At 46.3% G+C, this 52,827-nt stretch carries 67 protein-coding genes (1 of these 67 cut by a window edge); 47 read left to right on the forward strand and 20 right to left on the reverse strand.

Going from position 1 to position 52,827, the window contains the following annotated elements:
- The 27 genes from rpsS to prfA form a co-directional block, all read left to right on the forward strand.
- Window positions 1-64: the end of a 30S ribosomal protein S19 gene (gene rpsS / locus JGK11_RS01500; RefSeq protein WP_041623488.1), read on the forward strand. It extends 218 nt beyond the left edge of the window; 64 of the gene's 282 nt are visible here — the last part of the coding sequence; the start codon falls outside the window, past its left edge; it ends in the stop codon at window positions 62-64.
- A 97-nt stretch (window positions 65-161) separates the two neighbouring features.
- On the forward strand, window positions 162-521 hold the full coding sequence (rplV, locus tag JGK11_RS01505) for a 50S ribosomal protein L22 (protein WP_193973606.1): 360 nt from the start codon (window positions 162-164) through the stop codon (window positions 519-521).
- Window positions 522-636: 115 nt separating this feature from the next.
- Window positions 637-1,365 (forward strand): 30S ribosomal protein S3, encoded by a 729-nt coding sequence (gene rpsC / locus JGK11_RS01510; protein ID WP_293133893.1) that lies wholly within the window; start codon window positions 637-639, stop codon window positions 1,363-1,365.
- 105 nt (window positions 1,366-1,470) lie between these two features.
- Entirely contained in the window at window positions 1,471-1,890 is a 420-nt protein-coding gene (gene rplP / locus JGK11_RS01515; RefSeq protein ID WP_293175990.1) for a 50S ribosomal protein L16, read from the forward strand.
- Between the two features lie 136 nt (window positions 1,891-2,026).
- Complete coding sequence (gene rpmC / locus JGK11_RS01520) at window positions 2,027-2,269, forward strand: 50S ribosomal protein L29 (RefSeq protein ID WP_293133890.1); 243 nt, start codon at window positions 2,027-2,029, stop codon at window positions 2,267-2,269.
- Window positions 2,270-2,340: 71 nt separating this feature from the next.
- Window positions 2,341-2,589, forward strand: coding sequence for a 30S ribosomal protein S17 (rpsQ, locus tag JGK11_RS01525; protein ID WP_293175988.1), 249 nt, complete (start codon window positions 2,341-2,343; stop codon window positions 2,587-2,589).
- 130 nt (window positions 2,590-2,719) lie between these two features.
- Entirely contained in the window at window positions 2,720-3,088 is a 369-nt protein-coding gene (gene rplN, locus JGK11_RS01530) for a 50S ribosomal protein L14 (protein ID WP_193973611.1), read from the forward strand.
- Between the two features lies 1 nt (window position 3,089).
- Window positions 3,090-3,452, forward strand: coding sequence for a 50S ribosomal protein L24 (gene rplX, locus JGK11_RS01535; RefSeq protein ID WP_293175986.1), 363 nt, complete (start codon window positions 3,090-3,092; stop codon window positions 3,450-3,452).
- Between the two features lie 127 nt (window positions 3,453-3,579).
- Window positions 3,580-4,125 (forward strand): 50S ribosomal protein L5, encoded by a 546-nt coding sequence (gene rplE / locus JGK11_RS01540; RefSeq protein ID WP_293150725.1) that lies wholly within the window; start codon window positions 3,580-3,582, stop codon window positions 4,123-4,125.
- Window positions 4,126-4,148: 23 nt separating this feature from the next.
- Window positions 4,149-4,553: a 30S ribosomal protein S8 gene (gene rpsH / locus JGK11_RS01545; protein WP_194010353.1), complete on the forward strand. Its 405-nt coding sequence runs from the start codon at window positions 4,149-4,151 to the stop codon at window positions 4,551-4,553.
- Between the two features lie 249 nt (window positions 4,554-4,802).
- Window positions 4,803-5,351: a 50S ribosomal protein L6 gene (rplF, locus tag JGK11_RS01550; protein WP_293133866.1), complete on the forward strand. Its 549-nt coding sequence runs from the start codon at window positions 4,803-4,805 to the stop codon at window positions 5,349-5,351.
- A 2-nt stretch (window positions 5,352-5,353) separates the two neighbouring features.
- Window positions 5,354-5,716 (forward strand): 50S ribosomal protein L18, encoded by a 363-nt coding sequence (gene rplR, locus JGK11_RS01555; protein ID WP_293175984.1) that lies wholly within the window; start codon window positions 5,354-5,356, stop codon window positions 5,714-5,716.
- 144 nt (window positions 5,717-5,860) lie between these two features.
- Window positions 5,861-6,406: a 30S ribosomal protein S5 gene (gene rpsE / locus JGK11_RS01560; protein WP_293175982.1), complete on the forward strand. Its 546-nt coding sequence runs from the start codon at window positions 5,861-5,863 to the stop codon at window positions 6,404-6,406.
- A 136-nt stretch (window positions 6,407-6,542) separates the two neighbouring features.
- Window positions 6,543-6,989, forward strand: coding sequence for a 50S ribosomal protein L15 (gene rplO, locus JGK11_RS01565; RefSeq protein ID WP_293133857.1), 447 nt, complete (start codon window positions 6,543-6,545; stop codon window positions 6,987-6,989).
- A gap of 103 nt (window positions 6,990-7,092) precedes the next feature.
- A complete protein-coding gene (gene secY / locus JGK11_RS01570; RefSeq protein ID WP_293175980.1) occupies window positions 7,093-8,397 on the forward strand; it encodes a preprotein translocase subunit SecY in 1,305 nt (434 codons plus the stop codon).
- Window positions 8,398-8,402: 5 nt separating this feature from the next.
- Window positions 8,403-8,984 (forward strand): adenylate kinase, encoded by a 582-nt coding sequence (locus JGK11_RS01575; RefSeq protein WP_293175978.1) that lies wholly within the window; start codon window positions 8,403-8,405, stop codon window positions 8,982-8,984.
- Window positions 8,985-9,397: 413 nt separating this feature from the next.
- Window positions 9,398-9,622 carry a translation initiation factor IF-1 gene (gene infA, locus JGK11_RS01580; protein ID WP_006276978.1) on the forward strand — a complete coding sequence of 75 codons (225 nt, stop codon included), beginning with the start codon at window positions 9,398-9,400 and terminating at the stop codon, window positions 9,620-9,622.
- A 362-nt stretch (window positions 9,623-9,984) separates the two neighbouring features.
- Window positions 9,985-10,098: a 50S ribosomal protein L36 gene (gene rpmJ / locus JGK11_RS01585; RefSeq protein ID WP_015178722.1), complete on the forward strand. Its 114-nt coding sequence runs from the start codon at window positions 9,985-9,987 to the stop codon at window positions 10,096-10,098.
- Window positions 10,099-10,186: 88 nt separating this feature from the next.
- Window positions 10,187-10,570 (forward strand): 30S ribosomal protein S13, encoded by a 384-nt coding sequence (gene rpsM / locus JGK11_RS01590; protein ID WP_293175976.1) that lies wholly within the window; start codon window positions 10,187-10,189, stop codon window positions 10,568-10,570.
- Window positions 10,571-10,657: 87 nt separating this feature from the next.
- Window positions 10,658-11,059 carry a 30S ribosomal protein S11 gene (gene rpsK, locus JGK11_RS01595; protein WP_265233150.1) on the forward strand — a complete coding sequence of 134 codons (402 nt, stop codon included), beginning with the start codon at window positions 10,658-10,660 and terminating at the stop codon, window positions 11,057-11,059.
- A gap of 174 nt (window positions 11,060-11,233) precedes the next feature.
- The gene (locus JGK11_RS01600; RefSeq protein ID WP_293133983.1) at window positions 11,234-12,178 is read left to right on the forward strand and encodes a DNA-directed RNA polymerase subunit alpha; all 945 of its coding nucleotides are present in this window, start codon (window positions 11,234-11,236) and stop codon (window positions 12,176-12,178) included.
- 131 nt (window positions 12,179-12,309) lie between these two features.
- Complete coding sequence (gene rplQ, locus JGK11_RS01605) at window positions 12,310-12,660, forward strand: 50S ribosomal protein L17 (RefSeq protein WP_293133831.1); 351 nt, start codon at window positions 12,310-12,312, stop codon at window positions 12,658-12,660.
- 29 nt (window positions 12,661-12,689) lie between these two features.
- A complete protein-coding gene (gene truA, locus JGK11_RS01610; RefSeq protein ID WP_293175974.1) occupies window positions 12,690-13,532 on the forward strand; it encodes a tRNA pseudouridine(38-40) synthase TruA in 843 nt (280 codons plus the stop codon).
- A gap of 117 nt (window positions 13,533-13,649) precedes the next feature.
- Window positions 13,650-14,105 (forward strand): 50S ribosomal protein L13, encoded by a 456-nt coding sequence (gene rplM / locus JGK11_RS01615; RefSeq protein WP_293189578.1) that lies wholly within the window; start codon window positions 13,650-13,652, stop codon window positions 14,103-14,105.
- Window positions 14,105-14,515 (forward strand): 30S ribosomal protein S9, encoded by a 411-nt coding sequence (rpsI, locus tag JGK11_RS01620; RefSeq protein WP_236504525.1) that lies wholly within the window; start codon window positions 14,105-14,107, stop codon window positions 14,513-14,515. The genes rplM and rpsI overlap by 1 nt, the downstream gene beginning before the upstream one ends.
- 332 nt (window positions 14,516-14,847) lie before the next feature.
- Complete coding sequence (rpmE, locus tag JGK11_RS01625; RefSeq protein ID WP_293175969.1) at window positions 14,848-15,156, forward strand: 50S ribosomal protein L31; 309 nt, start codon at window positions 14,848-14,850, stop codon at window positions 15,154-15,156.
- 321 nt (window positions 15,157-15,477) lie between these two features.
- Window positions 15,478-16,575: a peptide chain release factor 1 gene (gene prfA / locus JGK11_RS01630; RefSeq protein WP_293210311.1), complete on the forward strand. Its 1,098-nt coding sequence runs from the start codon at window positions 15,478-15,480 to the stop codon at window positions 16,573-16,575.
- Window positions 16,576-16,591: 16 nt separating this feature from the next.
- On the opposite strand, the gene JGK11_RS01635 is transcribed toward prfA, so the two are convergent.
- Entirely contained in the window at window positions 16,592-17,029 is a 438-nt protein-coding gene (locus tag JGK11_RS01635) for a hypothetical protein (RefSeq protein ID WP_293210314.1), read from the reverse strand.
- Window positions 17,030-17,256: 227 nt separating this feature from the next.
- Here JGK11_RS01635 and JGK11_RS01640 point away from each other — a divergent pair, with 227 nt between their 5' ends.
- Window positions 17,257-17,622, forward strand: coding sequence for a helix-turn-helix transcriptional regulator (locus JGK11_RS01640; protein ID WP_293210316.1), 366 nt, complete (start codon window positions 17,257-17,259; stop codon window positions 17,620-17,622).
- 108 nt (window positions 17,623-17,730) lie between these two features.
- Window positions 17,731-18,021 (forward strand): helix-turn-helix transcriptional regulator, encoded by a 291-nt coding sequence (locus JGK11_RS01645; protein ID WP_293210318.1) that lies wholly within the window; start codon window positions 17,731-17,733, stop codon window positions 18,019-18,021.
- A gap of 230 nt (window positions 18,022-18,251) precedes the next feature.
- Here the strand turns inward: JGK11_RS01645 and JGK11_RS01650 are convergent, their stop codons facing one another.
- Both JGK11_RS01650 and JGK11_RS01655 read right to left on the reverse strand, forming a co-directional pair.
- Complete coding sequence (locus JGK11_RS01650) at window positions 18,252-19,058, reverse strand: pentapeptide repeat-containing protein (protein WP_293175955.1); 807 nt, start codon at window positions 19,056-19,058, stop codon at window positions 18,252-18,254.
- A gap of 65 nt (window positions 19,059-19,123) precedes the next feature.
- Window positions 19,124-19,984, reverse strand: a complete 861-nt coding sequence (locus tag JGK11_RS01655; protein ID WP_293210320.1) for an Rpn family recombination-promoting nuclease/putative transposase — start codon at window positions 19,982-19,984, stop codon at window positions 19,124-19,126.
- A gap of 206 nt (window positions 19,985-20,190) precedes the next feature.
- On the opposite strand from JGK11_RS01655, the gene JGK11_RS01660 reads away from it, so the two are divergent.
- Window positions 20,191-21,015 carry a transporter substrate-binding domain-containing protein gene (locus JGK11_RS01660; protein ID WP_293210322.1) on the forward strand — a complete coding sequence of 275 codons (825 nt, stop codon included), beginning with the start codon at window positions 20,191-20,193 and terminating at the stop codon, window positions 21,013-21,015.
- A gap of 44 nt (window positions 21,016-21,059) precedes the next feature.
- The gene (locus JGK11_RS01665; RefSeq protein WP_293210324.1) at window positions 21,060-23,258 is read left to right on the forward strand and encodes an ABC transporter substrate-binding protein; all 2,199 of its coding nucleotides are present in this window, start codon (window positions 21,060-21,062) and stop codon (window positions 23,256-23,258) included.
- Window positions 23,259-23,353: 95 nt separating this feature from the next.
- Here the strand turns inward: JGK11_RS01665 and JGK11_RS01670 are convergent, their stop codons facing one another.
- Together JGK11_RS01670 and JGK11_RS01675 are read right to left on the reverse strand one after the other, a co-directional pair.
- Complete coding sequence (locus JGK11_RS01670) at window positions 23,354-23,722, reverse strand: XisI protein (RefSeq protein WP_293210326.1); 369 nt, start codon at window positions 23,720-23,722, stop codon at window positions 23,354-23,356.
- Window positions 23,710-24,183: an element excision factor XisH family protein gene (locus JGK11_RS01675; RefSeq protein ID WP_293210328.1), complete on the reverse strand. Its 474-nt coding sequence runs from the start codon at window positions 24,181-24,183 to the stop codon at window positions 23,710-23,712. The genes JGK11_RS01670 and JGK11_RS01675 overlap by 13 nt, the downstream gene beginning before the upstream one ends.
- A 135-nt stretch (window positions 24,184-24,318) precedes the next feature.
- On the opposite strand from JGK11_RS01675, the gene JGK11_RS01680 reads away from it, so the two are divergent.
- Window positions 24,319-24,528 (forward strand): hypothetical protein, encoded by a 210-nt coding sequence (locus tag JGK11_RS01680; protein WP_293210330.1) that lies wholly within the window; start codon window positions 24,319-24,321, stop codon window positions 24,526-24,528.
- 88 nt (window positions 24,529-24,616) lie between these two features.
- Window positions 24,617-26,317: an ABC-F family ATP-binding cassette domain-containing protein gene (locus tag JGK11_RS01685; protein WP_293205441.1), complete on the forward strand. Its 1,701-nt coding sequence runs from the start codon at window positions 24,617-24,619 to the stop codon at window positions 26,315-26,317.
- A gap of 273 nt (window positions 26,318-26,590) precedes the next feature.
- Here JGK11_RS01685 and JGK11_RS01690 read toward each other — a convergent pair whose 3' ends face one another.
- The 4 genes from JGK11_RS01690 to JGK11_RS01705 all read right to left on the reverse strand — a co-directional run bounded on the left by JGK11_RS01690 (window position 26,591) and on the right by JGK11_RS01705 (window position 31,228).
- On the reverse strand, window positions 26,591-27,019 hold the full coding sequence (locus tag JGK11_RS01690) for a hypothetical protein (RefSeq protein ID WP_293175936.1): 429 nt from the start codon (window positions 27,017-27,019) through the stop codon (window positions 26,591-26,593).
- Between the two features lie 35 nt (window positions 27,020-27,054).
- Window positions 27,055-28,005: a fructosamine kinase family protein gene (locus JGK11_RS01695; RefSeq protein WP_293175934.1), complete on the reverse strand. Its 951-nt coding sequence runs from the start codon at window positions 28,003-28,005 to the stop codon at window positions 27,055-27,057.
- A 291-nt stretch (window positions 28,006-28,296) separates the two neighbouring features.
- Window positions 28,297-30,624 (reverse strand): S8 family serine peptidase, encoded by a 2,328-nt coding sequence (locus tag JGK11_RS01700; RefSeq protein WP_293210332.1) that lies wholly within the window; start codon window positions 30,622-30,624, stop codon window positions 28,297-28,299.
- Window positions 30,625-30,829: 205 nt separating this feature from the next.
- Window positions 30,830-31,228 (reverse strand): transcriptional regulator, encoded by a 399-nt coding sequence (locus JGK11_RS01705; protein WP_293175930.1) that lies wholly within the window; start codon window positions 31,226-31,228, stop codon window positions 30,830-30,832.
- A 299-nt stretch (window positions 31,229-31,527) separates the two neighbouring features.
- Here JGK11_RS01705 and JGK11_RS01710 point away from each other — a divergent pair, with 299 nt between their 5' ends.
- From JGK11_RS01710 to grxD, 3 genes are all read left to right on the forward strand, one after another.
- Window positions 31,528-32,151, forward strand: coding sequence for a hypothetical protein (locus tag JGK11_RS01710; protein ID WP_293175928.1), 624 nt, complete (start codon window positions 31,528-31,530; stop codon window positions 32,149-32,151).
- A 42-nt stretch (window positions 32,152-32,193) separates the two neighbouring features.
- Entirely contained in the window at window positions 32,194-32,451 is a 258-nt protein-coding gene (locus JGK11_RS01715; protein WP_293175926.1) for a BolA family transcriptional regulator, read from the forward strand.
- 338 nt (window positions 32,452-32,789) lie between these two features.
- Window positions 32,790-33,110, forward strand: coding sequence for a Grx4 family monothiol glutaredoxin (gene grxD, locus JGK11_RS01720; protein WP_293175924.1), 321 nt, complete (start codon window positions 32,790-32,792; stop codon window positions 33,108-33,110).
- A gap of 388 nt (window positions 33,111-33,498) precedes the next feature.
- Here grxD and JGK11_RS01725 read toward each other — a convergent pair whose 3' ends face one another.
- Both JGK11_RS01725 and JGK11_RS01730 read right to left on the reverse strand, forming a co-directional pair.
- Entirely contained in the window at window positions 33,499-33,753 is a 255-nt protein-coding gene (locus JGK11_RS01725) for a DUF6761 family protein (protein WP_293175922.1), read from the reverse strand.
- Window positions 33,754-33,897: 144 nt separating this feature from the next.
- A complete protein-coding gene (locus JGK11_RS01730) occupies window positions 33,898-34,038 on the reverse strand; it encodes a hypothetical protein (RefSeq protein WP_293175920.1) in 141 nt (46 codons plus the stop codon).
- Between the two features lie 311 nt (window positions 34,039-34,349).
- Here JGK11_RS01730 and JGK11_RS01735 point away from each other — a divergent pair, with 311 nt between their 5' ends.
- A complete protein-coding gene (locus tag JGK11_RS01735) occupies window positions 34,350-35,099 on the forward strand; it encodes a response regulator transcription factor (RefSeq protein WP_293175918.1) in 750 nt (249 codons plus the stop codon).
- A gap of 8 nt (window positions 35,100-35,107) precedes the next feature.
- Here JGK11_RS01735 and JGK11_RS01740 read toward each other — a convergent pair whose 3' ends face one another.
- The 6 genes from JGK11_RS01740 to JGK11_RS01765 form a co-directional block, all read right to left on the reverse strand.
- Window positions 35,108-35,458 (reverse strand): 4a-hydroxytetrahydrobiopterin dehydratase, encoded by a 351-nt coding sequence (locus JGK11_RS01740; protein ID WP_293195933.1) that lies wholly within the window; start codon window positions 35,456-35,458, stop codon window positions 35,108-35,110.
- A 47-nt stretch (window positions 35,459-35,505) separates the two neighbouring features.
- Entirely contained in the window at window positions 35,506-35,868 is a 363-nt protein-coding gene (locus JGK11_RS01745; RefSeq protein WP_293175914.1) for a DUF5615 family PIN-like protein, read from the reverse strand.
- Window positions 35,869-36,243, reverse strand: a complete 375-nt coding sequence (locus JGK11_RS01750) for a DUF433 domain-containing protein (RefSeq protein ID WP_293210335.1) — start codon at window positions 36,241-36,243, stop codon at window positions 35,869-35,871. It lies immediately after the preceding gene.
- Window positions 36,244-36,392: 149 nt separating this feature from the next.
- Window positions 36,393-37,277, reverse strand: coding sequence for a Uma2 family endonuclease (locus tag JGK11_RS01755; protein ID WP_293175909.1), 885 nt, complete (start codon window positions 37,275-37,277; stop codon window positions 36,393-36,395).
- A gap of 229 nt (window positions 37,278-37,506) precedes the next feature.
- Entirely contained in the window at window positions 37,507-37,827 is a 321-nt protein-coding gene (locus JGK11_RS01760; protein WP_293189605.1) for a nucleotidyltransferase domain-containing protein, read from the reverse strand.
- A 235-nt stretch (window positions 37,828-38,062) separates the two neighbouring features.
- Window positions 38,063-39,430: an aldehyde dehydrogenase gene (locus JGK11_RS01765; protein ID WP_293175905.1), complete on the reverse strand. Its 1,368-nt coding sequence runs from the start codon at window positions 39,428-39,430 to the stop codon at window positions 38,063-38,065.
- Window positions 39,431-39,523: 93 nt separating this feature from the next.
- Between JGK11_RS01765 and JGK11_RS01770 the strand changes: the two genes are divergently transcribed.
- Complete coding sequence (locus tag JGK11_RS01770; protein ID WP_293210337.1) at window positions 39,524-40,393, forward strand: glycine betaine ABC transporter substrate-binding protein; 870 nt, start codon at window positions 39,524-39,526, stop codon at window positions 40,391-40,393.
- A 421-nt stretch (window positions 40,394-40,814) separates the two neighbouring features.
- Here JGK11_RS01770 and JGK11_RS01775 read toward each other — a convergent pair whose 3' ends face one another.
- Window positions 40,815-43,088 (reverse strand): bifunctional (p)ppGpp synthetase/guanosine-3',5'-bis(diphosphate) 3'-pyrophosphohydrolase, encoded by a 2,274-nt coding sequence (locus JGK11_RS01775; RefSeq protein ID WP_293175901.1) that lies wholly within the window; start codon window positions 43,086-43,088, stop codon window positions 40,815-40,817.
- A 345-nt stretch (window positions 43,089-43,433) separates the two neighbouring features.
- Window positions 43,434-43,559: a hypothetical protein gene (locus tag JGK11_RS01780; protein WP_293175899.1), complete on the reverse strand. Its 126-nt coding sequence runs from the start codon at window positions 43,557-43,559 to the stop codon at window positions 43,434-43,436.
- A gap of 101 nt (window positions 43,560-43,660) precedes the next feature.
- Here JGK11_RS01780 and patD point away from each other — a divergent pair, with 101 nt between their 5' ends.
- The 8 genes from patD (at window position 43,661) to JGK11_RS01820 (ending at window position 51,028) form a co-directional block, all read left to right on the forward strand.
- Complete coding sequence (gene patD, locus JGK11_RS01785; RefSeq protein WP_293210339.1) at window positions 43,661-44,059, forward strand: heterocyst frequency control protein PatD; 399 nt, start codon at window positions 43,661-43,663, stop codon at window positions 44,057-44,059.
- Between the two features lie 92 nt (window positions 44,060-44,151).
- Window positions 44,152-45,606 (forward strand): transposase, encoded by a 1,455-nt coding sequence (locus tag JGK11_RS01790; protein ID WP_293175895.1) that lies wholly within the window; start codon window positions 44,152-44,154, stop codon window positions 45,604-45,606.
- A 50-nt stretch (window positions 45,607-45,656) separates the two neighbouring features.
- Window positions 45,657-46,241, forward strand: a complete 585-nt coding sequence (locus JGK11_RS01795) for a zf-TFIIB domain-containing protein (RefSeq protein WP_293175894.1) — start codon at window positions 45,657-45,659, stop codon at window positions 46,239-46,241.
- Between the two features lie 4 nt (window positions 46,242-46,245).
- Window positions 46,246-46,476, forward strand: a complete 231-nt coding sequence (locus tag JGK11_RS01800; RefSeq protein WP_293210341.1) for a hypothetical protein — start codon at window positions 46,246-46,248, stop codon at window positions 46,474-46,476.
- A 295-nt stretch (window positions 46,477-46,771) separates the two neighbouring features.
- Window positions 46,772-48,445 carry an ABC transporter ATP-binding protein gene (locus JGK11_RS01805; RefSeq protein WP_293210343.1) on the forward strand — a complete coding sequence of 558 codons (1,674 nt, stop codon included), beginning with the start codon at window positions 46,772-46,774 and terminating at the stop codon, window positions 48,443-48,445.
- Between the two features lie 125 nt (window positions 48,446-48,570).
- Complete coding sequence (locus tag JGK11_RS01810) at window positions 48,571-49,644, forward strand: RNA polymerase sigma factor, RpoD/SigA family (protein ID WP_293175888.1); 1,074 nt, start codon at window positions 48,571-48,573, stop codon at window positions 49,642-49,644.
- A gap of 477 nt (window positions 49,645-50,121) precedes the next feature.
- Window positions 50,122-50,607, forward strand: a complete 486-nt coding sequence (locus JGK11_RS01815) for a GNAT family N-acetyltransferase (protein ID WP_293189619.1) — start codon at window positions 50,122-50,124, stop codon at window positions 50,605-50,607.
- Between the two features lie 214 nt (window positions 50,608-50,821).
- Window positions 50,822-51,028 (forward strand): glycogen debranching protein, encoded by a 207-nt coding sequence (locus JGK11_RS01820; RefSeq protein WP_293175884.1) that lies wholly within the window; start codon window positions 50,822-50,824, stop codon window positions 51,026-51,028.
- A gap of 122 nt (window positions 51,029-51,150) precedes the next feature.
- On the opposite strand, the gene JGK11_RS01825 is transcribed toward JGK11_RS01820, so the two are convergent.
- On the reverse strand, window positions 51,151-51,465 hold the full coding sequence (locus tag JGK11_RS01825) for a hypothetical protein (RefSeq protein WP_293175882.1): 315 nt from the start codon (window positions 51,463-51,465) through the stop codon (window positions 51,151-51,153).
- Window positions 51,466-51,563: 98 nt separating this feature from the next.
- On the opposite strand from JGK11_RS01825, the gene JGK11_RS01830 reads away from it, so the two are divergent.
- Window positions 51,564-52,559, forward strand: coding sequence for an AEC family transporter (locus tag JGK11_RS01830; RefSeq protein ID WP_293175880.1), 996 nt, complete (start codon window positions 51,564-51,566; stop codon window positions 52,557-52,559).
- Window positions 52,560-52,827: the final 268 nt, after the last annotated feature.

A 52,827-nucleotide genomic window follows, 5' to 3' on the forward strand; every position in this document is an offset into this window, starting at 1 on the left:
ATTCTCCCCCACTCGCACCTTTAGAGGTCACGCGAAAAGTGGTGATAAAAAGGCGAAAAGATAGCCAAATTAGGTGACAGGTAATAGGTAATCGAAATTTTTTCATTCAATTACCAATTACCTTTTTCCCAATTGCCAATTACCTACTTACCCAAATCGAAATGGTTATAGATACCACATCCGAAATTAAGGCGATCGCCCGTTACATCCGGACATCGCCCTTCAAAGTGCGCCGAGTCCTCGACCAAATTCGCGGCAAAAGCTACCAAGAAGCGCTGATTTTACTCGAATTCATGCCCTACCGCGCCTGCGAACCAATCGTTAAAGTTTTGCGATCGGCAGTAGCCAACGCCGAACACAACGCAGGATTGGACAAAACCAAGCTCGTAGTCTCTCAAGCTTACGCAGACCAAGGCCCAGTCCTCAAACGCTTTAGACCCCGCGCTCAAGGTCGCGCCTACCAAATCCGCAAGCCAACTTGCCACATTACGGTAATAGTTGCTCCGCTTTTAGAAGACTAAACCACGGAAAAACGTAATAGGTAATAAACAGCTTAAAGTTGACCAAAAATCGGTAATCATCAATTACCAATTACCAGTTACCAATTACGAATTACCAATTAACTCATCAAATATTATGGGCCAAAAAATACATCCAATTGGTTTTCGTCTCGGCATTACCCAAGAGCACCGCTCTCGCTGGTTTGCTGACCCGAAAAACTATCCAGAACTCTTGCAAGAAGACTTCAAAATTCGCAAGTACGTCCGCAAAACCCTCAGTAATGCTGGTATTTCCTCGGTCAGAATTGAGCGCAAAGCCGATCAAATCGACCTAGAAGTCTTCACCGCCAGACCAGGCGTAGTCGTAGGCCGTGGCGGAGCAGGTATCGAAACTTTGCGCGTCGGTTTGCAGCAGCAACTCGGCAACAACCGCCAAATTCGCATCAACGTCGTTGAAGTTCAGCGCGTAGACGCCGATGCCACACTGATCGCAGAATATATCGCCCAGCAACTAGAACGGCGCGTATCCTTCCGCCGAGTAGTCCGCCAAGCAATCACCCGCGCTCAAAAAGTCGGCATTCAAGGCATCAAAATTCAAGTTAGCGGACGCCTCAACGGCGCAGAAATCGCCCGTACAGAATGGACGCGCGAAGGCCGAGTCCCCTTGCACACCCTGCGGGCCGACATCGACTATTCCTACTGCACCGCTCAAACCATCTACGGTATTCTCGGGATTAAAGTTTGGGTTTTCAAAGGCGAAATTATTCCCGGACAGGAACAAGAAGCCGCACCAAATGCAGCCGTGCCCCGCACCAAACAAAAGCGCCGCCGTCAGAACTTTGAAGATCGATCGAACGAAGGCTAACAGTCAATTGACAATTGACAGTTGACAGTTGACAGTTGACAGATCCCGGGCGAGTAAGTTCGTGCTGTCCGCTATACCGATTACCAATTACTGAATTCCCCAGTCATGTTAAGCCCTAAAAGAACAAAATTCCGCAAACAACAGCGCGGGCGAATGAGCGGTATTTCCACCCGCGGCAGCTCAGTTAGCTTTGGCGACTTTGCCCTCCAAGCCGTCGAACCAGCCTGGATCACTTCCCGCCAAATAGAAGCCGGACGGCGTGCCATGACCCGCTATATCCGCCGGGGTGGCAAAATCTGGATTCGCATTTTCCCCGACAAACCAGTCACCCAGCGCGCAGCAGAAACCCGGATGGGTTCTGGTAAAGGCGCACCGGAATTTTGGGTGGCCGTCGTCAAACCCGGTCGGATCATGTTTGAAATTGGTGGCGTCACTGAAGAAATTGCCCGCGAAGCAATGCGTTTGGCATCTTTCAAATTACCGATTAAAACCAAGTTCATCACCCGCGAAGAAAGCCCGTCATAGTGGCGATCGAAGGTAGAATTAGGTCTGCATTCGTCAGAAATTTAAAATCTGGCACGTACAACTTTTTTTCCCTTCGGTCTTCAGCATCAGAAAGAATTCTGTCTTCACTAGACCGCTAACGATAAAGCACACAACTATGTCTTTGACCAAGATTAAAGAAGCTAGAGAATTAAGCGATGCAGCAGTAGCAGAGCAAATTTTAGCCGTCAAGCGCCAACTAATGGACTTGCGGCTTCAGCAAGCTACCGGCCGCATGGAAAAGCCTCACCTGTTCAAGCACGCCAAACATCGGCTGGCTCAATTAATGACAGTTGAACGCGAACGCCAAATCGCTGCTGAGGCAGCTCTCAAGTCTGCTCCCACCGCAGTCAGCGAGTAGTTAGCAGCAGCCGAGCCGAGGTTCGCACAGTAGTTCAAAAAAACTCAATTGCACAACAACAATAGGTAGGTATGGCAGTTAAAGAACGAGTTGGCGTAGTAGTCAGCGACAAAATGAACAAAACCGTCGTGGTAGCGATCGAAAACCGCTCCTCCCACACCAAATACGGCAAAATCGTAGTCCGCACCAAGCGCTACAAAGCTCACGACGAAGAAAATAAGTGCAAATCGGGCGATCGTGTCCGCATCACTGAAACTCGCCCTCTGAGCAAAACCAAACGCTGGACGGTTGCTGAGATTTTCGGTGCAACAAAGGGTTAACAGTTAATTTCTAATTGCTCGCGTAGTGCGATCGGCTTTCTCGATCGATCGACCCTGTGATTAACCATCAATTAGCAGCAATTAGCACTTAGCAGTTAGCAAGCATCAAATTACCTTTTCCCCAATCACCATGATTCAACCCCAGACATACCTCAATGTCGCCGACAATAGCGGAGCCCGCAAGCTCATGTGCATCCGCGTATTGGGAGGCGGCAACCGTCGCTACGGCGGAGTCGGCGATGTCATCATTGCCGTCGTCAAAGACGCCATCCCCAATATGGCAGTCAAAAAATCCGATGTCGTCAGAGCCGTCATTGTCAGAACCCGCAAAGCCTTGCGTCGCGACAGCGGCATGAGCATTCGTTTTGACGACAATGCAGCCGTGATTATCAATCCCGAAGGCAACCCCAAAGGCACTCGCGTTTTCGGCCCAGTAGCCCGCGAACTGCGCGACAAAAACTTTACTAAAATCGTTTCCTTAGCCCCAGAGGTACTTTAAAATGTACGGAAAAAAGGGTAAACCAACTAGCGAACCGCAGCGCTACAGAATGCACGTCAAAGCAGGCGACACCGTGCAAATAATTACTGGCAAAGAGAAAGGAAAAGTCGGACAAATCTTAAAGACATATCCTAAAGTCAGCAAAGTAATTGTTAAAGGCGTAAATATCCGAACCAAGCACGTCAAACCCCAACAAGAAGGGGAATCGGGAAAAATCGTCACCTTTGAGGCTCCCATTCACAGCTCAAATGTGATGCACTATTCCGAAAAAGAGAAAGTCGCCAGCCGCGTCTGCTATACATTTAGTGAAGACGGCCGCAAACTGCGACAACTCAAAAAAACCGGAGAAATCCTCGATAATTAGTCATTAGTCCTCAGTCATTAGTCATTAGTCCTTAATTGGCAACTAACAACTGACAACTATCAACTGACAACTGACAAAGAACAATTCCCTGACCAAGCCCAGGGACAGTTAACGAAACACCAAAACTATGCCGGACAAACTCAAAGTTCTTTATCAAGGTAAAATCGTTCCCACACTGATGGATCAGTTTAAATATACTAATATCCATCAGGTTCCCAAACTTATCAAAGTTACCGTTAACCGCGGTTTGGGAGAAGCTTCTCAAAATGCTAAGGCACTGGATTCGTCGCTGAATGAAATTGCCATCATCACCGGACAAAAACCAGTGGTGACTCGCGCGAAAAAAGCGATCGCAGGCTTCAAAATCCGCAAAGGAGTACCAGTCGGCGTGATGGTGACACTGCGGGGCGATCGGATGTACGATTTTCTCGATCGGCTCATCAACCTCGCACTCCCACGCATCCGCGACTTCCGCGGCATCAGTCCCAAAAGCTTTGACGGGCGCGGCAACTACAGCTTGGGTCTGAGAGAACAGCTAATCTTTCCAGAAATAGAATATGACCGCATCGATCAAATTCGAGGCATGGACATTTCAATTATCACCACAGCAAACACCGACGAAGAAGGACGCGCCTTGCTCAAAGAAATGGGAATGCCCTTCCGGGACAACTAAGCAGTAGAGTAAGGATCTTTCACATGGCAGCTAACGATACCATAGCAGATATGTTGACGCGCATTCGCAATTCTTGCATGGCGCGCCACCAAACAACACAAATTCCAGCTACAAAAATGACCCGTAGCATCGCCCAAGTTCTCAAAAACGAAGGCTTTATCAGCGAATTTGAAGAAGCAGAACCAGAAGGCGTAAAGCGAACTATAGTGCTTTCTCTAAAGTACAAAGGTAAAACTCGCAAGCCCATTATCACGGCACTTAAGCGAGTCAGCAAACCAGGACTGCGCGTTTACTCGAACCGCAAAGAACTGCCCAGAGTATTAGGCGGAATTGGCATTGCCATTATCTCCACCTCCAGCGGCATTATGACCGATCGAGAAGCTCGACGCCAAGGTTTAGGCGGTGAAGTGCTTTGTTATGTTTGGTAGTCATTAGTCATTAGTCATTAGTCAGTCGATTTTAGATTTTAGATTAACTTGCAGCATTCAATCTGCAAGCTTAAACAAAAGTCTAAGATTTGGGGATTATCCACTCATGAGTGTCGGCGAATTGTACTTGTTTATTACGAGTCATTAATCACGCATACCATGGAAAAACACTCAAAAGTCGATCGCTAAAGACTAATAACTAGATACTAATAATCAAACACTAAAAACTAAAAACAAAGGACAAAAACTATGTCGCGAATTGGCAAGCGTCCGATTAGCATCCCCACAAAAGTCACCATCACCCTAGACGGTCAAAAAGTAGCCGTCAAAGGCCCTAAAGGTGAACTTTCCCGAGTAATCCCCGCCGAAATCCTCCTAGGAATGGAAGGCGAGACTTTACTCGTTACCCGCCGGGACGAATCTCGCGTCGCCAGACAATTGCACGGCCTCTGTCGCACCCTTGTCGCCAACATGGTCGAAGGTGTATCCCAAGGCTTTCAGCGTCGTCTGGAAATTATCGGCACAGGTTATCGGGCACAGGTTCAAGGACGGAACCTGATTTTAAACGTCGGTTACAGCAAGCCCGTTGAAATGCCTCCTCCAGAAGGCATCACCATGGCAGTTGAAGGCAACACCAACGTCATTGTCTCCGGTATTGACAAAGAACTCGTAGGCAACACAGCAGCCCGCATCCGCGCGGTGCGTCCGCCCGAAGTTTACAAGGGCAAAGGCATTCGCTACAGCGGCGAAGTCGTCCGGCGCAAAGCTGGTAAAACAGGCAAAACAGGTAAGAAGTAACCATGAAGCTTACTCGCAAAGAATCAGTCCACCGCAGACACCGCCGCGTGCGGCGCAAGGTATTCGGCACCGCCGAACGTCCCAGATTAGCGGTATTTCGATCGTCCAATCACATCTACGTCCAGGTAATCGACGACACGGCACAGCACACTTTGGCTGCTGCGTCAACCCTGGATCCAGAATTGAAAGCCGAACTCAGTTCGGGAGCCAACTGCAACGCCAGCACCCAAGTCGGTCAGTTGATTGCCAAACGGTGTTCCAGCGCTGGCATAGTCAAAGTCGTATTCGATCGCGGAGGCAACCTCTATCACGGTCGCGTTAAAGCCCTCGCCGACGCAGCTCGCGAAGCCGGGTTAGACTTTTAGGAAGAAGCAAGAAGGAAGAAGGAAGAAGGAAGAAGGAAGAAGGAAGAAGGAAAAGAGAATCTATAACAAAATTCTTAATTCCTAATTGTTAATTTCTCTATACCAACTACCAATTACTAATCCTCAATTCCCCAAGGACAAAACATGGCAGAACAAAAAGAACAGCGCAACAAGAAAAAAAGCAATAACAACAAAGGGCGCGAAAAAGAATCCGAATGGCAAGAACGGGTTGTTCAGATTCGTCGCGTTACCAAAGTAGTTAAAGGCGGTAAAAAACTCAGCTTCCGCGCCATAGTCATTATCGGCAACGAACGCGGTCAAGTTGGAGTGGGAGTCGGCAAAGCTAGCGACGTAATCGGTGCCGTTAAAAAAGGCGTCGCTGACGGCAAAAAGCACCTAATTGAAGTTCCCCTCACCAAATCAAACTCCATCCCTCACCCGATCAACGGTGCAGGTGGCGGAGCCAAAGTTATGATGCGTCCAGCAGCACCCGGAACCGGGGTAATTGCAGGGGGAGCAGTGCGAACTGTTCTCGAACTAGCAGGAGTCCGCAACATCTTAGCCAAACAGCTAGGTTCAGGAAATCCTTTAAACAACGCTAGAGCCGCAGTCAACGCCCTTTCCACTCTTCGCACCTTATCCGAAGTTGCTCAAGAGCGCGGAATTCCAGTAGAAAACCTCTACGGTTAAGGACTAGGGAACTGGAAATTGTCAGTTTTGAGTATTAAGTATTGAGTTTTGAATAAAAATCTTTCATTCCTCAAAACTCAAAACTCAAAACTACCAATTACCAATTACCAATTACCAATTACCAACTATCAAAACTATGAGATTGCAAGACGCCCGACCAAAAGCGGGTTCCACAAAACGCCCGCGTCGCTTGGGTAGAGGTATTTCTGCCGGTCAAGGCGCGAGTTCCGGTAAAGGGATGCGCGGTCAAAAAGCTAGAGCCGGTAGCGGCACTAGACCCGGTTTTGAAGGTGGTCAAAATCCTCTTTACCGCCGCCTGCCCAAGCTGAAGAGCTTCCCTTTAGTGAACCGGAAAGAGTACACTACCATTAATGTAAGTAAATTAGCATCACTGCCAGCAAACACAGAAGTTACTCTCACCTCTTTGATCGAAGCAAAAATTGTCACTACTGACGACGGGCCGCTGAAAATCTTAGGAGATGGCGAACTGAATGTGGCTCTGCAAGTGCGCGCGGCGGCCTTTACCGCAGGTGCTCGCACCAAAATTGAAGCCGCCGGCGGAAGTTGCGAAGTAGTTGCGTGAAGATTTGAGGTTTGAGAGTTTGTCCAAATCTCAAATCCTCTCTTCTTGCTATCAGAAAATGATTTAGTCGAAAATCCCAAATCTAAAATCCAAAATCGTAACTATGGACGTTAGTAAAGAGAAAGCGCCAACTGCACAAGAGACGTTCATGCAGATGGCTCAAGCTGCTGGTTTGCGGGGCCGCATCCTCGTCACCATTGGCTTATTGATTTTAGTGCGCCTGGGTGTTCACTTGCCAGTCCCCGGCATCGATCGCGCCGCCTTTGCCCAAAACGTCCAAAATAGCCCTTTAATTGGCTTTTTGGACTTGTTTTCAGGAGGCGGGCTGTCAGCTTTGGGGATTTTCGCGCTGGGGATTTTGCCCTACATCAATGCTTCAATTATTGTGCAACTCCTAACTGCGGCTCTGCCAAGTTTAGAAGATATGCAGAAAAATGACGGCGAAGCAGGGCGGCGCAAGATTTCTCAAATTACTCGCTACGTTTCTTTGGGCTGGGCTATTCTGCAAAGCATTGGCATTGCGATTTGGGTCAGCCCTTTTGCTCAGACTCCATCGGCTTTTTTCATCCCCCAGACTGCTTTGGCTCTGACAGCAGGGTCGATGTTTGTGATGTGGATATCGGAAGTGGTGACGGAGCGAGGTATTGGAAACGGAGCATCACTGTTGATTTTTATCAACATTGTGTCGGTTTTACCGCGCTCTTTGGGACAAACTTTTGAATTGGCTCAAAGTGGCGACACGCAAGTTGTCGGCCGCGTAGTTGTTCTGCTGCTGGTCTTTTTGGTGACGATTGTCGGGATTGTTTTTGTTCAGGAAGGTACTCGCCGCATTCCGATTATTTCTGCCCGCCGCCAAGTCGGTCGCAAAGTTTATCGGGAGAGTCGCAGTTATCTACCCCTGCGCTTGAATCAAGGCGGAGTGATGCCGATTATTTTTGCATCTTCGGTGTTGATTGTGCCTTCTTTCCTTGCTCAGTCTCTCAATCAGCCGTTTTTGGTTCAAGTTGCTAATGTGTTGAGTCCGAACGGCCCTGCGCCTTGGGCTTACGCGCTGTTTTATCTGACTTTGATTCTGTTCTTCAGCTATTTCTACGCTTCGTTGATTGTCAACCCCGTAGATATGTCTCAGAACTTGAAGAAAATGGGTGCCAGTATTCCTGGGATTCGTCCCGGTCAGAAAACCAGCGATTATGTGGAGAAGGTTTTGAACCGTTTGACTTTCTTGGGAGCGATTTTTCTCGGTCTGGTAGCTATTGTACCAACGGCTGTCGAAAGCGCGATCGGCGTCCAAACTTTTAGAGGGTTTGGTGCAACTTCCCTACTGATTCTAGTGGGTGTGGCGATCGAAACTGCCAAGCAAATTCAAACTTACGTCATCTCCCAGCGATATGAAGGAATGGTGAAGTAATCGCAATGCAATTGATTTTTATGGGGCCTCCAGGGGCGGGAAAGGGAACTCAGGCTCAGGTTTTAGCCGCTCTCTGGAAAATACCCCACATTTCTACGGGTGACATCCTTCGCGCCTGCGTGGTGGCGAAAACTCCCTTGGGTGTAAAAGCTAAATCCTACATGGATGCTGGTGAGTTGGTTCCCGACGAGTTATTGATGGATATCGTCCAAGAACGCATGAATGAACCAGATGCTGGTGCGGGCTGGATTCTCGACGGATTTCCCCGTACTGTGGCGCAGGCAGCGTTTTTTGACAAACTGCTGTGTGATGTTGGTACTGAGGGAAGTAAGTCTGGAAAGGATTGCGATCTGCGAGCTGTCAATTTGGACGTACCTGACAATGTTTTGGTGACTCGCCTACTGTCGCGGGGCCGCCAGGATGACAATGAGGAGACGATCCGGCGCCGGTTGCAAGTTTATCGCGAGCAAACTGAGCCTTTGATTGAGTTTTATAGCGCTCGCGAACAGTTAGTTGCGGTTGATGGCGATCGCGATATGGAAGTAGTCACCGCAGAACTGCAACAAGCGCTCTCTGGCGACTCTTGAACCCTCGCAATACAGCTTGTTACTCACCAGCTTTTGCTAAGATATGTTAACTAGGAGCTTTTTGTGCTATCAGGTTTTGTGAGGGTTGCTAGAAACAGGATTGAACTCGATTTTACTTGCTACAACTTTACTCAAGTAAAGCTGAAGCAAGGGGTTAATTGAGTCAAGCAGTCGATCGAGTTACCCGAATTATTGCCCCGTTCGCCTTCAACCCGCCCAAAACGGATACAAGCCACCGACAATCGTCGAGATCCCAAATTTTAGACCGAAGTTCCTGCTCCTTTGATGCATCTGTGGAGTAAATCTAAAATCTAAAATCTAAAATCGGCCGCTCCTTACTTGGTAAATAGGTTTTGAAGCAAACGCTGGGACACTCCTAGTTAATCAAATGTAGAGTTGAGGTAAATACCAAATTGTCTAAGCAAGATTTAATTGAAATGGAAGGGACAGTGACGGAATCACTGCCGAATGCGATGTTTCGCGTTGACCTAGATAATGGGTTTAACGTGCTAGCTCACATTTCCGGCAAGATCCGCCGCAACTACATCAAAATTCTGCCTGGCGATCGCGTCAAAGTTGAATTAACTCCCTACGACTTGACCAAAGGCAGGATTACTTATCGCCTTCGGAAAAAATAGGCTTAGATAAAACTTTCTAAAAACTAATTCTAAGTTTAATTAGAGAGAATTTGGTAAAAAGCTTCAAATTTATGCTATAATGCTACGTTTGTAGTGTTGCCGAGAAGGGCGTCAACAACCCAGCGGCGTACCGGGTTAAGTCATTGCTACGCCGTTTAAGTATCGATCGCCAACATTCTGGCGCAAGCGAACTTTACCCAGCAATGGGAGTGGGTGCAAGCGATCTCCTTCAAAAAACAACCCGCACTTTATACAATTTAATCGAGGAGAGGCCTACACCTTGCCCAGCCTCTCCTCCCACCGCTCTACGGGCAAGCGTGCGTGCTCTCCGGTAGAGCGGGGTTCTCCAGGCAGGAAGAAAGATGAAAGTTCGAGCATCTGTCAAAAAAATTTGTGAAAAATGTCGCGTCATCCGCCGTCGCGGTCGAGTGATGGTGATATGTACTAACCCGAAACACAAACAGCGCCAAGGTTAGAAAACGGGAAAATTGGGCTGGGCAATGCACGCAGGTGCTGCCTAATTCAATATTGTAGCCAAATAGGAAAACTAGGGAGACAAAAAGTGTGGCACGGATTGCCGGTGTAGACCTTCCACGCGATAAGCGCGTCGAAATAGGTCTGACATACATTTACGGAATAGGTCTGTCGCGGGCCCAAAAAATTATCGCTGCAACAGGCGTAAATCCTGACACTCGCGTCAAGGATTTAACAGAGGCCGACGTGACTACTCTACGGGCTCATGTAGAAAGCACCTACCAAATCGAAGGAGACCTCCGGCGCTGGGAGTCAATGAACATCAAGCGCCTGATGGATATCGGGACTTACCGCGGTCGGCGTCACCGTTTGGGTCTGCCGGTGCGGGGTCAACGAACCCGTACCAACGCCAGAACCCGTCGCGGCGTCCGCCGTACAGTGGCGGGCAAGAAAAAAGCACCGTCCAAGAAATAACAGCAGTTTGCAGGAAATTTATGTTCCTGCTGACTGTTTCCCCGCCTTTGGGGAGAGTAATTCAATGAAAACGATAAAGAGACTAATATGCCGCCACGACAACAAACAGGCAAGAAATCTGGTGCAAAAAAGCAGAAGCGTAACGTACCGAATGGGGTAGGCTACATCCAGTCTACCTTTAACAATACGATTGTGACTATTACCGACCTAAATGGCGAAGTAATATCCTGGGCATCAGCAGGTTCCAGCGGTTTCAAAGGAGCTAAAAAGGGTACTCCCTTTGCAGCTCAAACAGCAGCAGAAAGTGCAGCCCGCAGAGCCAATGACCAGGGAATGCGCCAAATAGAAGTAATGGTAAGCGGGCCGGGAGCAGGTCGAGAAACTGCAATTCGGGCCTTGCAAGGGGCGGGACTGGAAATTACCCTGATTAGAGATGTTACCCCAATTCCTCACAACGGCTGTCGCCCTCCCAAGCGGCGTAGAGTCTAAAACGATTTGAGATTTTAGATTTTAGATTTTGGATATTGGCTAACTGCTTAAAGTCAAAAACTAATGGTTCTAACTGTTGCCCCGTCCATCCAAAATCCGAAATCCGTTCAGGGGTATGCTCTGCAATCTAAAATCCAAAATCAAAAATCCAAAGTGGAAAAGGGAGGTCACTCCGTGGCGCAGTTTCAAATTGAATGTATAGAGTCTAACACTGACAAAGACCGCAGTCAGTACGGAAAATTTGTTCTAGAACCGCTCGATCGCGGTCAGGGAACAACTGTTGGGAATGCGCTCCGGCGAGTTCTGCTGTCAAATTTGGAAGGAACAGCAGTAACTTCAGTCCGCATCGCGGGCGTCAATCACGAGTTTGCCACGATCGAAGGGGTACGTGAGGACGTTCTGGAAATTCTCCTGAACATGAAAGAGGTTGTTCTAAAAACTCATTCCCAGCAGCCACAAATCGGTAGGTTGCGGATTGAGGGGCCAGTTACAGTTACTGCCGATCGATTCGATTTGCCCTCTGAGGTGGAATTGATCGATAAATCGCAGTACATTGCGACTCTCTCACCGGGATCTGTTCTGGAAATGGAATTCAGAATTGAAAAAGGCATCGGATATCGAGCAGTAGACCGCAGTCGCGATGATGGGTCGGCTTTGGATTTTCTCCAAATTGACGCCATCTTTATGCCGATTCGCAGAGTCAACTACAGCGTGGAAGATGCTCGGCTCGGTGGCAGTTCTGAGAAAGACCGGCTGGTTATGGAAATCTGGACTGATGGCAGCGTGACTCCTCAAGAAGCTCTGAGTCAATCTGCACACATCCTGGTAGATTTATTTGCACCTCTCAAAGACATCACCCAAGATTCTCTCAAACCCGAGTATCCAGGTGAGGCCGATCCTACGAGCCAAATTCCGATCGAAGAATTGCAGTTGTCAGTCCGGGCTTACAACTGTCTCAAGCGGGCTCAGATCAACTCAGTTGCAGACTTATTGGATTATACCCAAGAAGACTTGCTCGAGATTAAGAACTTCGGGCAGAAGTCCGCAGAAGAAGTGATTGAAGCTTTACAAAAACGCTTGGGCATTACTTTGCCACAGGAAAAATCAGCTAAAAGTTAATCAACGGGTAACGGGTAAAAAAGTTCTGCATTTTCAGTGCGTGAGTTCTTCAGAACCAAGAAGAATTCACCCCCGAGTTCGCAGACTGTCTATCCCCGCGCCCAATTACCAATTACCAATTACCAACTGCTATGCGTCACCGCTGTCGCGTCCCCCAACTAAACAAACCGGCTGACCAGCGCCGCGCCATGTTGCGCTCGCTGACCACCGAATTAATCCGCCACGGTAAAATCACTACCACTCTCGCCCGCGCCAAAGCGCTGCGTCCAGAAGCGGACAGAATGATTACCTTGGCCAAAGATGGCTCCTTGGCCGCTCGCCGGCAAGCTATGGGCTATATCTATGACAAACAGTTAGTACACGCCTTGTTTGAGGCTGCCCAAGAACGGTACGGCTCGCGCAACGGGGGCTACACCCGCGTAGTGCGAACTGTCCCCCGCCAAGGAGACAATTCCGAAATGGCGATCGTTGAACTGGTTTAATGCAATTTTGGGTGGGAGATTTTTGATTTATGACTGACAATCCAAAATCCCCAATCGAAAATGCCCGATCGACACAACGCATTGCTTTGGTAATCCAATACCTCGGCACTGACTTTCACGGTTGGCAGCGACAGCCGAACCAGCGTACAGTACAAGAAGAAATTGAAACAACAATATCGAATGTGCTGGAACGCCCGGTAACGCTGTACGCGGCCGGGAGAACTGATGCGGGAGTTCACGCCGCTGCTCAAGTAGCCCATTTTGATGCTGATGGCCCAATTCCGGCTCACCGCTGGGCAAGCGTTCTCAACTCTCGACTGGCAAAAGATATTTTAATTCGAGCTTCGGCAAAGGTGGAACCTACCTGGCACGCTCGGTTCTCAGCCAGTTGGCGGCGCTATCGCTACACCCTTTATACAGACCCGATTCCTAATCTGTTTGTGCGTCCTTATGCTTGGCACTGCTATCACGCACCTGTGGACGAATCTTTGATTCAGGCAGCTTTGACACCGCTAATCGGGCGCCATCACTTGGCTGCTTTCCACCGGGCAGGGTCTGCTCGCCCCCATTCTTGGGTGGACGTACAAGCGGCAGAGTGTCACCGTTCTGGGCCTCTTATCTATATTGAGGTTCAGGCGAGCGGGTTTCTGTACGGGATGATGCGGCTGCTGGTGGGGTTGCTGGTGCAGGTGGGTCGGGGGGAAAGGGCGATCGACAATTTCACTGATATCTGGGTCAACGAACGCCGAGAAATGGTAAAATACGCCGCTCCCGCTCAAGGTTTATGCCTGTTGCGGGTTGGCTATCAGGACTTTCCCTTTCCCACCGATGTTTGGTACGACACTCAGCCCAAATTAGTTATTGGTTATTAGTTATTAGTTATTAGTTATTGGTTATTAGTTATTGGCAACAACTAACAAATAACAACTAACAAATAACAACTGACAACTAACAAATAACAATTAACAAATAACAACTGACAACTAACAATGAACAAAACTTACGTCCCTACTAAAGACTCCCTAGAGCACAAGTGGTACGTGGTCGATGCCGCCGACCAGCGCCTGGGCCGTCTGGCAACAGAAGTTGCCATGCACCTCCGGGGCAAACACAAACCCACTTACACTCCTTCCATGGATACCGGCGATTTCGTAATTGTCATCAATGCTGACAAAATCGCTGTTACTGGCAAAAAACGCACCCAAAAAATCTACCGCCGCCACTCTGGCAGACCGGGCGGCATGAAAACAGAAACTTTTGCCAAATTGCAAGCACGTTTGCCCGAAAGAATTGTCGAAGAAGCGATTCGGGGAATGCTGCCTCACACATCTCTGGGCAGACAACTGTTTACTAAGTTGAAAGTGTACGCTGGCCCTAACCACCCGCACGCAGCTCAACAACCAGAAGAATTAATTGTTCACACGATTCCGGGAGGAAATGAGTAATGCAAGCAACAGATACCGGCCGCGCTGTGTACTGGGGTACAGGCCGCCGCAAGTGTTCCGTAGCGCGGGTACGTTTGGTTCCCGGCACAGGCGTACTGACTGTCAATGGTAAAGAGGGAGATTTGTACCTGCAATTCAACCCCACTTATTTGGCACTCGCTAAGGCTCCTTTGGAAACTTTGGGTCTAGAAAATGAGTACGACATTTTGGTGAAAGTCGAAGGCGGCGGCCTGACAGGTCAAGCTGACTCGATTCGTTTGGGTGTCGCTAGAGCACTTTGTCAGTTAGACCCGGACAACCGGAAACCTCTGAAGATTGAGGGCTATTTGACTCGCGACCCGCGGGCTAAAGAACGTAAAAAGTACGGTTTGCGGAAAGCTCGCAAGGCTCCTCAATACTCGAAACGTTAAACAGTTGACAGTTGACAGTTGACAGTTGACAGTTGACAGTTGAGCTTTTTAATACTGGGATTTAACTCTCCGCTAAGCCCTAGCGTAGTTCTCAAAACAATTCGGCTTCCTGGAGTGGAGGTTTTAAACCCTGAATATTTGCTAAGAGCAAGGAAGAGGGAAGAGGGAAGAAAGAAAAATTTTCTAGATTCCATCCTCCTTTTTTCAAGGTTTTTTTCAGATTCCTGATTCTGGTTTTCAAAGCAGATAGGGCAAAATTACGGCTGTTGTTGGCGTACAAGTCCGATGACGGCTAAAATGGTTGTAAAGTCAAAAATTAGAGAGTAAAAAAAATGGCGAAAGAAGGCATTCACCCTGAGTGGTATCCCGAAGCTCAGGTTTATTGCAACGGCGAACTTGTGATGACTGTTGGTTCGACTAGACCAAAGCTTCAAGTTGATGTCTGGTCGGGAAATCATCCTTTTTATACTGGCACTCAGAAGATTATTGATACTGAAGGTCGTGTGGAACGCTTTATGCGGAAATACGGCATGACGGAAGTAGAAATGCCGAAGGCAGATGCTATGTCGGGGCCGCTGAAAATGGAAGACCCGAAAGCAGATGCTGCTAAGGCTGCTGCTAAAGGCAAAAAGAAGAAGTAGCCGGATTGTCATTTGTCCGCAGTCGGTTGGAAGTAGTTTTTTTCTACTGGTAACTGACTGCTCTCGGATTTTGGATTTGAGATTTGAGATTGCTACGGCCCTTCCGCTGAGGAAAGATCGCGATTCTATCCCAACTTCTCTTCAATTCTAAAATCTAAAATCTAAAATCTATCCGCCCTCGGATTGGAGAGCTTAGACTGAAGAGTTGCTACGGCCCTTCCGCTGAGGAAAGATCGCGATTCTATCCCAACTTCTCTTCAATTCTAAAATCTAAAATCTAAAATCTAAAATCTCGCAATCGATTGACGGAGGACATTTGACATGGCTGAATCTTATTTGCTGGATAAATTGAAGTCGGTAGAGCAAACTTTTAATGAGTTGACTCGCCGCATGGCTGACCCGGATGTCGCCAGGGATAATTATGAGTTCCAACGGGTGGCAAAAGCTCGATCGTCCTTGGAGGAAGTGGTCGATACTTTTGACCTGTGGAAAACTACTCAGGAAGATTTGGTGGGCGCGCGGCAAGTTCTTAAGGAAGCTGCGAGCGATCGAGAAATGCAGCTTATGGCCGGGATGGAAGTTGAGGAACTTGAGTCGAAGCTGGAGAGTTTGGAAAGTCGTTTGAAGGTGTTGCTGCTACCGCGCGATCCGAACGATGACAAGAATATTATGCTGGAAATTCGGGCGGGTACTGGCGGAGATGAGGCTAGTATTTGGGCGGGTGATTTGCTGCGGCTGTATTCGCGCTACGCTCAAACTGAAGGCTGGCAGGTGAAGTTGGTGAGCGAGTCACTGGCGGACATGGGTGGTTTTAAAGAGGTGATTCTGGAAATCACGGGGGATAGCGTTTATAGCAAGCTGAAGTTTGAGGCTGGAGTGCACCGGGTGCAGCGAGTGCCGGTGACTGAAGCTGGTGGCCGGGTGCATACTTCGACGGCGACGGTGGCGGTGATGCCGGAGGTGGATGAGGTGGAGATTCATATCGATCCGAAGGATATTGAGATGAGTACGGCTCGATCGGGCGGTGCTGGCGGCCAAAACGTGAACAAGGTTGAAACTGCTGCGGATTTGTTTCACAAGCCGACGGGGATTCGGATTTTCTGTACTGAGGAGCGCAGTCAGTTGCAGAATAAGGAGCGGGCGATGCAGATTTTGCGGGCTAAGCTCTATGAGATGAAGTTGCGGGAGCAGCAGGATGAGGTGAAGTCACGGCGTTTGGCTCAGGTTGGTACTGGTTCGCGATCGGAAAAAATTCGCACGTACAACTATAAGGATAACCGGGCTACCGACCACCGTTTGGGGGAGAATTTTTCGCTCAATAGTGTTTTGGAAGGGGATATTGAGGAGATTATTCAGACTTGTATTTCTCAGGATCAGCAGGAACGTTTGGTCGAGTTGGCTGCTTCTACTTCTAATTAATTGGTTGATGGGGAACTTAGGCGCATTGTTTGCTGAGCCTTTGTTCCCTGATGACTTGACGGATGTGGTTGAGTAGGGCTTCCCAAATTGCATCGCCGATCGCCACTGGATACTTGAAATGTTCGAGGTCGTACTGTACGATGATTTCTAGGGGTGCGAGAGTTTGCTGGTTTCGACAACTGGCAATTGTGGCGATCGTCTCCTGCTGCCATCTGGCAAATAGTCTGTAGCTGAAAAAGGAACTGCATTTTTGTCCTTTCTTGTTCAGGTAAACGACTATTACTTGATGTTGTTTGGGGTAAACTTTGACTATGCGGTTGACGGGCATTCTCAGAGCTTCGGCGGCTTCCATTTTGGAGATTTGCCAGCGCTGGGGTTTGAGCCAACCGGAGGCTGTCAGGCTTTGACGGGTGTTGCGTGTCCTGTGCGCGTTGTCGCTGCGTCTCTTGGTCATTTTTGGTTCCCCTGATATCTGTATGCGGTTTCAAAGTTTGATCGGGCTGTCCCCTTGTGTTGGGTTCTTAGCTCAGAATCATTCGTTTAGCGACTCCTTCGGCGTATCCCAACTTAAGTTGTAATTATTAGTTTACTTGCAATCAGCCCTTGTGTCAAGTGTAGTTATGAATTGCAAGTGGAAAATTCTGGAGTTGGGAAGTAAACTGAGTTATGTGGCATTAAGTAGTGACGGCAGTTGTGAACGCAGAAGCTAAGAGAAAATTGATCGAGATTGTCAAACTAGCTCGCGGTTCTATGAGTCAGCGGGCATTCGGCCAGCTTCTGGGCGTCTCTGCGACTGCGGTTCAGTTGTGGGAAAAAGGTCAGAGCATCCCAGATACAGAAAATTTAGCTCAGATTGCTGTGAGGGCTGGGTTTACACTTGAAGAGCTGCTCGCTCATTTGGAAGGCAAGCCCATGCTTGAACCAGTAGATACCAACGATTTGCTTAAGAAAATTCAATGTATACCCATTAGTGAGTTAGCAGTCATTGGTAGAGCCGTGATGGATAGGCTCGCGGCGGCGGCTGAGTCGTCTGGGAAATATAGTTGATGTATCTGTTCGTAAGTAGACTCGTAGATACGATCGCATAGCTTTTAAGTCGTGAACATCCAAAATAGAGAAAAACTTAGTGAAATCATCAAAACTGCTCGCGGAACAATGAGTCAACGAGCGTTTGGTAAGCTTTTAGGCGTTTCTGCGACTGCTGTTCAGCTTTGGGAAAGGGGCGATACGGTTCCAGAAACGGAAAACTTGGCTAAAATTGCTGCAAGAGCTGGTTATTCACTCGAAGAGTTTCTCAGCATTTTGGATGGCAATCCAGTCTCGCAAGCCCCAGAAATTAACGATATTGTCAAAAAAATTCAGTTTTTGCCTCTGAGTCAGGTGGCGCTAATTGCTAAAGCTGTAGCCGATAGATTTGCGGCGTCGGCTGAGGCTGCTGGGGAATGAGTTAGGATCGATCGCACTTGAAAAATTTCCACCACTCGTGAGTATCACAAATCGAGTATTTTGTCAAGTCAAACTCTACTTTGTTCTGGAGCCCGATCGCCCTTATGGACTGACGCACTCCGACAAAGAAACCGGGTTTTTACCTAATCTGTCGGTGACAACGCGTCTTTTCGTAAAAAACCCGGTTTCTGGGCCCCTATACGATCGCCCTTATCAGAAAACCTCTCCCTCTATCCCTGACTCAATAAATCTAAAAACTCTTGGACAATGCGATCGGGTTCTTCTGTACATCTGTTAGCGTCGCAATAGTGGATGATGCTGATACCGTGAGATGCAAACAGCCGATCGCGCGTTTCATCTTTTTCTGTATCGGGATGCGATATTTCGAGAATACCCCATTTGCCCTGGTGGAAGATGAGGAAATCGGGTTCTTGGTTTTGTCGGCCGGAGGGTGTGGTGAGGCGGGCTTTGGAGTTGGGGAAAAAGAGGGTGTTTGTGCGATCGAGCGCTTCGGCTATTTTTACTTGTTCTTCGCAGCGAAAGCGCAGATCGTTCCAGTGATAAATCCGTTCTTTTATGCTTGACAAGATTCCCTGGTTATGCGCGTTTTCAGGCTTGATAGTTTCATCTGATACTGTATTATAATCAGATATAGTTGCACCCTGTAAATCTGTTAATGAATCAGATTCACTTAAGTTGGCGAATGATATTCTGGCTCCGGTTAAATTAGCACCGCTGAGGTTAACTCCAATTACTTGAGTTCGATGTAATGTCACTTGATGTCGTCGCAAGTATCGCTTAAAAACAGAGCGTAAATTACTTTTTTTTACTTTTTCATCAAAAGCCTCTGAGAGTTGTTTCCAGAGTTTAGCCGCCAGCGCTTTGATGTATTCATCATTATATTGAGAGAGTTGAGAAATTTCCTCATAGGAACATCGGCCTTCCCAGCATTGTCTGAAGATGAGCTCTTGCACGTCGTTTAAGCCTTCGCCATCAAGGACTGTTTCTGCGATCGCGATTGCTTCATCAACGGTCATGGCTTAAGTTTCCTTAAAGTATATATCTGGTGAAATTTTGACAATAGGAGGCTATATCTTAGGAATTAAGGCTGATGTTCATTCAACCAATTGGTTAAATCTGAGGCTTCGGAAAAGTCCAAAAGCGCTTCTCCTAAATCCTCTAATTCTTCTACGGATAAAGTCTGAATTTGTTCTTGGATTGGAGGGGCGATCGGACCAATCCGTCGAATCAACAGGCGAGTGAGCAACGACAGCGCCTCATCTTTCCTTCCTTCAAGGAGGCCTAGTTGTCTTCCTTCAAGGAGGCCATCTTCGCGAATTTCTTGGTAAATCACAGAACCGCGCATAGTTTCTTTCCTAAATAGTTGTCTGATTAAGTCTTTTTCAAATCTCAAACCTGCGAGCACTTGGGTACAAGCGAGTAAATCTGCTTGTTGATTCGGTTCCTCTATTGTAGCAATCTGAGTAGCGATTTGCTCTAATAAAGTTCGCGGCGAGTCGGTTTGAGATAGTGTCGCGAATGGGAGCAAGCCGGGGACGGACAGCAGTAAAGCGGGGTCTTGTTCCCACAGGCGGATAACTCGATAGCCGTGTCGGGTGTTCGTATCTGTGTACTCCGATACAAAAACTTGTTCAGAGGCTGTTTGCTGCAAAAAGATTACTACTTGATTGATGGAACAGGAGTATTGCCGTTTGAGCCTGACGTAGTAGTCTAGCATTCTGAAGGCGATCGGCGGGTCGGAGTAGGGTCGGGTTTCAAATTCCAGATGTAGGATTTGGTTATCCGTTTGCAGGAAAACGAGAGAATCGGCTCGGATGGGTTCTTGAATTAGTTCGGTTTTGAGTACCTGAACGTCGGTGGGCTCGTCTATTGGTAGTAGCCAGCTCACGAAGGCGGCGGGGAATTTTTCTGCTAGATATTTGCAGGTGTTGTCGTAGGCCAAGGAAGTTGGGTTGTGAGGGGTTATTTAGAAGAGTTTAGCTCTAGCGGCATCTACCTGAGAAGGGATTTTAGGGCGATTTGGGGAAAGTCATTACTTTTTATCACTTTTTATCACTTTTTATCACTGACAAAGATGAGATCGTGTTGGTAAACTATTTTACCAATAGCTAGCGAGCACGGATTCACAACAAGTAGCAATATAACATAATGAATAAGCAATTCAAGCTGATACTTATCACATCTAGCATTATATATGCTGTGCTTTTTTCTACTGCAAGCTGGGCGCAGACCGTTTTGCAACAAATTCAGCAAACAGGAGTTTTAAAAGTTGGGATTAGAAAAGATGCTGTGCTTTTTGGCTATGAAGATGGACAAGGCTGGAAAGGCTATTGTACTACTTTTGCAGATTCACTAGCAAACAGCCTCAGCCGACAACTCAACAGAACTGTTACTGTAGCGGCTGTGCGTTCTACAATTCAAAATCGCGAGGCGATTGTGAGAAATGGAACTGTGCATATAGAGTGTGGTCCTAACACAATAAGCGGTACTAAAGAACAAGTCGAAAATATCAAATATTCTCAAGCATTTTTTATTACGGGAACACAGTTGATGGTCAAAAATCAAAATAGAAATGTCAACTTAGCAAATACAAGTATTGGCGTCCTGCAAGGATCTGCTAATTTAGCCGCAGTTGCCAGAGTATATCCTCGTGCTGAAATAGTACAATTTCCTGAAAGATATTTAGGCTTAACAGCAGTGTCGAACGGTAAAATCACTGCATTTGCGGGCGATACGATTCTTTTGATAGGAGAAGCCGTCAGACAAGGATTATCTGTAGATAATTTTGCTTTATTGCCCAGTCAACCTCTTTCCTGTGACGTATATGGGATGATACTTCCCGCTAACGATTCTCAGTGGCAAAATTCTGTTAATTCTTTCATCAATAGCAGTGAAGGAAAACAGGCTTGGGGTACTTGGTTTGGAGGATTAGTGCCTTATCTAAAAGCAACTATAGATTATTGCAGTAGATAACGGCACAAACAAAATTGCACAATTAAGTTGTTTAGAGGTTAAAAATGTCAGCAACATCAAAAAGTTGGGAACCTGTAATTTTCCCTATATTAGGCGTTATTGGTTCTGTTATAATAATGCTGTTAGCACGTTTATTTTTATTGTTCATAGTTAGACCATTTTTTGCATTTATCAAGGATTTTAATACTAACTTTTCTTGGCAAAATATATCAAACATAACTCAAGTAACAGGCATATGGTGGCTGGATATTGTTATTGCTTTAATTGCTTTTATTGTCATAGTCATAATTGGAGCTGGTTTTCAAGAAATTGATAGAGAAGCTGGAATAAGTGGTTTACCGTTCCAAATATTTTGGTATATTGTATTGGCATCATTTTTTTGTTTGGGAGCGGGAGCTGCTCCTTTATGTTATATAATTGGAATTGCTGCTGTAGATTTATTGATCTGTCCATTTGTAATTGTTTTGTGCTTTTTGAATACAATTTTAGATTATGGAAACTTGATTGCAAATTTATCTTCGGGAATTAGTCAAAGTATTTATATAGATGTTTTCACAGATACAAGTATTAAGTTCATAAAAAATGTTGCTTATGTTAATGATTTTACCGACTGGATGAGACAAGATGGAGTGAAAATAAATAACTTCTTAGACTATTGGTGGTACACTCTGAGAGCTTCTGTCTTAGGTTTTAGATTCGATGGATTTTGGCAGTGGTTGATTGCATTTCCCGTAAATATAATAGCTAGTATCACATACTTCGTATTATCATTTAAATTTACTTTTAATGGTTTGAGAGAGGAAATTGATAGGCGAGGTATATCACAGATTACTAATTCTGTAGTTTTTCCTTTAGCTTTTCTCATGAGTGCAATTTTAGCATTCATAGGCTTTTGGTGGATAACAGCAGGTTCTCAAGTAAAATTAGCTGTTTCACCTTCTTCTGTTGGAAGAGTTCAGCCAGCAATAAACCAAAAAAATCAAAGTCAAAGCCTGAGTTTGGGAGAACGATCTTTAATTCCAGGGAATGCCAATACCCAAAAACAAGCTGGTATAGCAGCCTTTGCAAAGGGTGATTTTGCTACTGCTGTAACCCAGCTAGAGTTCTACATAAAAGCTAATCGGAACGCTCCCGAAGCACTAATTTACCTCAATAACGCTCGTATTGGGAACAGTAAATCTCATACCATCGCTGTAGCTGCACCCATTGGGCAAGGCGGACAAAGCCTAGATACAGCTAATGAAATTATGCGGGGTGTTGCACAGGCACAAGATGAAGTCAATAAAGCTGGCGGCATTCAGAACATTCCTTTAAAAGTAATGATTGCTAATGATGGCAACGATTCCAAAGTAGCGACAGAAATTGCAGATGCCTTAGCCAAAAATCTATCTGTATTGGGCGTAGTCGGTCATTTTAGCAGTGATGCAACAATAGCAGCAGGAGAGGTTTACCAGAAAAATCAACTCTTGGCGATTTCACCTACCAGCACCTCAGTAAAAATTTCTGGGCTGGGTAACTATATCTTTCGCACAGTACCGAGTGATAAATTAGCAGGTCAATCTCTAGCAAATTATACAACTGGGCAGTTACGATTGCAAAGAATAGCAGTATTTTTTAATTCTGCTAGCAACTACAGCAAATCGCTGAAAAATGAATTGACGGATGCTCTAAATCAAAACGGTGTGAAAGTAACAGAGCAGTTTGACTTTGCTAGTTCTACTTTCAAGGCAAATGATAATGTAAAACAAGCAATTAGTCAGGGAGCAGAAGTAATTATCCTTTTACCAGATGCAGCATCTCTCGATAAAGCTTTACAGGTAGCGAGAGTGAATCAGAATCAATTACCACTACTGGGTGGAGACAGCCCCTACCAGATTAAAACTTTGGAAATAGGTAAACAGGATGTCGAAGGGATGGTATTAGCAATTCCTTGGCACAGAGAGGCAGATCCCCAAGCTGAGTTTACTAAAGATGCCGATCGCCTCTGGGGTGCAGATGTCAACTGGCGCAGCGCAATGGCTTATGATGCAACTAAAGCATTGATTGCTGCTTTGCAACAAAATCCCACTCGCAGTGGTGTCCAAAAAGCACTTTCAGCAACCAAATTCTCTGCTCAAGGTGCTTCGGGAATGGTAACGTTTTTGCCAACGGGCGATCGCAATGGGCCTATTCAACTGGTGAAAATTATTCGCGATGAAAATTCTCGTTCTGGTACTGGTTATGATTTTGTACCATTACAGTGAAATGCTTGATGAATGAGGGCTTTGTAGGCACGTTTCGCCTGCTTTGACAGTTTTTGAAGCCCGATCGCTCTCCAATGCAAATCCCTTCCACTCCATCATACTTTCAAGGATTCTCGCTGCTGCTCCCTACAAGGAACTCCATAAGCAGTATAAGGTCTAACATCAGGCGGTTGAAGCCCCAAAACAATTGATTTAGCCGGAATTCCCGCTGCAACTAACTCCTCAGCAATCAGGCGATCGGTATTATTTGCTTGAATCCACACCTGAGAGTCAATAATATCAATATGAATCACGCAATGGTGAATGCGCTGGTCGTTAAACCAACCTATATTTATTAACATATAGTGGTCATTTTCCAAATCAAAAATTGTGGCGTTTTGCGTCCCACTTTCACAAACGGGAATCTCAGCGTATTCAGTCAGGAGCTGCTTAACAAGTTGGCGATAAGTATTTAAGCTATCCATTGTACTATTTCCTCTGTTTTTGGGTTGAAAACAACAAGATTTAGGCGGTTATTATCTAGCAAAATCTGACCAAATTTTTGTCCTTCAAAAAGCTCGGTAAAAGCATTTAGTGGAATTGCAAGATACAGTTGTCTTTCTGATTCCGTCCGTTGTAAAATATCATGATAAAGAGTGTATTGACCCAAAGCTTGCTCTAAATCTGCAATTCTCGACTCTCTGATAAAACTTTTAACTTCAACCGCTATTTTGCGATCGTTGTTCTCAGCAGCTAATAGCTGTTCTGCACCAAGATCGATCGATAGGTTTCTCTTCGCCCAAGCCAAGGGATAGGGATCGTGGGTAATTGTCCAGCCAGCCTTAATCAGACCCTGTTTGACAACTTGATGATAAATGTCTTTTGCTGGCACGATCGCTTTAAGAGAGCGATCGAGGTTGATACTGACTATTGTAATGTATTGCATCAACTACAACAGAATAGGACTTACGCATCCATATCAAACAGTTCGCGATCGCACTCACACACCACAGAAACCGGGTTTTTTCGTGAATCTGCGACTCTGTACGAAGTATTTTTGTAAAAAACCCGGTTTCTGACTATGGTAATAAAATCTCAAATCCCAAGTGCGATCGCACTCATACACTCCTCGAAACCGGGTTTTTCGAGAATCTGGGGCTTTGTGACAAGTATTTTCCTAAAAAACCCGGTTTCTCGCTACCCGCGCGCCCAGGGCTATAAAATCCAAAATCTAAAATCTAAAATCCAAAATCCGATCGCCCGCCCAAACCCAAATCTTGCCAATGACTAAATTTAATTAAAATTTGTTAAGATTAACTCGACCTCAGCGCCGGCATCCCATCCGCCGCTAAACCTCCCCTTCCCCAGTCCCCACAACAATGCTGCGACTCGAACACATCAGTAAAATTTACCCCACAGGCGTCGTACTCAAAGATGTCACCTGGGAAGTCAAACCGGGCGATCGCATCGGCTTAGTAGGCGTCAACGGTGCCGGCAAATCCACCCAACTCAAAATCATCGCCGGCGAAATGGAACCCACCTCAGGCGAAGTCATTCGCCCCGCCAGCCTCCACATCGCCTACCTCTCCCAAGAATTTGAAATCGACCCCACCCGCACCGTTAAAGAGGAATTTTGGCGCGCATTCAGCGAAGCCAACGAAGTCCACGAATCCCTAATGGAGGTGCACCGAGAGCTCGAAGCCGCCACCCCAGAAAATCTCGACAACATGATCCACAAAATGGATCGGCTACAACGGCAATTTGAAGGCTTAAACGGCTACGGTTTAGAAGCCCAAATCGAGAAAATTTTACCAGAAATCGGATTTGAGCAAGAAGATGGCGATCGGCTAGTCAGCGCTTTCAGCGGCGGCTGGCAAATGCGGATGAGTTTAGGTAAAATTCTCCTCCAAAAACCCGATATCCTGCTGTTAGACGAACCTACCAACCACCTCGACTTAGAAACGATCGAATGGCTGGAAGTTTACCTCAAAGGGCTGACAACCCCAATGGTAATCGTATCCCATGACCGCGAATTTCTCGATCGACTCTGCACCCAAATAGTCGAAACAGAACGTGGCGTTTCCAGCACCTACCTCGGCAACTACTCATCCTACCTCCTGCAAAAAGCAGAAGCGCGCGAAGCCCAACTCAGCGCCTACGAAAACCAGCAAAAAGAACTCGACAAACAGCAAGCATTCGTTGAAAAATTCCGCGCCAGCGCCACACGCAGTACCCAAGCCAAAAGTCGCGAGAAGCAGTTAGACAAAATTGAACGCATCGAAGCCCCAACAGGCGGCTTAAAAACTTTGCATTTCCGGTTTCCCCCCGCACCCCGCAGCGGCCGCGAAGTAGCCATAATTGAAAACTTAGTACACACCTACGGCGAGAAAATCCTATTTTTGGGAGCAGACTTATTAATTGAAAGAGGCGATCGCATAGCCTTTCTCGGCCCCAACGGTGCCGGAAAATCTACATTGCTGCGCCTGATCATGGGTTTAGAAACGCCCACCGAAGGTACGGTAAAAATGGGAGGCCACAACGTCATCCCCGGTTACTTTGAACAGAATCAAGCAGAAGCCTTAGATTTGAATAAAAGCGTGATGCAAACCATTCACGACGAAGTACCCGACTGGAAAAATGAAGAAGTTCGGACTTTGTTGGGGCGGTTCTTGTTTAACGGTGAAACAGTATTCAAACACGTTGGCGCTTTAAGTGGTGGAGAAAAAGCCCGTCTGGCTTTGGCAAAAATGCTGCTGGAACCTGTGAACTTGCTAATTTTGGACGAACCGACAAATCACCTCGACATTCCCGCGAAGGAGATGATGGAAGAGGCGATTAAGAATTACGACGGCACTGTAATTATCGTTTCGCACGATCGCTATTTTATCTCTCAAGTCGCTAACAAAATAGTAGAAGTTCGAGACGGCGAGTTTCGGACTTATCTGGGAGATTACCATTACTATCTGGACAAAATAACTGAAGAGAAAGAACTAGCCAAGTTCGCCAAACTTGAAGCTGAGAAAGCTGCCAAGAAATCCGAGAAGGAAGCGAAGAAGAAAGCGGCGGCTAAACAAAAGTAAGTAACTTGACTGGTAGGGACACGGCAATGTCGTGTCCCGATATTGAATTGAGTCAATTTCAATATTAGAGCGCTTCTAAGCTGGGGCAGCATTTAAATAGGATGCTCGGAACGGGCTAGAAGCCCATTCCACAATATCTTTATTGATTTTTAATCCACAATTTAAATGTAGAACAGCTTATCATAGAAAAACTCATTAATAGTTTAACCCAAAATTCTATTAATCATTTGACTTGCCTGTAACTCGTGATGACAGCCACAGCAATTAATAATTTTAGCGAGAACCTCTGCCCCCTGATTTTTGTTTAAAGAATGGCTTCTGGGAACTAAGACACTCCTGCAAATCATCATCTAAATCTCTAGCAAAACCATAATCTGCCACATACTTAATCAACTGATTTACCGGGCCTAATAAGACAGTATCTGTATCTTGTTGCGACAGAAACGTACCGTCAAATCCGTTGATTTTGTAAAAATCTTTGCGGTTAGTATCCGCCGTAACGGAAGCCACAGTAACTCCGTTAGAAGAAAAGCCTTTGAAGCAGATTCTCTTTTCTGTTTGAGCAATCTGAATGTATCGAGAACCGCCGCCGTGATAAATTCCCACCTGTAACGGTAAAGCAGCTAAAGCATTCTCAGCCCCGATGCTGCTCAAAAACAAAACTATAAATCCCAGTTTGGTACAACAGTGCCAAAACTTCATTTGTGATTCCCTCTAATCCAATTAATATTGAAATCTTAACCCAAAATTTTATTAATTATTTGATTTGCCTGCGACTCGTAACTCCCGCCAAACAAATTAAAGTGATTCAAAATATGATATAAGTTGTAAAGCGTTTTGCGCTTTTCATAGCCTGAATCCAGCAACCAAACTTCATTATAACCTCGATAAAATGCTGGGGAAAAACCGCCGAAAAGTTCCGTCATCGCAATATCGACTTCTCTGTCGCCCCAATAAGTCGCGGGGTCAAAAATTACTGGTTCCCCCGCAGCAGTTACCGAGGCATTTCCTCCCCACAAATCCCCATGAACTAAGGAAGGTTGAGGTTTGTAACCCTCCAATAACTTGGGAATAGCTGCTAGCAAAGTTTCCCCTCGACTGAAATTTCCACCACGACGCCTAGCCAACTGTAACTGATAACCAATCCGATGTTCTGTCCAAAATTCTGCCCAATCAGCAGTCCAGTTATTAATTTGAGGAGTTGAGCCGATCGCATTATTCCTATCCCAACCAAAACATCCCCTTAGCAAGGATGAATTCGCCTTTTCTCCCCCCGTTAGCAAGGATGAATTCGCCTTTTCTCCCCCCCTTAGCAAGGGGGGGCTGGGGGGGGTGTATTTGTGCATTTGAGCCAGTTTGCGTCCCATTTGGGCCCAGGCTATCTCGCTCCCGCCACTTCGCAAATCCAGCCATTCCAATACAATATAAGCAGAATTGCCCTCAGTTCCCCAGCAAATCGGTTGAGGAAGGCGAATAGTCTGAGTTTGGGCCATTTGCTGCAAACCCAGCGCCTCAGTTTCAAACATGGCGACTTGGGAAGCTTGATTGATTTTGGCGAAATAAGTGCGGGTACTGCTGTTGATAGCATAGCCTTGGTTGATGCAGCCACCGCTGACTGAACGGCGGTTGTCTATTGAAAATGTGTCTCCGGTTGCTTGGGAGATGTGTGCTGCAATTTTGTGCCACATAGCATCAAATGGTTTTGAGGGCGATCGCCATTAGTGTATCTGACTGGCGACACTTTACTGCGATTAATCGATCGCAGATCGGACACAATAGAATTATTCGACCGTCTTTTTTGTGGATATATCTTAATATCATGTGGGGTCGATTACCATAACAAAAAACTGTTCGTAGTGCGGACTTCAGTCCGCAATATGCTGCGGACTGAAGTCCGCACTACGAACGGCGATATTACTCGCGAACCGCCTGAAGATGACCAGAATAATTCGGTATGCCCAACAGCGGTTCGGGAGTGGCTAGACAATGTAGGGAGAGTCGATCGCCTTGGCGCGATTAATTGCTACCAATGTCTGGTAAATCAAAGCCGAAATCTCAGCCCGGGTGATGTCTCGCTGCCCAGAAAGCCGATCGCGCGCCGGATAGTTTACTACAATCTTCAAAGCTGTTGCTGTGGCTGCGGCGCTTAAAGCAAAATTAGGAATTTGATTGCGATCGCTGTAAACTTTCAAAATATCGGGATTGCCACCCTTAAGTTGTAAACCGTTAACCAAAGATACGATCGCCTCAGTCTTCGTCAAATTCTGATTCGGGCCAAACTTCAACCCCGGAAACCCCGACAAAAACCCCGCCCGATTCGCCCGTTCGATCGCACTTCTCGCCCAAAAACTCGCCGAAACATCAATAAAATTGGTAGCCGCCGCCTTCGGAATCGGACTAAATGCACTCACCAAAAGCGCCGCATATTGAGCGCGATTTAAACTGTTGTCAGGCCCGAAAGAACCATCAGGAAAACCGCTAATTATATTCGCCGCAGCCAAAGCTTCAATAAACTTTTCTGCCCAATGTCCAGAAATATCGCTGAACCTGGAACCGCCGATATTTGGATTGCCGCCAGCCTTTCTCACCGCAGCTTGCACAGCTTTTAAAGCATTCACTTTCCCGTAACCGAACCAATCGCTGCGGCGAGTATTAGCATCGTAATTTCCCAGGCGATTCCCCAACTGCGGATCGGCATCGGCATCGACAATTTTGTCAGCAGTTTGTTCGAGAATTCCCCGCACTTCCCGCGCCGTCAAACGAGGGTTTGCCGAAAGCACTAAACCTGCCACTCCAGCGACTACTGGAGTGGCGCTGGAAGTGCCGCCAAAGCTATCGGTGTAGTCCCCCGAGTCGTAGCCGGCAACCCCGACGCGATCGGCAGTAAACACCCCCAAACCTGGCAAATACTCCGACACCTCCGGCGCAGTCGCAATAAATCCGGTTTCTGGTAGCCAGGTTCCAGGCGGTGCGTTGTTGCTGGGCGCGCAAACCGAGATGCTGGTGCCCCAATTGCTGTAGGCTGCTTTTTTGTTGAGGGAAGTGGAAGCAGACACCGCAATTACATCGGGGTGTACGGCAAATCCTGCTAGCCAATTAGTTTTGCCGCCCACAACGTTATTTGGCCAGCCTTTCTCGTCCACAGTCCCGTTAACGGGGCGGTTGGCATTCCCCGCAGCAAACAGAATCACGCAGCCTCTGCCGCCCCGCCCTTGGGTTGCTGCTTTGGTGATAGCGGCGCTTTGGCGTAGGGAAAGCGGATAGTAAACTGCCCCAGGCCCCCAACTGCAAGAGATGACGGCGGCGCCTTTGTCGATCGCCCAATTGAAGATTTTTTCGATCGACTCGTCATCGAGAAAACCCGTGGTACGGATGGGCATCAGGGCGCATCCGGGGGCGACGCCGACAGTGCCTTTACCGTTTTCTTCCGCAGCGGCGACACCAGCGCAACTTGTCCCGTGGTTGTCCGATTCAGCAACCGGCATCGGGGAAGTGTCGCCGTCTTTGAAATCGATGGGCGAGACGATTTTGCCTTGGCCTTGAAAATCGGGGTGCGTCAGATCGACTGAATCATCGGCGATCGCAATTACGATCGATCGCACGCCGCGAGTTATATCCCAAGCTGGTTCTGCATAAATTTGAGCGCCGCTGACAACTCCGTCACCGCCTTTGTTATTGAGATACCACTGTTTGGGATAAAGCGGATCGCGGGGTGTATAATGTTGCTGAGTTTCTAGGATAATATTGGGTTCCGCCACCAAAACTTCTGGATATCTTGTCAAGCGGTTGGCAATTTTAATCGGGTTTTCGGTTGCTTGTTTGGTGACTTCGCAGACGAAGGTATTGGGAATGCCTTCGACTGGCCGGATTATTGTTAAATTTGCTGCATTGGCGATCGCACTTCGCGATTCTTCGTTTACTTGTTCGCCAAATTGAATAGTAATGCGATCGGTTAAATAAAAGAATGTGCTCGGATTGTTTGCGGGACAATAGACATGGCTAGCAAAAACTACAGCATCGCTGGCGCGGGCGGCTTGCATTGCTGCATCTAGGTTTTCCGGCGCCACTAGATATTCTTCCAGATTACTTTGGCCGACGCGACGGTTAAGTTTTGCCTGATTTGTTGCAGCCCAATTATTTGATGTCGATGCTGTCGCTGACGGACGGACTGTAAAGCGGTTTGGAACTTTTGACAGCAACAATTCATCGCCGCCGCGCTGCAAAATCACTGCCAGACTTGCTTCGGGAACTCCGATACCTTGATAATTTTGTAAGGTATTTGCGGAAAGTGCGATCGGTTGTGTCATTAGAAATGCCCCTGTTCAGTTTTGATCCAGTATTTACTATATCTCTGAAAAACAGGCAAGATGCCTGTTCCACAAAGACTGAATCTTCTTGTGGGGAGTAGGGGTTGGGCTTTGAACCCGCCCCAAAAAAAGACTGAATCTTCTTGTGGGGTGGGCATCCTGCCCGCCCCAAAAATGCCGATCGACAAAGATCGAACAACTACCATCAAATAAATACGCTAGGATTAACGTTAAAAAAATCTCCCAGCGCCTTAGCTTGCGCCTTGCTAATCGCCCGTTTCCCATTAACCACCTCAGAGACTACTCCTTTGGAACCAATCACGCCGACTAAATCAGCTTGTTTGAGTTCGCGAATTTCCATGAAATGCAATAGAACATCCCGGGGAGTCACTTCTGGATCTGGGTAATATTTTGATTCGTATTCTTCGATCAAGATTCCCCAGAGACTCAGTAAAGTTTCTTCTTCTAGTGTTAATTCTTCCTTAGACATCAGAAAATCGACTTCTGCGAGGGCAAGATCGTTATCTTCTTCGTTCAGGATGGGCTTAGGCTGCGATTTCGCCAGCAGTTGACCGTAGACTGTTTTCTCGATTGTGATATTCATGGTTCATTTTATTGTTAAATTAGATCGAAACTTACGCATCAAAACCAAAGAAACCGGGTTTTTCACCAATTTTAAAGCCTCAAATGCAGTATTTAGGTAAAAAAACCCGGTTTCTGCCTCCGGGACTAAATCGCCGGGATATGTCCAATCCCCCGCGATTTCCTTTGTTTAATCCAAAATCGATCGCACCCTTTGACATTTGAACAAATTTGGTTTACACTTAGCCGGTTGCGATCGCCAATGGTAAGATCGGCTCAAGCTAAATATCTTTTTAAAGCGCCGAGGCGCAAAGTAATTTCATGGTATACTCTGCAACTGTTTGCTGGCTTCGCTTCACCGCCCGGATGACGATCGGGGCGATCGCAGTTTTGACCCTGTTGCAACCGCTCCAAGCCCAAGCACAACAACCTTCTCGGCCAGATAACCAACCGCAAGTCGAACCCGCCGACGACCCCACAGACCCCAACAACCTCCGCCCTGTCACCCCAGACAGCAGCGTACTGAGCATTGCCGGAGGTCAGCGTTTGATGACAGAAGCCAGTGGTGCTATTTCCAGTCAAAATTACACGCTGGCGGCTCAAAAACTTCAAGAATCCCGCCAAATTTTCAATCAACTCTCCAACTTCTACCAGCAACTGGGCAGCAGTTTTGCCGGAATTGACATCCGCTTGGCCGACAGCAACCGCACCAAAGCTGTGGAAACAGCCCAAATGCGCGACGAAGCTACCTACCGGCTGGCGTTGGTACACCGCGCACAAAATAAGCCGGAACTGGCTGTTCCCCTACTGATTCAGATTATTCGATCGCAACAGCCAACTCGCGACTTGGGTAAAAAAGCTTACCAGCAATTACTGGAATTGGGCTTTGTGGATGCCCCCTATCCCCGGCCTGCTGCAACTCAACCGCGATCGTCTAACAAATAGTTCCACTAAAATACTCAATACAGCCCTTTATCACAAATACCAATGGTTACACCGTCTCAAGTAGCAGAAATGATTCAGACTGGATTACCAGACGCTAAGCTAAAAGTTGAGGATTTGAGAGGCGGCGATCACTACCAGGTGAGAGTAGTCTCTGCTGCCTTTGAAGGGAAAACCCGAGTACAGCAACACCAACTGGTTTACGGAGCTCTCAAACAGGCAATGGCTAGTGAAGCTATCCACGCTTTGGCGTTGGAAACCTTAACTCCGGCAGAATGGGCAGCCAAAAGTGAAGTTGCTTAGTTTTTTAGTCGCAATTATCGCAAGTTTGTGCTTGTGTCAATAGTCGCTTGAGAAACAGTTGCTAACCAAAGAAATCGGCTTTTGCACCGGAATCTATGGCTTTCAACAGTTGACAGTTGACAGTTGACAGTTGACAGTTGACAGTTTGATAGCGACCTCTACCCTTAAGTCCGAGGATTGGAGTAATCAATAGTCTGATTTTAATTTCTCCCTCAAAGACTTGGGGCTTTCAACCAATTCTTTCTGGTAACGAGAAATTTTCGTTAAAAACCCGGTTTCTGCCTCATCAGAAACTACTGTCAACGTTTAAAAATTTTCAAACAATATTAGGAGATACCATGAGTACAGCACATGAAAGAATTGACGAATTGGTTAAGCAAAACAAAATCATGGTGTTCATGAAGGGCAATAAGTTAATGCCACAGTGCGGTTTCTCTAATACTGTGGTGCAAATTCTCAATACGATGGGAGTGCCTTACGAAACAGTTGATGTTTTGGCAGACCAAGAAATTCGTCAAGGCGTTAAAGAGTATTCCAACTGGCCGACAATTCCCCAAGTTTATATCAATGGCGAGTTTCTTGGCGGCTCGGATATTCTGATCGAAATGTATCAAAAGGGCGAATTGCAAGAAGTTGTAGAAGTCGCTTTGGCTTCTTAAACAATTGACAGTTGACAGTTGACAGTTGACAGTTGACAGTTGACAGTTGACAGTAAAGTGTGAAGCGTGAGGTTTTTTTATGGGGATTTCAACTCCACTCCCCCACGCCACATTCCTGAAGTGGGGAAGTTAAACCCGCTAGCGGACAATTGTCAATTGCCCACTGTTTAAAATCAGACAGAACAAACATAGCCCCGACTTCTTCAAGAAGCCGGGGATCTAATAGCAACCGGGTTTTACGTTGAATTAGGTTGATTTATAGCAGAAGCAAGAAGGAAGAAGGAAAAAGCAGGAAATCACAAATAACCAATTCCCGATTCCCGATTCCCTCTTTTGCCGATGCCCGATGCCCAAATAATCAGCGGGTTTATTAAACCAAATTTGGTGTTTAATAATAGTCTGATTCAGCTTGCGTTTGTGTCTGTGGCATTTCAAAATTGGAAGTATCGTGAATGTAACGCGCTGCTTCTTCCTCTAATCTGTGAATCAGATAGGGTTCCAGGCTGTTACAATGTCGCAGGGCTGCGAGGTAGCCATCTAAGTAAAGCCGCAGGTCATCGAAACGATAACCTCTATTCCACATTTCGACGAGAGCGTCGGTGAGTTTTTGGTAGTGCCGGATTGTTTGGGTATCTTGTAGCATGGTCTGAGTTTGAAATCCTTTGTGGTGTATAATGACGGCGGGATTTAGGAACTGCCCGGATTCATACTGAGCAAGCTCAGAAGAGAGGCGATTGCTAAATAAAAGCTTTTACCCTGCTCAACAGGCTACCCTCCATAAAAAATTTCACTTGCTGCTATGCAGTGGCTCGACTCTTTGGCGCGCACCTAAATAATTCACCGTGCGTTTAATAGAATCGGGATGTTGCTGAATTTGGCGATCGAACTGAGTGAGTGTTCCGGCTACCGAGCGAACGGTTGCACGCATTTTAGTTTCAGTTACGCGATTTGTCAACTTCCTGGGAGTGGATACCCTGTCGGGGGGTTCGGTCAAAGCAGGTGGCTAGGTCATAGGCTCGATCGGCTGTAAGCTATATTATTTTCATTGTAAGCTCACCGCCAGAATGATTTAACCTTTCTCAGGTCTGACGATCGCAATTTGACCAAATCTTTAAAATTGATACTAGAAGTTTGTTCGTCGCTTTAAACGCAGCTTATGCTTGAGTAGCCATGGTTACAAAACCTTGACAAAAGCTCTGTTAACCTGGTACCCATTAGTGATAAGGGAAGCTCGCCGTTGTGGGATCTGCAAGTATTTCAATTGTTGAAGGAAATCCGCACCTGCGATCGCTCTTGGGCTGGCATTTACAGCAAGTCGGTCACTGGGTGCACCAATCAGCGGATATCAGTCATGCTAGGGAAATATTTTTCAGCCGCCAGCCAACCCTAGTGATTCTTGATGCCCAATTGCCTGATGGGGACGGTTTGGAATTTTGCCGCTGGCTCCAACAGCAGCAGCAATCGCTGATTTTGATGCTATCAGCGCGGAATTCAGAAGCGGATATTGTCGAAGGTTTGAAGTCGGGCGCCGACGATTACCTGACTAAACCGTTTGGGATGCAAGAATTTATGGCTAGGGTGGAAGCCCTGATGCGCCGCAACCGCACAATGGTACCGCCCGCGATGCTGGAGTGCGGGCGGCTAAAAATTGACTTGGTACAGCGCCGAGTCAGGCTGCATGAGGAACACATCGAGCTTACTCCCCAGGAATTCAGCCTGCTGTACGTGCTGGCTCAAGCTGGAGGAGTGCCTTTGTCGCGCTCCGATTTGCTGCGTCGGGCGTGGCCGGATGCGATTGACAACCCGCGCACGATCGACACTCACGTACTCTCTCTGCGGAAAAAAATCGAAATCGACCCGCGACAGCCGAGTCTAATTCAAACTGTGCGGAATGTCGGCTACCGCCTGAATCTGGAATTGTTGAATACGAATCAACAACATTCACCCGTATTCGGCGCTCCGACATCTGAAACTATCATTAGCCGATAGATCTGATTTTAGGTTGAGAATTGATGTGCGATCGCATCTGTTCTCGCGGCCATAATAAAATCATTGCGGTGCAGTCCCGAAATCGAGTGAGTCCACCAAGTAACGGTAACTTTTCCCCATTCGGTTAACAGTGCGGGGTGATGCCCTTCAGTTTCTGCTGCTTCGCCTACACTGTTAGTAAAGGCGATCGCACTTTTGAAATCCGGGAACTTGTAAGTGCGCTCTAACTGGGGAATGCCATTTTTTTCAATCAAATTCCAGTTGGGAATTTGAGGTTTGAGTTGGACAATTTCGTAAGCTGTGACGCGGGGAGAGTTTGGGAGGCAGGCGGCACATTTTTCTTGCAATAGGGTGGGCATAAATTGCTTTTTAGTTCGATGATAGTTTTCTGGGTATTCTATTAGGATTAAGCTAAAGGTACATAACTAATGCGATCTAGATATTCATCATCATCAGCCGCTTCTGCAATTAATACTAAATCAGCAATCACTTGACCAACATCTGCTTGACGGCGAAGTACCAAAATTCCTGGTAAATGATGACCTGTGCTTAAATGATCTGCCAAGTGAAATGGCATTGAGCGGCGGTTCTTAGTAATGAGTAAAAAACCATTTTTTTCACACCAAACTATAATTTCTGGATCTAGTGTACCTCTAGGTGGCACACCTGAATCGCCAACCGTGTGGATAATTAAATTTGGTAGATGACGCAATAGCTGTTCGCGATACAAGGACGGCATATTTTCATCTATAAGGTACTGAATTGCCATTTATTGTGCTGCTGCCCGATTCGCATCGCCTTCTGCTTTTAACTTCCGAAGCCGTAAGACAACAGGCGGAGGATTTTTATCGTGTTCTGCCTGTGCTTTTAGAGTGTACTCTAACCAATCTTCTACATACTTTTCTACAATTTCTGGATTTTGTAGATAGTAAAAAATTGTAGCGTAAATTTGCTCTAAAGTTACTGTGGGAAACAGCTCTGCTATGACTTCTGGTGATTTCTTACCATAAATGTATTCATCGAGAATATCCTCGATCCCAATGCGGGTCTCTTTAATGCGAATATCATCACCCGCCCAAAAATCAAAATAGTCTTTTAATTGCTTTGGTTTCTTGACTACAGTTACTTCTACAGTTTTACTCATTGTCTCTGGCTCGCTATCGAACACTTACCAACTTTAATTATAGCACGATCGTTGTGCGTCAGCCTGATGTAAATAAATGTTCGATCGCCCTTTTTTCCCTATACTCATGAAAAGAGCGATCGCACTCTCTTTTTCCGCCCAATTCAGTATTAACCGTTCAAAAATTGATCGGGATCGATGCCAGATTCCCGCAGCCTTTCGATCAAAGATTGTAAGCGAGTTTCGGCAATCTCTGCACGCTCCTGTGCCTCATCGGCGCGCTCTTGTGCCTCATCGGCACGCTCTTGTGCCTGTTCGGCTCGCTCCTCGGGAGTCGGAATCCAATTGCCCTCACTATCGTACCAGCGCAACCACAGTCGATCGACTCCCAGATAATCCCCGTGCCACAAACCCAAGCCTAAATCAATCTCAGGCATCCACAGGCGCGAGTCAGACAGTTCCAATTCTTCATAGCGAGCGCCATCCAATTTAAAAGCCCTCAATCGATTGGTGTAGCGACTGAAAACAACATAATAAGGAATTCGCAAAACCTGCTCGTAAACCTCCCATTTTCTGAGCGGCTTTTCCGAACTCGGTTCGTGGTTAATATTACCATTTCCTGCTATTTGTTCAGGCGCAGACGGTATATTTTCCCCCTCATTTTCTCCCAAATCTTCTTTTTCTGTTCCCGGCGAGAGCAATTCTACAATCACAAAAGGATTCACACCCTCTTGCCAAATGACATAACTCAGCCGCATATCAACTTCATCATACAATCGGGAAACTCCCACAACTCCAAACCAATCCGGGCGCTTGTACCAAAGCGGGTGACGCACGTCATAATAAAGATTCATGTCGCTCCCGGTAAATATTTGGGAAGCCGAATAGGTGGAAGGGCGGAAAGTGTAGCTCAGCAACTGCGGTTGCAAGCCGTGAAATTCATCAGGCAAACCAGGTTCCTCCGGATTTTCGCTAGGTAGATCGTACATCGTGGGAAGTGTTTCTTTTGGCGATCGGGGCGGTTCTGTTTGAGGCACGGGATATTTAGGAAACATAAGAATTTAGGGGAATAACTGACTTTATTTTAACTCAAGCAATATTAAGCAGGTGGCTGATTTCCCAGCATCTAATTTCGTTAAATTCAAAAGGTTTGTAGTGAGGACTTTAGTCCGCATCAAATTCTGCGGACTAAAGTCCGCACTACAAACCTATTCGATCCAGCTAACAACTTAGCTGCTCGTAAGCTTTCAACGGCTTTGGTTAAAAGAGCAATTTGTTCTGGTATCAAATCAATACTCCTTCTCTGCGAACATTTAGAAAGAAAGGACTTTTCTCTTGCTGAAAACGTGCTGCGGAGGCGAAAGCACTAGAAATTACTACAGTACGATCTAAGCACAAAGCAGCAACAAATTCACTCGTGCGAGCGATTTCTTTGCCAGCACTCACAGGTTCGTCCAATACAACCAAAATATCAATATCAGAATCTGGTTTCGCATCTCCTCTGGCTTGGGAACCGTAGAGAATTAACTGTACAAGTCTGTCGCCGTACAAATCATTAAAGTAGTGGCGCAGTTCAGCTAATATTTCTGGTAAATTCTCGTTCATATTGTTGGTTTATCAAGTTATAGCGGATCTAGCTCTCATATGAGGTACGTTGTTGGGCTTCAGCCCTCTTAGTGGAACTGGTTATATAAGCTATCAGTCATACCTCATCTTTTTGAGAAAGGCTATATATTGTCAGATTATGGATAATCTGGGCGGAATAACACCGCGATCTTATTTGTATTGTAGATGTTGGTGAAATCACGCCCCGATGATATTGAAACAAGTAGTCGTTCGCTCAACCGATAATTTTCTTAATCAAATCCAACTTGCCTAGATAGGGAGCGTACCGCCATTTAAAGTCAAGTAAAAATGACTTTTGCAGCACGCTTTTTTGATGTGAAAAAGTATCAAAACTGGCTTTCCCATGATAGCTACCAATACCGCTGTCGCCAACTCCGCCAAAAGGTAAAGTTGTAACTCCGACTTGCATCACCGTGTCGTTGATGCAAACTCCGCCGGAAGAAGTTTCGCGCAAAACTCGTTCTTGTTTCTCCTTATCCTTTGAGAACAAATACAAAGCTAGCGGTTTGGGGTGGGCGTTGATTTGGGCGATCGCCTCTGAGAACTCTTCATACTCCAAAACGGGCAAAATCGGGCCAAAAATCTCATCCTGCATCACCGGCGAATCCCAGGAAACCTTGTCAATTACCGTCGGCGCAATATATTTGTCTTCGACGTTAGTTTGACCGCCCGCGACAATTTCACCATCTTTGATAAACTCTGCCAAACGTCCTAAATGATGCTGATTGATAATTCGGGAATAGTCGGGACTTTTCTGCGGATCTTCGCCGTAAAATTCGTGAATTGATGTTTTAATTGCTTGCATCAAAGCGGGTTTAACTTTTTTGTCAACTAACAGGTAATCTGGAGCAATACAAGTTTGACCGGCATTGATAAATTTGCCCCACGCAATGCGTCTTGCAGTATATTCAACTTGAATGTCTGAGTCTACAATGCAAGGACTTTTGCCACCCAATTCTAATGTGACAGGTGTGAGGTGTTTGGCGGCGGCTTCCATGACTACTTTACCGATTTTTGTGCCTCCGGTAAAGAAGATGTGGTCGAATTTTTCGGCTAATAATTGTTGGCTGATTTCAACTCCTCCTTCGATGGCTGCGATGTAGGCGGGATCGAAGGCTGTGAGAATCATATCCGCGACAACTTTCGACGTGTGCGAGGCGATTTCTGAGGGTTTGAGGATGGCGCAGTTGCCGGCGGCGATCGCCCCGACTAAAGGTGATATCATGAGCTGAAACGGGTAATTCCAAGGCCCGATGATTAAAACGACGCCCAAAGGTTCCGGGTAAATCCGGGCTGAGGCGGGGAATTGATCGATCGGTGTTGGCACTTTTTTGGGCTTGGCCCACGATTCAACGTTTTTGATGGCATAATTAACTTCTGCGAGCGCAGCAATTTCAAAATAAGCCTCATACTCCGGCCTGTTCAAATCAGCCTTGACAGCATCCACAATCCGTGATTGATTGGAGACGATCGCACTTTTGAGATTTTTGAGTTGTTCGATCCGAAAATCCACATCTTTAGTTTTCCCAGTAGCAAAAAATTGTCGCTGCTCCCGGATCGTATCCCTGACACTCAATAGCATATTTTCTCCTGTATCTATCTACATAAATGTTACAATAAAAAAATGAAAATATCAAAAATCAATTTTTTATCTTCCTGTTTATCATTGCTTTGCTTGTTCGCAGTTACAAGCTGCAATTCGAGTTCTCAAAAACAAGTTGTTATTTGCTCAAAAGACTTTAGCGAACAAGTCATCCTTGCAGAAATTTTAGCACAGCACATCGAAGCCAAAACAGATATTAAAGTAGAACGCGAACTCAACCTCGGAGGCTCGCTTTGCCATCAATCCCTAACAGCAGGAAAAATTGACTTGTACGTCGAATATACGGGTACAGGTTTTACCAACATTCTCAAACAAAAGCCGATTTCTGACCCCAAAAAAGTCCTCGCCTACCTCAAACAAGAATATCCCAAACAGTTTAAAGCCGAATGGACTGAACCCCTGGGATTTAATAACGGTTTTGCGATTATTTTGCGGGGAGACGATGCCAAAAAACTCAACTTGCAAACTCTCTCGCAATTGGGTAAAGCTGCACCAAAATTGCGCGCTGGTTTCGGGCCGGAATTCAAAGATAGAGAAGATGGATTTCCCGGATTGGCTAAAACTTACGGGATTAAATTTGCGGAAGAACCGAAGGAGTTGCTGTTAGGATTGCTTTATCAAGCACTGCAACAAAAAGAAGTAGATGTGATTGCTGGAGGCACAACCGATGGTTTGATTCAAAGTTTGGGTTTGGTAGTGCTCAAAGATGATAAGAACTATTTCCCGCCCTATGAAGCTGTGCCGGTTGTGCGATCGCAAATTTTGGAAAAATATCCCGAATTGCGTCCAGTGCTCGCAGAGTTGGGCGGCAAAATCTCCGAGGAAGATATGCGCCAACTCAACTATCAAGTTGATGGGAAACAGCAGGATGCCGCACAATTAGCGCGGCAGTTTTTGCAGCAAAAATTGGGTGAGTCCAAGCCTGCAACTCCGGCGAAATAAAGGCACGAATTATGCAAAAAATGGTTGGATATCATGTCGAGCAAAATATCAACTATAGGTTTGTAGTGAGAACTTTAGTCCTTCTTTTTGCGGACTAAAGTCCTCACTACAAACCTACAATCGGGTGCGTCTCGAAGAAGACCGGGCGAATATAATTCGCGTCTATACAAGCAAAACCTGCCTCCGCAGGTTGAAGAACGAACGGTTAAAATTATGTGATCTTCTTCAGAAGACCGGGCGAATAGAATTCGCGTCTATACAGACAAAACCTGCCTTCGCAGGTTGAAGAAGGAACGGTTAAAATTATGTGATCTTCTTCAGTCCGCGGAGGCGGACTTTGTTTGTGTAGCCGCGGTTTTAACCGCCGTCTTTCTTCATTTTTTCTAAACCTGGTTTCAACCGCCGTCTTTCTTAAGTTCCTTCACTCAGCTTCACTCAGCCTCCGCAAATTCAAAATATCGCTCATATTTTTAATCTGCATACAAGTCCGCTCGAACTGTTCTTTATCCTGGATATCCATGCACAAGTCAATTAATGCCGGCAATCCTGGATATGTTTTGACTTGAGCGCTGCGGACGTTCACTTTGTTGTCTTTTAAATGCGATAATACATCATTGAGAACTCCCACTCGATCGAGCGCTTCGACTTGAATGTTAACCGGATAAGTATTGGGGCGAGATTCATTGCGGTTGGTGGAATTCCAACTCACAGGAACTAATCTATCACCCGGTACACTCTCAACATTTGAACAGCCTTGTCGGTGAATCGAAATTCCTCGGATGCGAGTCACTACTCCAATAATTGATTCGCCGGGAATCGGACAGCAACAGCCGGCTAAATGATACAGCAATCCTTCTACACCTGCGATCGGCGATTTGCTCGGAGATGAACTCGGTACGGGTTTGGGTGCGGCTGATGCAGGTATTTGTACTGGCGATTCCTGGATTCCTGCGGGTGCAGCTTCTATTTTTTGCTGCACTTTGACTAAATCTCGCAGTCGGTTGACTACGAGATTTAGGGTGACTTCGCCGTAGCCCAAACCTGCGATTAAATCTTCGACGCTGTGGTAGTTGCAGCGCTGAGCTACTGATTGCATGGGTTCAGATTTCAGCAAGGATTCTAAGCCGTTTTTACCTAATTCTTTTTCCAGCAATTCCCGCCCGCGAGCGAGATTTTCATCTCGGTGCGATCGCTTTAACCACTGGCGAATTCGGTTTTTTGCTCCGTTTGTCTTGACAAAATTCAGCCAATCGGAGCTGGGATGGCCGTTTTTTTGATTCAAGATTTCTACAATATCACCGTTCTTTAAAACCTTGTCTAGTGTCACCATCCGCCCGTTGACTCTGGCGCCGGTGCAGCGATTGCCTATTTCTGTGTGAATGCGGTAAGCAAAATCTACGGGTGTTGACCCGCTATTGAGAGCAATTACGTCTCCGTTAGGAGTGAAAACGTAGATATCTTCGTCGAATAAGTTGTCTTTAATGCTTTGTAAATATTCGCGATCGTCTTTGAGATCGGTTTGCCATTCTAGCAGTTGTCGCAGCCAGGTAAATTTTTCGTCGTCGCCGGTTACTGTGGTATTGGAACCGCCGGTTTCTTTGTATTTCCAGTGGGCTGCTATGCCGTATTCGGCAATGTGGTGCATTGCTACGGTGCGAATTTGTACTTCGATGGGGCGGCCGCTGGTGCCGATGACTCCGGTGTGCAACGATTGATAGCGGTTGGCTTTTGGTAAACCAATATAGTCTTTGAAGCGGCCGGGAATCGGGCGGAATGAATCGTGGACGATCGCCAATGCGCGATAACAGTCATCATTGCTTTCTACTATGATCCGCACCGCAGCAATATCGTACACTTGGTTAAAGCCTTTTTGCCTGCGCTGCATCTTCCCATAAATCCCGTACAAATGTTTGGGACGGCCGCTGACTTCATAGCATTTAATGCCTAAATTGTCAAGCCTTTCTCGCAAACAATCTGTGACTTCTGCAAGTTGGGTTTCTCGATCGCCCCGCTTCACCGCCACCAAGTCCTGAATTTCGCGGTAAGCTTCCGGTTCCAGGTATTTAAAGGCTAAATCTTCCAATTCCCACTTAAAGCGCCCGATACCCAAACGGTTCGCCAGGGGAGCAAAAATCTCTCGGGTTTCTAGGGCAATGGTGCGCTGCTTTTCTTCGGACAAATGCTCCAAAGTCCTCATATTGTGCAGCCTATCTGCGAGTTTGACGACAATCACGCGAATATCTTTAGCCATTGCTAGGAACATTCGGCGGAAATTTTCGGCAAGGCGCTCTGTTTTGCTGGAAAAATTAAACTTAGAAAGCTTGGTGACTCCTTCGACTAACTGTCGCACTTCTGCCCCAAACCGCTGTTCTATTTCTTCGAGAGTAATATCTGTATCTTCCACAATGTCATGGAGGAAACCAGCAGCAATCATAGCGCTGTTTCCGCCCATATATCGGAGTATTCCAGCTACAGCTACGGGATGGCAAATATAAGGTTCTCCCGATTTGCGGTACTGTCCTTCGTGCAAGTCGCGGGCAAATTCAAAGGCCCGACAAATTAAGCCGTTGTCCGTCGTACAATTCGGATTTGGGGCTTCGTCAGGTTGCGATCGAGCATTCAGACATTCTTGCAGCCAGTCGGGAACTATGCAAGGATCGATCGCATTCGAGGGAGTCAGAGTGTTTGCGTTCATGGGGTACACCTTTAAAAATTAGAAATACAAATGGTTAAATGCCAGTTTTCGGTTGAATTGCCGAAATTATGTGTTTAGTTATACTAAACTAATTGAATGCCACAATTTGCAATTCAAAAAAATAGTCAATTTTTCTGTTAACTATACCTATCTAATTGCGAGTCGCCCCCCCTCGCAGGTAGGAAAATATAGTGACTCCACTGCCGCCACTGCGGTCGATCGATCGGGTAAAATGGGGATATTTTGGCGGTAGCAGTGGAGGTCAGTCGATTTGAGATTTGAGATTTGAGATTTGACTCGACAGATGAATCTGGAACTAGGGTCTAAAATTTGAAGATATCCACTCTAGCGAGCATTAGGACACTGTACCTGTTTTTGGTGGAGCGGGCGATCGGCATTTACAGGCAACGCTAAACTCAAAGCAGAAGCCAGAGCGATCGAGTCACGCCCCCAGTGATGAAATTTTCTCAAAAAACAGGGAATTGCTGCAAAAAGGCACGGCTTTCCTTCATCTGAGCCAACCTTAAGCAAGAATCTACTTTGATTATAAATATAAATTTGTTCACAAAATCATGATATTGTCCGAAGACCGCCGCCATTGCTACGAAGAATTACAGCAAGCACTCGAACAGCTACAAAGAACTGTTACACAGGATAAGGTCGATCGGGCAGCGCTGGCGATCGAATACAAAAAAGTGCAACAATTTTTCGGAAACCAAATTATGAGAGTCCCCAGCACTGAGTTAGACGCCTCAGAACCCCCCCCAGAACAGTCATATTTGACGGAAATTCACAAGCAACTGCGGTTATTGGGAACAGATGTCACGTTTTTGCAAGTAGCGAAGCAGCCAGCAACAGCATCCGCAAGGCAAACTGCGACGGCGGAGCGACTTAACACGCTAATTGGCTACTGCGGTGTGGTGCTCCAAAAAAATTCTGGTGCGCCCGGGCCCGTCGAGATGCAAAATTAATAACTGTTTTCGTATAGTAAACGATTTCTTGTAAATTCCTTGAAGATAGCGGTAGACATTGATAGTATGTAATCAATAAAAAACCACCGTGTATGACGAATTCCAATACATTGGATACGGACTCAACTTCACACGCAAAGAAATTCTTGCCTTTTTGGGACAAGTCATGTCAGGAGATATCGAGACAGTTGTGGTCGTCGATCGCTTTGACCTACTCGCGCCCAGGAGTTGACAGATCCATATTATCAAGTGGATCTGTCAACAGCAAAATTGCTAACTCCTGGTTCTGTGCCGAACAGACTTATCTCCCCAACCAGAAATGGTTGAAGATATCCTATGAATCATCCAGGCTGACGATTGCGGACTCTACTCCCAGCGTCAAGACAAATCTACTATCCAAAAAGATCAGAGTCTACCCGGAAACAAAACTAGCTCAGAAATGGCGGACATGGATAGCCGCAAGCAGATGGTGTTACAATCAAGCAATTGCCATTCTCAAAAATGAAAAAATCGGTAAATATGAATTGCGTAAACGCATCATGGATTCAGCACCTGAATGGGTGTCTCAACAGCCATACAACCCGCGTCAACTAGCAGTATTTCAAGCCTGCGAAGCACACAAAGCAGCTTGTAAATCCCAAGGTACAGCCAAGTTTAGAAGTTGTCAAGAACCAACTCAAACTATTAGGTTTCAAACAGCGAACTGGAAATCAAACACATTCTATCCGCGCGAAACCAAAGGCTTGTCTTTTAAAGCGTCTGAAGCAATAGTGGAGGTAATGCAACACGAACCAACCCTTAGTATTATCAACGATCAATGGTTTATCTGCTATGCGGTTGACACTGTTGCACCGCCTCCGACTCAATCCGAATTAGCGATTGCCTTAGACCCGGGAATCAGAACATTTATGACAGGATTTGACGGTCATAATATACTGAAATTAGGCAAAAGTGATATCGGTCGCATTTATCGGTTAGCCAGACATTTAGACAAGTTAATGTCTCGGCTCGGAAAAAGCAAAGGTAGTCAGTTTAAGCGGCTGCGGTATCGATTGAGAAAAGTAGCAGCAAGGATTCGTGTTAAGATTAAGAACTTAGTTTCGGAATTGCACAATAAGGCGGCTAATTACCTAGTTAGCAAGTATAAGTTAATTTTCTTGCCAACATTTGAAACGCAGCAAATGGTAAAAAAGGGTAAGCGAAAACTTGCCACGAAGACAGCTAGAGCGATGGTGACTTTGAGTCATTATCGTTTTAAACAAACGTTGAAGCATCAAGCATCCAAGTACGGTTGTGTTGTAGTAGACGTGACAGAAGAGTACACCAGTAAGACTTGTTCAAAATGCGGTCATATCCATAGCAAGTTGGGCGGCTTAAAAACGTTTAAATGTCCCGAATGCGGACACACTCTGGACAGGGATTTAAACGGCGCTTTCAATATTCTGTTGAAAGCTTTGAGGGATACCTCCATGTCTGGTAAGCTGCAAGCTTTCCAGATTATGCCATACACAGTAGATTTGGGTGGATTCCTAGATTTACCGGGTTAAATGTATCTGAATTAACAGGGAATATAGATAAGGCAAGGAGAAATAAAGCGGTGGAATGTCCAAAATGCAAGCATCCCAACTTAGACGGTGGCACCTTAGCCGGCAGTATGTCGGTGCAGTGGTGTCCCAACTGTTACGGTATCTGGATTCCGGGCAAAGAATACGAAGCTTGGCAGAAAGAACACAGCCTCTGGTACAACAAATCCGAGAAGCCTCAGCCGACTGGCACTCTCGGCATAGAATTCACGCCGTCTCCCTACGACAGCAAAGCAGCACTGTGTCCCGAAGACGGTCACTATCTGTCGCGGGCAAAGGTTCCGTTTAGCAGAGTGCCCTTTTACATAGAGCGCTGTATGCTGTGCGGAGGAATTTGGTGCGATAACGGCGAGTGGGATATTCTCGAAAGTCTGGGATTCCACACCGAGATTGACAAGATGTTTTCTCCCAACTGGCAAGCTAAGGCCCGCGTGCAAGAACTCGCTGCTCGGGAACGTCAGGTGCTGACTGAGAAGCTGGGCCCGGATATCGCCGGATATGTGTTGGAACTAGCGGAAGTTTTAGCAGACCATCCCCATGCTGATTGTGCGGCTACTTACATATTGCGGAGAGCTGAGTTGAAACGAAAGGAAATTTAGTCAGTTGGCAGTTGGCAGTTGGCAGTTGGCAGTTGGCAGTTGGCAGTTGGCAGTTGGCAGTTGGCAGTTGGCAGTTGGCAGTTGGCAGTTGGCAGTTGGCAGTTGGCAGTTGGCAGTTGGCAGTTGGCAGTTGGCAGTTGGCAGTTGGCAGTTGGCAGTTGGCAGTTGGCAGTTGGCAGTTGGCAGTTGGCAGTTGGCTGTGGTCATTAGTTATCAAATACTGACTAACAACTGACAACTAACTGACAACTAATAATTAACTGCTATCATGTCTGGTCGATTGTCATTAATAAAATTGTTTGTAGTAAGGATGAAATTTATCCCGTCACCCCGATTGATGACTCGCCGTCCTCACTACGAACGATTTAGGATTATATGACGGGACATGATATGACCAATAACCAATAACTAACAACTAATAACTAACAACTAATAATTAACAACCAATAACCAATAACCAATAACCAATAACCAATAACCAATAACCAATAACCAATAACCAATAACTAAGGACTAAGGACTAAGGACTAATGACTAATGACTCTTCTCTATTTTCGGTTGAAAATCTGCGAGTAGCTTATCCTCAGCGGCGGGGCCAATCCGGTTGGGCCGTTGATGGGGTTTCCCTGGCGTTGGAACCGGGGGAAAAACTGGGATTAGTTGGGGAGTCTGGGTGCGGTAAGTCAACTTTGGGTAGGGCGGCGATGCGGTTGCTGCCGGATTCGACTTTGGTTGAGGGGCGGGTTGGTTTTGGTGGAGAGTCGGTGTTTGAGATGAATGCTTCGCGGCTCAGACGCTTTCGGGGCGAAGCTGTGGCATTGATTTTTCAAGATCCGATGACTCGTCTCGATCCTTTGATGACTGTTGGGGAACACTGCATTGAGACTTTGCAGGCTCACAGACCGAATTTGAATCGCAAGGAAGCTAAGAAACGGGCGATCGAGATTTTGGATGCTGTGAAAATTCCGGCGTCTCGCTGGTCGCAATTTCCCCACGAATTTAGCGGTGGAATGCGCCAAAGAGTGGCAATTGCTTTGGCTCTTTTGCTCGATCCTAAATTAATTGTGGCGGATGAACCGACGACGAGTTTGGATGTAACTGTCGCTGCTCAGATTTTGCAGGAGTTAACCCGACTTTGCGCTTCAAGAGGAACGGCGATTTTGCTGATTTCTCACGATTTGGCGATGGTGGCTGAGTATTGCGATCGCATTGCGGTGATGTACGGCGGCAAAGTCGTAGAAACGGGGCCAGTGCTGGATGTTTTTGAACGGCCGCAACACGAATATACTCGATCGCTCCTGAAAGCAGCTTTGCACATTCAAGCTGATTCGGGTAAAGGGTTAACATCGGAGGAAATAAGGACTGAAGTCCTCACTACAAACTTAACAAATTCACCTCTGTTGACTGTGACGAATTTACAGCAGCACTACAGTTTAGAAAGCAATTTATTAGACCAGTTATTTTCGCGGAACCGCCAGGTAATTAAAGCCGTAGACGGCGTTAGTTTAGAGCTAGAGCGGGGAGAAATCCTCGGGCTTGTAGGGGAGTCCGGCTGCGGCAAAAGTACGTTATCGCGCACAATTTTGCGGCTAATTCCCCCGACAGGTGGCAAAGTGGAATTTCAAGGCATAGATATCACTGCCCTGAGTCGCGATGCTGTCAGGAAACACCGCCGCCAAATGCAAATGGTATTTCAAGATCCCCACGCTTGCTTGAATCCGATGATGACTGTCGGGCAAAGTATTGCCGATCCTTTGTTGATTCACAAATTAGCTAAGGGAGAAGAAGCTAAAAAACAAGTAATCCAAATGTTAGAGCGGGTGGGTTTGACTCCTGGGGAGGATTTCTTTCGCCGTTATCCGGGGGAACTGTCGGGGGGACAACAGCAGCGGGTTTCCATCGCCCGAGCTTTGATTACTCGGCCGCAACTGATTATTTGCGACGAACCGGTGAGTATGCTGGATGCTAGCGTACAGACTCAGGTATTAGAGCTGATGCTGGAGTTGAAGCAGGAATTTAATTTGACTTATCTGTTTATTACGCACGATTTGTGGGTGGCGAGGTTTTTTTGCGATCGCATTGCGGTAATGAATTCGGGAAAAATTGTGGAAATCGGGAAAACTAGGGATATTTTTACTAATCCGCAGCACCCTTATACTCAGGAGTTATTGCAGGCTGCTCCTTTACTGGCTCGAACTCAATAAAAATGTATAAAATTAGCGCAATCAGATATTAGTCAGCAACTTCTATATGGATTTCGGAAATTTCTGATTAAATTCGTTACAGTGAAGGGATACTTTTCAAATCATCCCACGGACACCAAGCAAATATGGCAAAATCTGACTTAGGCAGTTTTGCGGTGGCATCCGAAGCCTCACTCGAAATCGCAGAGGATGAGGACACCGAGATCGATCGTCCGACGGTAAGTAGATCGTCAGCATACAACAGTTGGTCTGCCGACGATCCCGTGGGAGCTTTGTTCAAAGAAATGGCTCGCTATCCCCTACTGACTGCCACCGAAGAGGTAGAGTTGGCGCGCCGCGTTCAAGAATTGGTAGCCCTTCAGGAACTAGAAGAGCGTTTAAAGCAGGAATTGGACAGAGTGCCCACAAAAGCTGAACTAGCCACGGCTTTGGGGGTGAGCGAAACTCAACTGCAACAGATCCGCTACCAGTGTCAGTCGGCGAAACGGAAAATGATCAGCTCTAATTTGCGCTTGGTGGTTTCGATTGCCAAACGCTATCTCAACCGGGGCGTGCCTTTTCTTGATTTAATTCAGGAAGGATCTTTGGGTTTGAACCGAGCCGCCGAAAAGTTCGATCCTGAGAAGGGTTATAAATTTTCTACCTATGCCTATTGGTGGATTCGCCAAGGAATTACCCGCACAATTGCCAATCAAGGGCGGACAATTCGGTTGCCGGTTCACATTGTCGAACAGTTAAATAAACTCAAAAGAGTTTATCGGGATTTGAGGCGTTCTCTTCAACGCAATCCCACTGAACTTGAACTTGCTAAAGAAATGGAAGTTACTTCCGAACAGCTTCGTTACCTCCAGCAAGTGCGCCGCCAATCTTTATCTCTCAACCACCGCATCGGCACGGAAGAAAGTTCGGAACTTTTGGATGTTATTGAAGATAATGCAACGCAATCTCCCGAAGCTCAGATGAATGAGATGATGATGCGCCAAGATATTTTGGAGGTGTTGGATAATATTTTGACTGAGCGGGAAAAAGAGATTGTTGCTATGCGTTACGGTTTGATAACTGGCGAACCTTACACTTTAGAAGAAGTCAGTAGTTTGTTCAATCTGTCCCGCGAACGAGTCCGTCAAATTCAAAATAAGGCAATGCGAAAGCTGCGCCGCCCTCAAGTGACGGAACGATTGAAGGGCTGGTTGAAATAAGCTTCAAAACATTGAGTTTGCATTGTGAAAAGTCTTAAATATTGGACGGCGAATGAAATTCGCGTCTATACAAACAAAACCCGCGGAGGCGGGTTTAATTGGTTTAACTGGTTCCAAGGCAGGGGAGCATCTTATTTTTGTAAAAAGCATTTTTTTCTTATAGTGCGAGCGTCCCCGCTCGCGTATCGTATAATACGCGATCGCCCCCGCTCGCGTATCGTATAATACGCGATCGCCCCCGCTCGCGTATCGTATAATACGCGATCGCCCCCGCTCGCACTATTAAATGCAAAACTGAGATCCTCCCCCAAGGCAGAGCCTTGGAACAGATATTCAGAGGCTCTGCCTCGGCTGGGAAAAAAGGAGGCAGAGCCTCCAGATCTGCGTTACTAGGCAGGAGCCTGGTAACGAGTAGAATTAAAAATATCTTGATGTGGTATTTTAAATTGTTGATTGTCGCTTACTACTGATTGATTTATGTCTGATGAGGTGATTTTGCGTCCAGCTACCCGCGCCGATGTGCCGGTGCTGTTTGATTTGATTAAGGCTTTAGCTGAGTACGAAAAGTTATCTGATGCGGTAACAGGTAATGCGGTAGATTTGGAAAATCATTTGTTTGCCGATCGCCCTTTTGCTGAAGCGATTCTAGCAGAATGCGAAGATCGGATTGTCGGCTGGGCGCTATTTTTTTACAATTATTCTACTTTTTTGACTCAGCCGGGGATTTATTTGGAGGATTTGTTTGTGCTCCCTGAGTTTCGCGGGCGGGGAATTGGCAAGTCTTTGATTGTTTATTTGGCGCGGTTGACGGTGGAAAGGGGCTGCGGGCGCTTGGAGTGGAGTGTGCTTGATTGGAATGAATTGGCGATCGGATTTTACAAGGGTATAGGTGCTGATGTGATGCCCGACTGGCGGATTTGCCGGGTGGCGGGGGAGTCTTTGGCGAGTTTGGCCTCGAAGTGATTTTATCAGTTGGCGATCGCACTGGGACTCTCAAAAACGACTCTCAGAAACCGGGCTTTTTGCTGAATCTGCCGTCTGTAACCCGTCTTTTCCCGAAAAACCCGGTTTCTGGGCACCTCGTGGGTCAATTTTGGGTTGGGTAAATCCTAGTAAATAATTGGCAAAAATATAGGAAAATTTAAGTGACAGTAGATTTTGACTGAGAGAGTAGATCGTGATTATTTGGGTAAACGAGCAAATCGATCCGTCGGGTATTCTTTATGCTTGCATTGCTTGTGGCGATGAGACTCAAGCCAAGCAATGCCACGAATCTTTTGAGCAGAATTTGACGGCAGAGCAAAAACAGCAGGGCTGGGTTGCTACATTGCGAACAGTTACTTCTTGGGATGAGGTGCCTGTTAATTCTTTGAAATTGAATTGATGAGGGCAAGTTAGTCGATTTTAGATTTTAGATTTTAGATTTTAGATTGACTCCACAGATGCAATTTGGGAGTTTGAACTTTCGTCTAAAATTTTGATCGATACCCTCCGTCGTGTTGGCGCTTAATATGCGTTTTTGGTTGACTTATCAGCAGATTTAGTCTCGCTGTATTGAGGTGCGATCGCAACTGCCGGAAAACACAGCATATAATTTCGGAAAATGCCAGATAACTCGTTAGCAGAGCCTTCTAAGACGATCGCACTTTTGTAAAATTCAAACAAATCTGGTGAAAGTGTATCTGAAAGTACAATGCTGCAATCGTTGATGTCTGATACTCTCAAAATTGTGTCCTCCTGGCTGCGGGAATTTGGGCGGGAAATTGCGGGGGCGCAGTTCCCCGGCGGGAGGGTGAAACAGCCTGCATCCTGCGATCCCATAGCTGCAAGTTCCGCTAACGACAAATCGCATTTTTCAAACTGGTTTTAGCCTTACTATTAGTCAATAGAGGCATTTCAAATTGTCAAGTTAAGTTTTTATGATTGAGACATTATTTCACGCTTATACGCCTCTAGTGATCTGGACTGGGTTGGGACTGCTGGTATTTCGGTACATCCCAGTTGATTTTCCTAAGCTGCTGAGCCGCTTTCTGTTCTGGATTGGGATACCCCTGCAAATTGCAGTTTTAGCCCGTCAGAGCGATTTTTCCGGTGCTGTCGGATTCACACCGGCGATCGCCATATTCGTATTATTTGTCAGTACGAGTTTAGCTTGGTTGACTTGGGTATTATTACGGCGGCTGAGCACCCGCCACGTCAAAAAGCCATATTTTGACGGCAAACATTCTGTAGTTAATTTATTTCTATTAAATATAAATTCCCTGACGCGATCGAGCCAAGGCAGTTTTATCCTAGCTGCGATGTTAGGGAATACCGGCTTTGTCGGATTAGCAATCACCCCCGCGATCATCAGCAGCGATAACAACAACTGGGCCGTCTTGTACAGCGTCACCAACAACGTGATGGGAAGCTACGGATTTGGTGTATTTCTTGCTAGCTATTTCGGGCATTCCGATGGAAAAAATCACTGGTGGATTCAGCTTCGGGACGTGCTAACAGTTCCCGCCCTGTGGGCATTTATCATTGGTTTTTTTACCAGAAGTGTCCCCCTGCCTGAGACTGTAGAATCGGGATTGCAGACGGCAGTTTTAGGGGTAATTGCTAGTGCTTTGGTGTTGGTTGGTATCCGGCTGAGAGCTATTAAAACATGGCAAAGTTTTGAACTAGCGTTAATCCCGTCGCTGTTAAAAGTGGTAATTGTGCCGGTACTGATCGGATTGGGTGCTAGTTTTTTCGGATTGAGCGGCGATCCGAGGTTGGTTTTGGTGTTGATGTCGGGAACGCCCACGGCTCTTTCGGTGCTAATTTTAGCAGAAATATATGAACTCGATCGCGATTTGTTAGCTAGCAGTATCGCCCTCACTTCTGTGGGTTTGCTGTTGATGCTGCCGCTGTGGTTGGCTTGCTTTATTTAATATTCAATACGGTTCAGTTAACACTGTTTCTAGCCCGGAGATCCCCCTAAATTCCCCGGATAGTCGGGGGACTTCGATCGAGTTCTTGTCCCCCCCTTTTTTAAGGGGGGTTAGGGGGGATCGGCCTTAACAATCGCCTATTGAGCTAATATTAACTGAGTTGTCAAATTAGATAGGGCTTGCTGAAAAATCAATCACATATTGCGTGGCATAGGTTTAGATGGCGCGAGGGAGAAAAAAGTGCAAGATAAACAGGTAATATAGATCA

Origin of the sequence: Microcoleus sp. PH2017_34_RAT_O_A (assembly GCF_020737885.1) — a bacterium.
GTDB lineage: Bacteria > Cyanobacteriota > Cyanobacteriia > Cyanobacteriales > Microcoleaceae > Microcoleus.

What these genes read in the sequence shown, in the direction of transcription:
- rplV (WP_193973606.1), top strand. Translation starts at nt 162, where the DNA reads ATGGTTATAGATACCACATCCGAAATTAAGGCGATCGCCCGTTACATC.
- rpsC (WP_293133893.1), top strand. Translation starts at nt 637, where the DNA reads ATGGGCCAAAAAATACATCCAATTGGTTTTCGTCTCGGCATTACCCAA.
- rplP (WP_293175990.1), top strand. Translation starts at nt 1,471, where the DNA reads ATGTTAAGCCCTAAAAGAACAAAATTCCGCAAACAACAGCGCGGGCGA.
- rpmC (WP_293133890.1), top strand. Translation starts at nt 2,027, where the DNA reads ATGTCTTTGACCAAGATTAAAGAAGCTAGAGAATTAAGCGATGCAGCA.
- rpsQ (WP_293175988.1), top strand. Translation starts at nt 2,341, where the DNA reads ATGGCAGTTAAAGAACGAGTTGGCGTAGTAGTCAGCGACAAAATGAAC.
- rplN (WP_193973611.1), top strand. Translation starts at nt 2,720, where the DNA reads ATGATTCAACCCCAGACATACCTCAATGTCGCCGACAATAGCGGAGCC.
- rplX (WP_293175986.1), top strand. Translation starts at nt 3,090, where the DNA reads ATGTACGGAAAAAAGGGTAAACCAACTAGCGAACCGCAGCGCTACAGA.
- rplE (WP_293150725.1), top strand. Translation starts at nt 3,580, where the DNA reads ATGCCGGACAAACTCAAAGTTCTTTATCAAGGTAAAATCGTTCCCACA.
- rpsH (WP_194010353.1), top strand. Translation starts at nt 4,149, where the DNA reads ATGGCAGCTAACGATACCATAGCAGATATGTTGACGCGCATTCGCAAT.
- rplF (WP_293133866.1), top strand. Translation starts at nt 4,803, where the DNA reads ATGTCGCGAATTGGCAAGCGTCCGATTAGCATCCCCACAAAAGTCACC.
- rplR (WP_293175984.1), top strand. Translation starts at nt 5,354, where the DNA reads ATGAAGCTTACTCGCAAAGAATCAGTCCACCGCAGACACCGCCGCGTG.
- rpsE (WP_293175982.1), top strand. Translation starts at nt 5,861, where the DNA reads ATGGCAGAACAAAAAGAACAGCGCAACAAGAAAAAAAGCAATAACAAC.
- rplO (WP_293133857.1), top strand. Translation starts at nt 6,543, where the DNA reads ATGAGATTGCAAGACGCCCGACCAAAAGCGGGTTCCACAAAACGCCCG.
- secY (WP_293175980.1), top strand. Translation starts at nt 7,093, where the DNA reads ATGGACGTTAGTAAAGAGAAAGCGCCAACTGCACAAGAGACGTTCATG.
- JGK11_RS01575 (WP_293175978.1), top strand. Translation starts at nt 8,403, where the DNA reads ATGCAATTGATTTTTATGGGGCCTCCAGGGGCGGGAAAGGGAACTCAG.
- rpmJ (WP_015178722.1), top strand. Translation starts at nt 9,985, where the DNA reads ATGAAAGTTCGAGCATCTGTCAAAAAAATTTGTGAAAAATGTCGCGTC.
- rpsK (WP_265233150.1), top strand. Translation starts at nt 10,658, where the DNA reads ATGCCGCCACGACAACAAACAGGCAAGAAATCTGGTGCAAAAAAGCAG.
- rplQ (WP_293133831.1), top strand. Translation starts at nt 12,310, where the DNA reads ATGCGTCACCGCTGTCGCGTCCCCCAACTAAACAAACCGGCTGACCAG.
- truA (WP_293175974.1), top strand. Translation starts at nt 12,690, where the DNA reads ATGACTGACAATCCAAAATCCCCAATCGAAAATGCCCGATCGACACAA.
- rplM (WP_293189578.1), top strand. Translation starts at nt 13,650, where the DNA reads ATGAACAAAACTTACGTCCCTACTAAAGACTCCCTAGAGCACAAGTGG.
- rpsI (WP_236504525.1), top strand. Translation starts at nt 14,105, where the DNA reads ATGCAAGCAACAGATACCGGCCGCGCTGTGTACTGGGGTACAGGCCGC.
- rpmE (WP_293175969.1), top strand. Translation starts at nt 14,848, where the DNA reads ATGGCGAAAGAAGGCATTCACCCTGAGTGGTATCCCGAAGCTCAGGTT.
- prfA (WP_293210311.1), top strand. Translation starts at nt 15,478, where the DNA reads ATGGCTGAATCTTATTTGCTGGATAAATTGAAGTCGGTAGAGCAAACT.
- JGK11_RS01635 (WP_293210314.1), bottom strand. Translation starts at nt 17,029, where the DNA reads ATGACCAAGAGACGCAGCGACAACGCGCACAGGACACGCAACACCCGT.
- JGK11_RS01645 (WP_293210318.1), top strand. Translation starts at nt 17,731, where the DNA reads ATGAGTCAACGAGCGTTTGGTAAGCTTTTAGGCGTTTCTGCGACTGCT.
- JGK11_RS01650 (WP_293175955.1), bottom strand. Translation starts at nt 19,058, where the DNA reads ATGACCGTTGATGAAGCAATCGCGATCGCAGAAACAGTCCTTGATGGC.
- JGK11_RS01660 (WP_293210322.1), top strand. Translation starts at nt 20,191, where the DNA reads ATGAATAAGCAATTCAAGCTGATACTTATCACATCTAGCATTATATAT.
- JGK11_RS01665 (WP_293210324.1), top strand. Translation starts at nt 21,060, where the DNA reads ATGTCAGCAACATCAAAAAGTTGGGAACCTGTAATTTTCCCTATATTA.
- JGK11_RS01670 (WP_293210326.1), bottom strand. Translation starts at nt 23,722, where the DNA reads ATGGATAGCTTAAATACTTATCGCCAACTTGTTAAGCAGCTCCTGACT.
- JGK11_RS01675 (WP_293210328.1), bottom strand. Translation starts at nt 24,183, where the DNA reads ATGCAATACATTACAATAGTCAGTATCAACCTCGATCGCTCTCTTAAA.
- JGK11_RS01680 (WP_293210330.1), top strand. Translation starts at nt 24,319, where the DNA reads ATGGTAATAAAATCTCAAATCCCAAGTGCGATCGCACTCATACACTCC.
- JGK11_RS01685 (WP_293205441.1), top strand. Translation starts at nt 24,617, where the DNA reads ATGCTGCGACTCGAACACATCAGTAAAATTTACCCCACAGGCGTCGTA.
- JGK11_RS01690 (WP_293175936.1), bottom strand. Translation starts at nt 27,019, where the DNA reads ATGAAGTTTTGGCACTGTTGTACCAAACTGGGATTTATAGTTTTGTTT.
- JGK11_RS01695 (WP_293175934.1), bottom strand. Translation starts at nt 28,005, where the DNA reads ATGTGGCACAAAATTGCAGCACACATCTCCCAAGCAACCGGAGACACA.
- JGK11_RS01700 (WP_293210332.1), bottom strand. Translation starts at nt 30,624, where the DNA reads ATGACACAACCGATCGCACTTTCCGCAAATACCTTACAAAATTATCAA.
- JGK11_RS01705 (WP_293175930.1), bottom strand. Translation starts at nt 31,228, where the DNA reads ATGAATATCACAATCGAGAAAACAGTCTACGGTCAACTGCTGGCGAAA.
- JGK11_RS01710 (WP_293175928.1), top strand. Translation starts at nt 31,528, where the DNA reads ATGGTATACTCTGCAACTGTTTGCTGGCTTCGCTTCACCGCCCGGATG.
- JGK11_RS01715 (WP_293175926.1), top strand. Translation starts at nt 32,194, where the DNA reads ATGGTTACACCGTCTCAAGTAGCAGAAATGATTCAGACTGGATTACCA.
- grxD (WP_293175924.1), top strand. Translation starts at nt 32,790, where the DNA reads ATGAGTACAGCACATGAAAGAATTGACGAATTGGTTAAGCAAAACAAA.
- JGK11_RS01725 (WP_293175922.1), bottom strand. Translation starts at nt 33,753, where the DNA reads ATGCTACAAGATACCCAAACAATCCGGCACTACCAAAAACTCACCGAC.
- JGK11_RS01730 (WP_293175920.1), bottom strand. Translation starts at nt 34,038, where the DNA reads ATGCGTGCAACCGTTCGCTCGGTAGCCGGAACACTCACTCAGTTCGAT.
- JGK11_RS01740 (WP_293195933.1), bottom strand. Translation starts at nt 35,458, where the DNA reads ATGCCCACCCTATTGCAAGAAAAATGTGCCGCCTGCCTCCCAAACTCT.
- JGK11_RS01745 (WP_293175914.1), bottom strand. Translation starts at nt 35,868, where the DNA reads ATGGCAATTCAGTACCTTATAGATGAAAATATGCCGTCCTTGTATCGC.
- JGK11_RS01750 (WP_293210335.1), bottom strand. Translation starts at nt 36,243, where the DNA reads ATGAGTAAAACTGTAGAAGTAACTGTAGTCAAGAAACCAAAGCAATTA.
- JGK11_RS01755 (WP_293175909.1), bottom strand. Translation starts at nt 37,277, where the DNA reads ATGTTTCCTAAATATCCCGTGCCTCAAACAGAACCGCCCCGATCGCCA.
- JGK11_RS01760 (WP_293189605.1), bottom strand. Translation starts at nt 37,827, where the DNA reads ATGAACGAGAATTTACCAGAAATATTAGCTGAACTGCGCCACTACTTT.
- JGK11_RS01765 (WP_293175905.1), bottom strand. Translation starts at nt 39,430, where the DNA reads ATGCTATTGAGTGTCAGGGATACGATCCGGGAGCAGCGACAATTTTTT.
- JGK11_RS01775 (WP_293175901.1), bottom strand. Translation starts at nt 43,088, where the DNA reads ATGAACGCAAACACTCTGACTCCCTCGAATGCGATCGATCCTTGCATA.
- patD (WP_293210339.1), top strand. Translation starts at nt 43,661, where the DNA reads ATGATATTGTCCGAAGACCGCCGCCATTGCTACGAAGAATTACAGCAA.
- JGK11_RS01790 (WP_293175895.1), top strand. Translation starts at nt 44,152, where the DNA reads ATGACGAATTCCAATACATTGGATACGGACTCAACTTCACACGCAAAG.
- JGK11_RS01805 (WP_293210343.1), top strand. Translation starts at nt 46,772, where the DNA reads ATGACTAATGACTCTTCTCTATTTTCGGTTGAAAATCTGCGAGTAGCT.
- JGK11_RS01810 (WP_293175888.1), top strand. Translation starts at nt 48,571, where the DNA reads ATGGCAAAATCTGACTTAGGCAGTTTTGCGGTGGCATCCGAAGCCTCA.
- JGK11_RS01815 (WP_293189619.1), top strand. Translation starts at nt 50,122, where the DNA reads ATGTCTGATGAGGTGATTTTGCGTCCAGCTACCCGCGCCGATGTGCCG.
- JGK11_RS01825 (WP_293175882.1), bottom strand. Translation starts at nt 51,465, where the DNA reads ATGGGATCGCAGGATGCAGGCTGTTTCACCCTCCCGCCGGGGAACTGC.
- JGK11_RS01830 (WP_293175880.1), top strand. Translation starts at nt 51,564, where the DNA reads ATGATTGAGACATTATTTCACGCTTATACGCCTCTAGTGATCTGGACT.